Below are 56039 nucleotides of genomic sequence, written 5' to 3' on the forward strand. Positions count from 1 at the left end.
GCATACCCAAAACGCCCCAGCCAACTTCACAACCCTGAAGCACATGGCTCATAACCTGCTGCGACAAGCACCGGGAAAGGACTCCCTACGCCTCCGACGCAAGGTCGCCGCTTGGGACGACAACTTCCTCGCAAGCCTTATCGCTGCTTAAAAAACTTTCACCCGATTCCCCTGGGACGGTCCGGCAGGACGGCCCGGGAAAGGCGATCAGCCGGAGGACTGCAAAACCTGTGTGCACCTGATCTGCATGAGCGCATAATCGGAGGATCATCTGCCTGAAGGACGGCACATCCCGTGGCCTGCAACAGATCCGCCGACAGAGGGCCCGCATATCATGGCCAACCGCCGCTTTCGTGGCTCGCGGTTCTGGCCGGCGCGTCGGGCATCGCCTTCGGTGCCGACTGGCTGGGCGCTGCATTCGGACTTGATGCCGCCCGGATCTGGGTGAGGATGGCGGCCACGGGCGTCGCAGCCGCTCTGGCGGTGCCCCTCGCCCTGCAGACCCGCATCCCGGCACTGCCCGTCGGCCGAAGCCGGACTCTGGGCACGGTCATGCTGCTGCTGGCAGCTCTCATCACCTGGGGCATCGCCGCATTGGCCGCAGAACGGCCCTGGTTCGACGGGATCAGCATGATGCTGATCCTGCTGATCACGCTGCCGGTTCATGCCGCGATCGTCTTTCTCCGCGCGGCACGCGCACGGCCGGTTCACATGCCGGCCGCCCGGCCGGGCGCGGCATCTCCGGCGCTGCTGCTGCCACCACTCGCCATTGTGTTCGCCGGTTATGCGCTTCTGCCGCCAGAGACGACGGGCTCTCGCTTCGCCCTCCCGCTGCTGCTGGTGGTGACGGTATGGGGTGCAATGCTCATGGCCCATAGCTTCGCGATCAGCGGGGCCTGGCCGGAATGCCTCAGCCGCATCAGCGGCAATCCCACCACACGCGTGCTGGCGATCATCCTGTCGGTCCTGACCGCGCTTCTGATGCTGGCAGCACTTCCCACCCAAGCCGATCCTGTATCCAGAGGGCCTGTATCCAGAGGGATCGCCGCGATCGCGGGTTGCGTGATGGTGACCTCGATCGCAGTCGCTCTGTCGCACGGCATCCGTCATCGCGCCAACAACCGGAGTTCCTGATGATCACGACCGTCATTGCGCGCATTCATGCCGTCGATCGGGCGGGCGCCGGCAAAAACTGGCTGCTTGCCGGTCTCGTCGCCGGCACGGTCGTCATCACCGGGATCGGCGACTGGCTGAGTGCGGGGCTTCTTGACATTGCCGCGCTCAGACAGGTGTACGGCGTCACACTGGTGGCCGTCCTCGGCTATGCGGCGCTCCTCAGCCAATTGCCCGCGATGCGCGCTCACCCGGGCCATCAGCGGCCGGGGCGGCCTCTGGCGATCGTCCTGAACCTCACTCTGTTCAGCATCACCATGACACTTCTGGGGGGCTCGCTCGTCTCTCCGCTGCCCGGTGCCTGGATAAACGTCGACAGCCACACGATCGCCGTCGCTCTGGCATTGTATACGACCTTCACACTGTCTCTGCTCCGCGACCCGGCCGTCGCCATGCCGCGATCGCCCGTGATATCGGGCTCGCCGGGCCGCGTCATCGGGCGGCGTCTGCTGCCGGCCGTGACGATCATGGCGCTGGCCGCATCGATGTATTCGGCTGAAATGATGGGCCGCACAGGCGTGACGGCCCTGATCATTCTTGCGGGCAGCATGGCGATCCTGGACATGCGCCGTCTTGCCAGGGGCTGCACGGCATCCGGCCATCTCGCCGAGCCGGCCCCCGAAACCGAAGCCGGCTTCGCGGCGATCGCCCGGGCAGCCCGGCATCTGGGGACCGGCGCCTGCCGGATCTGCATGGTACTGGGCGCTCTGCTGGTCACGAGTGCGGCCTGGCCGCTGCTGACCGGTACCGGTGCAACCCGGATCGTCGGCGGGCTTGGCGCTGCGCTGGCGCTGGTGCCGTTCGCGGCCGCCTGCCTGCTCGCCGAACTCGCCAGGACGCCTCCGGTCAGTTCGCGATCAGCGTGAATGCGGCCCAGGTCTGTTCGGGCACACCGGCCTGTTCCAGCATGATGGAGAGTGTCAGGCCGCGCGGCGAGCGTCGCCGTCGCATCCGCCCCAACTACCCCGGTCCTGAGCACCACCAGCTCGCGCGACAGATCGACCGCCTCGGCCCGGCGCCCTCGTGCATCGGCGGTGCCGATGGCCTCTTCCAGCGCTGCGTCACGCCGGCCCGGATCCTCCGCCGCACCCGCCGGCCATGACAGGAACAACAGCCCATTGATCACGAGAGCGCCCGCTAGGCGGCGTGGCAGCGGAGTAACAGGACGAATCATCGGGCAGGCACTTCCGAAAGCTCAGGATCATCCATTCAAGTCCGATCTCTGGCCTTACGAACAGCAACCTTTCGGTGACCCGCCGAGCCTACGGCCCGCCTGACTATCGATCTGTAACGACGCCATGAAACGGGCCATTCAGCACCAGAGCGCTAACCGGTCGCGGCAACCGACGTTTTCTGCGCCAGCACCTGGCCTGGTTACCGGATCTTCGTCTGGTGTCAGCGGAACGTGCCTCCAGAGTCTTCCGCCCAGGCGTCCAGGGCAGCCTCAAGACGGCCACTTTGCGCCATTCCCCGACTTTCCAACCAAGTCGGCACGATATCTGTAGAGCGTACCAGCTTCATCACACGGTCGGGATGGATCCCCAGACCAATGGCGGAGAATGGACGCAGTACGGCCGCAATGCTCATCAAAACTCCACGTGGTACAAGGTAGGTCTTAGCACGCGGAAAGTGCTTACGACGAAACGCCTCGATAATCTGCTCGATGGTATAACGATCTGGATAGACGCCATTAAAGCGCACAAAGCGCTCTCCGAGAGCATCCACCGCCAGCATGGCATCGACCAGATCCCCCACATAAAAACAGGCCTTAATAGTGTCTTTGCGGCCCGGATATACAAAAAATCCACGCCTCAAAAGAGCGGCAAGACGGGTAAAATTACCGCCCTCTCCTTTGCCAAAGATGACACCAGGACGTACAATGACAAGCCGCCGATCCTCCGCCTCATCCAGCCACGCCTGATGAATGCGTTCAGCCAGAACTTTCGACGCGCCATAGGCTGAGTTGGGATTAGGAGGCGTTGTCTCTGATTTTGTCTCTTCGCTCGCTCCATAAACTGAAATTGAGCTGGTAAATATGAGGTTCCGAACGCCATGCCGGCGCGCGAACGCCGTCACTTCCGTGGCACCCAAGACATTAGTTTCATAATATTCATGGGCCTCATGACCAGGCGTTGTATGAACGGCCGTAAAATTAAAGATCTTGCGAATTGGGCCTTCAATTTTAAATCCGGAGAGATCACGCACATCGACCACGTGATACTCAACGCCGTCGACAGGAGATTTCGGCTGACGATGATCTGCAGACACCAACCGCGCATCAGTTGTTGCTGCAAGCTTACGGAGAAGGTGAGTGCCGATGAAACCCGCACCGCCAAACACCAAAATCACTTCACGCATCAGCCGTCCTCAATGACTTATTCCGAGCAGGCTGGCGCGCGTCCCCCTTAGTGGGAGCGACCTCTCCAGCCCTGCAACAAGATAGCACGCAAGCTCGGCCACCAACATGACCGAAATAGGCCGCCTGAGTTCGGTCTGCCGCCGAAGACACCGGCCATATGCAACCGGACCGCGTTCTCCTGAACATGTCTTCAGGGGTTACATGGCCTCCTGGATCAGGACCGGATCAACCTCGCATGAGGGAATCATCATGGGACTCCGATGACGTACGACCATGAGGAACACCGTATCTCGGCTTCTCCGGCTGTCGCACGAAGAGCCGGTGCAGATCGACCGCGTCTGGGTGTGATGAGTCCGGAGCCTATTGCCTGGCGAGAGCCACCATTATCATGACTCCATCGACCCCATCCACGGGCTGCGCGCCAAGCCACCGGAGGCCGAAGCCCGGCCCGGCCCGCCAGCCGGCCGCTTCCGCGGCATCGACCACCGCCGCCTCGGCCAGGGCGGCGACACCGGCCTTGCGGGTGTGCTTCTCGATCTTGGCCGCCAGGTTGACCGGGGCGCCGATCACGGTCAGTTCCAGCCGGCTTTCATCGCCGACCGCACCGAAGACCACCCGGCCTCCGGCAATGCCGATGCCGATCGCGACCGCATCCAGCCCGCCCAGCCGGCGGGCCTCGTTCCAGCGGGCCACCGCATCCAGCACGGCGGTGGCCGCCGCCATCGCCCGGGCGCCATGGGCCGGGTCGGGCGCGACGGCGCCGAAGGTCGCCATGATGCCGTCGCCCAGAAACTTGTCGATGGCACCGCCCTCGGCCTGGATCACCGGCACCAGCCGGGCCTGGTATTCGGCCAGCAGGCTCATCAGCGCATCCGGCGCCAGCCGCTCGCTCATCCGGGTGAAGCCGCGGATATCGATCATCATGATCGTCGCCTCGCGCTCGGCCCCCGAACCCGGGGTCATCGCCAGCCCGGTCTCGGCGATGCGCCGGGCGACGTCGGGTGCGAAGAACCGGGCGAGCGAGGCCCGGGCCGCACCCTCTTCCTCGGCACGCACCAGCAGGGCCCGCGCCCGGGCGAGACCGGCCGCCAGCACCACCGTCACCACCAGGATGACCACGATCTTGTCGATCTCGGCGCCGATCAGAACCAGCGGCCCGCTCATATAGGCGACATAGTCGCGGGTGATCACCCCCATGCCGCCGCCCTCCCAGAGGGCATAGAACAGCAGCGCCAGCCAGCCGCCTGCAGCCGCCATCCCCGCCAGCAGCACATAGCGCGGCTCGAAGCGCAGGCAGCGCAGCGCGATGAAGATAAACACATAGATGAAGGTCGGCGCCTTCAGATAGAAGGCGGCGGGCTGGTGGTACTGGATGTGGAAGCTCCAGATCAGCCCGATCAGCAGCGCCATGTCGGCCACCACCGACAGGGCCAGATACCAGCCCGGCAGCGGCCCCAGATAGGCGAGCTTCAGCCGGATGACGGTGAAGACGGTGTAGATGCCCAGCGCCCAGGGCACCGGCATGAACATGAGGTCCGAGCCCCCTGCCTTGGGGCTGGCCAGATAAAGCGTGCCGAAGAGCAGGATGATGCCGACCTGCGCCCAGCCGACCAGACGTTCGGCCCCGGCCTCGGCCTCGGCGATCGCCATCTGCAACCGCGCCGGCATGTTTCCCGACGGCCGGCGTACCCATCCGAACCTCATCCCTCGTCCCCCGCGCAGCCTTGTCGCGCTCCGAGCTTAGGGCGAGCCGGTTTCGGGGCCAAGGGTGAGACCGTCCCCGTCGACAGCGACCACGTTTCGGCCGCATCATGTGGCGCCGCCCCGATCAGGAGATACCGCCCCCCATGTATCGTCTGCACATCGCCAACAAGCACTATTCATCCTGGTCGCTCCGCCCCTGGGTGCTGATGCGGACGCTGAACATCCCCTTCGAAGAGGTGCTCACCCCCTTCGACGGCGCGATGAACTGGCACCGCTTCCGGGCCTTCTCTCCCACCGGCACCGTTCCCTGCCTGGAAGCCGGCGACATCGTGGTCTGGGAATCGCTCGCCATCGTCGAATTCCTGGCCGAACGTCATGCCGGCGTCTGGCCGGCCGATCCGGCCGCCCGTGCCTGGGCGCGCGCCGCCGCAGCTGAAATGCATGCCGGCTTCTCCACCCTGCGCAACCGCTGCCCCATGGCGGTGGGGGTGCGGGTCAGGCTTCGTGACCATCCCCCGGCGCTGGCCCGCGATCTGGCCCGGCTGGCGGAACTCTGGGCCGAGGGTCTCGGCCGGTTCGGCGGCCCCTTCCTCGCCGGCAACCGGTTCAGCGCCGTCGATGCCTTCTTCGCCCCCGTGGCCTTCCGCCTTCAGAGCTACGGTCTGGTTCCGGGCGGTGCGGCCGATGTCTACGCCCGTCACCTGCTCGCCCAGCCGGCCATGGCCGACTGGTATGCCGCAGGCCTGGCCGAACCCTGGCGCGATGCCGCACACGAGGCCGATATCGCCGCGACCGGCACCGTGCTCACCGACCTCCGCGCGCCCCTGAAAGGTTGAGCCGGATGGCCGTCGACATCCCCTATGTCCGCGAGATGAGCTTCGATTACGGCCGCCTGGAAGAGGTGGCGCCGGGCCTGCGCCGGATCGTCGCCCGCAATCCCTCGGCCTTCACCTATTATGGCACCGGCACCTATGTGGTCGGACGGGGCCGGGTGGCGGTGATCGATCCGGGGCCGCGCATCGCCGCCCATGTCGATGCCCTGCTCGACGGGCTGGGGGACGAGACGGTCAGCCACATCCTGGTGACCCACACCCATACCGACCACTCCCCCGCCGCCGCCCTGCTGAAGGCCGCAACCGGGGCCCGGAGCTGGGGATACGGTCCCCATGGCGCCGGCCGGGACGACGGCGGAGCGCGGGTCGAAGAGGGGGGCGATCTGGACTTCGACCCCGACCATCGCCTGGCCGACGGCGATGTCATTGCGGGCGACGGCTGGACGATCGAGGCGGTGCATACCCCCGGCCACACCTCCAACCATCTCTGCTTCGCCTGGAAAGAGGCCGGGATCCTGTTTTCGGGCGACCATGTCATGGGCTGGTCGACCAGCGTGATTGCCCCGCCCGACGGCGAGATGGGCAGCTATCTGCGCAGCCTGACCAGGCTGCTCGACCGGCCCGAGACGGTCTACTGGCCGACCCACGGGCCGGCGATCACCGATGCCCATGCCCATGTCCGGGCCTTCATCGCCCATCGCGCCGAACGCGAGACCCAGATCCTGGACCGGCTGGCGCTGGGCCCTGCCGGCATCATGGGGATGGTGCGGGAGATCTATGCCGCGGTCGACCCCCGGCTGCATCCGGCTGCCGCCCGTTCGGTGCTGGCCCATCTGCTGCACATGCATGACCGCGGTCTGGTGACCGCGAATGGCGCGCCGGGGCTGGAGGCGGTCTGGCGGCGGGTCTGAGGGGTCACCGCCCCCGATAGACATAGCTCTCCACCGGCCGTGGCGGCGGCGCCACCCGGTGGTGATGCGGCGAGCGGTGGCAGACCGGATCGGTGGCGGCGGCATCGCCGGTCAGCGCCAGGGCCTGGCACCGGCAGCCGCCGAAATCCACCGAACGGCGGTCGCAGGATCGGCAGGGTTCCGGCATCCAGGCCGTGCCGCGGAAACGCCGGAAGGCGGGAGACTCCGCCCAGATCCGGTCGAGCGCATGGTCGCGCACCGACCAGAATGTCAGCCCCGGAATGGTTTCGGCGGCGTGGCAGGGCAGCGCCCGGCCCGACGGCGTCAGATTGATCACCCGCCGCCCCCAGCCGCCCATACAGGGCTTGGGCGTGTCGGCGAACTGGTCGGGAACGACATGGTCGACGGCGATGCCGGCCCCGGGCGCCAGCCGCTCCACCAGCCGGACGGCATCCAGCGCCGCCTGCCGGTCGGGCAGAAGCGCCGCCCGGTTCACCGCCGCCCAGCCGTGATACTGGGCATGGGCGATCTCCACCCGCCCGGCCCCCATCTCGCGGGCCAGCGCGATCATCTCCGCCAGCCGGGGCAGATTGGCCCGGTGGACCACAAGATTGACGGTCAGCGGCAGGCCGGCCGCCACCACATCGGCCGCAACCCGCCGCTTGGTCCGGGCCGCGCCCTGCCGGCCGGCGATCCGGTCGGCCGAGGGATCGTCGGCATCCTGGATCGAGAGCTGAACATGGTCGAGCCCGGCCGCCGCCAGTGCGTCGATCCGCGCAGCCGGCAGCCCCAGCCCCGAGGTGATGAGATTGGTGTAGAGCCCGGCACGGGCGGCATGGGCCACCAGATCGACCAGATCGGGCCGCGCCGCCGGCTCGCCGCCCGAAAGATGCAGCTGCAGGACGCCCAGGGCCGCCGCCTGATCGAAGACCCGGCACCAGTCGGCCGTCTTCAGTTCATCGGCGCGACGCTCCAGCGCCAGCGGGTTCGAACAATAGGGGCAGGCCAGCGGGCAGCGATGGGTCAGCTCCGCAAGCAGACCCAGGGGTGGCGCCAGGCGATCATCGGTCGAACCCGCCTCGCCGGTCATGCCAGCACCACCAGGCGCCGCCGGACCAGATCGGCGATCAGCGCCCGGATATCGGCCTCCACCCGGGCCGGGTCGGCACCGAAGCGGCCGGCCAGATCCGCGGCCATGGCGGCGATGGTGACCTCGCCGGTGCAGGCCTTCAGCACCGCCAGCGCGCTCGGATTGGCCTCGATCACGCTTTCCGGCGCCAGAAGAATGATGCGGTCGCGCACCGGGTCCTGGCGCAGCCGAACGCCGCGGGCCAGGCGCGGCCGTGCGGACGGATCGGGCAGTTCGACACCGTTCATGTCCACACCCGGTCGGCATCGGGCCCGCGCCCCTCGGGATCCCGGGCGTCCGGATTCCAGGCGCCGGGCGGCAGCTGACCGGTGACATAGCCGTGCCAGAGCGCATCGAGCTGCGCCCAGAGCACGCCGGTCTTGAAGATCAATGCCTCGACCACCGCCCGCTGGGTTTCCAGGGTGGTGGCATGGCGGCGGACATGGTCGAGGGCGAAGACCACGTCGCGCTCCGCCTGGGGCGGCCGGGCGGTGAAATAGGCGAGCGCGCGGTCGTCGACGAAGTCGTAATGGGCAAGCATGCCGCTCACCCGTTCGCCGATCACCTGCGGGGAAAAGAGCTCGGTCAACGACGAGGCGATCGCATCGAGCAGCGGCCGGGTGGCGCAGAACTGCACATAGGCCTCGACTGCAAAATGCGTCGCCGGCAGGGCGGCCCGCCCTGAGATGACCAATGCCCGGTCCAGCCCCAGCGCATCGGTGAGATGCAGCCAGCGGGCGATACCGCCCTCGCCCTCCGCCTCGCCGTCATGATCGATGATCCGCTGCCGCCAGGCCCGGCGCAGCGCCGGATCCTCCATCCGGGCCAGGATGGTGGCGTCCTTGCGCGGGATTGCCGCCTGATAAAGATACCGGTTCAGCGCCCAGGCCTGGACCTCGGCGCGCGTGCAGCCGCCACCATGCAGGCGGCGATGGAAGGGATGGCGGTCGTGATATCGCCGCCGTCCCACCTCGCGCAGCACCGCCTCCAGCCCGTCAGGCGTCAGCGGGGCATCGATCCGGGGCAGCGGGTCGTTCACAGCACGATCTCCATACCGTCATGGGCGACCTCCCAGCCCGCCGCTTCGACCAGGCGGCGCTCGGGCCCGCCCTCGATCAGGATCGGGTTGGTGTTGTTGATGTGGACATAGATCCGTCGGCCGACGCGGATATCGGCAAGGCCGGCCAGCGAGCCCCGGGGCCCGTCGATCGCCAGATGCCCCATGCGCGCGGCCGTCTTCGGCGACAGGCCGAGCCGCGGCATCTCGTCGTCGGTGAAGGTGGTGCCGTCGAAGACCAGCACATCCGCCCCCCGCACACGCGCCAGCACCGCGGGCGCGACCGCGGCGCAATTGGGCAGGCACACGGCCCGCCGGCCGCCGGCTTCGAACACGAAGCCCAGCACCCGGCCGTCTTCGACCACCGTCTCCGCCGGATCGACCGTACCGCTTTCCATATAGAGCGGCACCTTGCCCGGGGCGGGAAAGGCCGTCATCGTCAGCCCGCCCGCCAGATCGACCGGCCGGTCGAGGGGCAGCGGCTGCCGCGCCACGATACCCTCGGCCAGCACGTCGAAGATCCGGTTGGCGGCCAGGATGTCCAGCGTGGCCCGGGCCGCATGCAGGCGAAAGGGCTGTCGCTCGCGCAGGCTCAGCAGACCAGCCGTATGGTCGACATCGCCATTGGCGAGCACCACCTCGGCAATCGGGCTGTGCCGGGCCCCCTCCGCCGGATGAAGGGCCGGCGTCGCCAGGATCTGGGTCCGAAGATCGGGCGAGGCGTTGAGCAACACCCAGGACCGGCCGTCATCGCCCGAGAGCGCCAGACTGGACTGGGTGCGCGGCCGCACCCGCGGATCGCCCGCCCAGGCCAGCGCACAGACCGGGCAGCGGCAGTTCCATTGCGGGAAGCCGCCACCCGCCGCGGCACCGAGCACGAGGATCCGCACCCGCCGTCAGCCTTCGGCGCCGGTGGTCTCCGCGTCGGTCGCGTCTTCCGGGGTGATGAAATCGGCCGGCATGTAGCCGTTGATCTCCATGCCGATCCGGGTCTCGACGATCTGGGGTGTGGTCCAGTTCATGATGCAGGATCTCCGCGAGAGGTGTGTGGCCCACCCGACTCCATATGGAGCCGCCATGCGCCGTCGACACCCCCAACCTGCGGAAAGCCGGGCGGGTTCCCCGAAGCCGTCCCCAAAGCCGCCCTCAATGCAGGGCGAGCGCCGCCGCCATTGCCTCGCGCTCGGCCGCGTCCATCACCTCGGGCTCGGGGGCCGCGACGGTTTCGCGACTCTTGCGGGCCCGCTCGCTGGCCGATTTCAGCTGGCCGCAGGCGGCCAGAATGTCGCGGCCACGGGGCGTGCGCACCGGCGAGGAATAGCCCTGATCGTTCAGATAGGTCGCGAAATTGCGGATCTGGGTCCAGGACGAGCATTCGAAGGTGGAGCCCGGCCAGGGGTTGAACGGGATCAGATTGACCTTGGCCGGAATGCCGTCGAGCAGGCGGACCAGCTCGCGGGCATCGGCCAGGCTGTCGTTCACGCCCTTCAGCATGACGTATTCAAAGGTGATCCGCCGGGCATTGCTGGCGGCCGGATAGGTCCGGCAGGCCTCCATCAGCTCGGCGATCGGGTATTTCCGGTTGATCGGCACCAGCACGTCGCGGACATCATCGGTCACCGCATGCAGCGACACCGCCAGATTGACCCCCAGCTCCTCGCCGCAGCGCTGCATCATCGGCACCACGCCCGAGGTGGAAAGGGTGATCCGGCGCCGCGACAGCGCCACGCCCTCGCCGTCCATCACGATGCGCATCGCCTTGGCGACCGCATCGAAATTGTACAGCGGCTCTCCCATGCCCATCAGGACGATGTTCGAGATCAGCCGGTTGGCATCGGTCGGCGTCGGCCATTCGCCCAGCCGGTCGCGGGCGACCAGCATCTGGGCGGTGATCTCGGCAGCCGACAGGTTGCGCACCCAGGTCTGGGTGCCGGTATGGCAGAACTTGCAGGTCAGGGTGCAGCCCACCTGCGACGAGACGCAGAGCGCGCCGCGGCCGTCATCGGGGATGTGCACCGTTTCCACCTCGCGGCCGTCGGCGAAACGCAGCAGCCACTTGGCCGTGCCGTCGCTCGACAGCTGGTCGGTGGTGATCTCGGGCCGGCCGATGACGAAATGCTCGGCCAGCTTCGCCCGGAACGCCTTCGGCACATTGGTCATGTCGTCGAAGTCGCGGGCGCCGCGGAAATACATCCAGTGCCAGAGCTGCTTGGCCCGGAACGGCTTCTCGCCCAGGGCCGCCATCTCGGCTTCCAGTTCCTGGCGGTCCAGCCCGATCAGCGTGCGCCGGCCGTCGCCGGGCACCAGCGTGACCGGGGCGGTGGTCTGCGCGATCTTTTCGGCCGCACCCGGGCGCCGGAGCGCTGCGGTGGCGGTGGTGCCCTCGGGCACCGGCTGGACGACGATGGTCATGGAAAGGTCTGCCAGGGTTGGAGGTGTCGGACAGCGGCAGCCGGGATCAGCTGCCGCAGGCGGGCGTCAGCTGCCGCATTTGGCGATTTCGCTCATGCCGGCGGTCACGCCGCTCAGGCTGTAGGTGTCGGTGGTGGAGACACTGCCCTCGCGGGCGGTGCCCTTCACGACCATGTTGGCGCCGGCGCGCATGGCGTCCAGAAGCTTGCGGTCGGTATCGGCATCGCGGGCCCAGGCGGTTTCGCCGTCGGTGAACAGCGAGAAATTGTTGCCGCCAATGGTCACGGCCACCTCGCTGCCGGGCTTGTAGGCGTAGCCTGCGAAGACGCTGACCTCGGTGACCATCCGGCCGCCGCTGTTGCGACGGTTGACCATCACCCGGGCATCGCCGCGGCCCTTCACCTCGCCCTGGCGCTGCTTGGGCGCGCTCGCGATCCAGCAGGACACGGCCTTGCCCGAGCCGGACTTGAACGCCGTCCAGTCGCCGAAGGTACCAAGCAGGCTGATTTCCTGCGCCTGGGCCGGCGCGACGCCGGTCGCGGGCAGGGCGACAAGACCCACGGCCGCCACGACGGCGGCCATGGCAAGACGGCGAAAGGCGGAAGCGGACGGACGGTTCATCGGATCACCGGAGGTTGGTGGGTCCACCGAAGCGGGGCAGGGGAAAAGGCAGTGCGACGCGGGGGCGGCCCCGATACATATCGCCGAAGCCGCCGGCCGGACCCGGAAAGACTGGTCCCGACGGGGCCGGATTTCAAGCACGGGTCCGGATGTTGCCACGGATCGGGAGGGCCGCCTCCCTTGATCGGCCGGCCGGGCCCGGCCATATTTGCAGCGGACCCCCGGCCACGGGGGTTATCGCACAGGCCCATAAACGTTTTCAAGGATGCGGCACATGGCCTACGACACCCGCAGGGCATACGACGCGGGGGCGGCGTCGAGGGCGGTGGCCTTCGATGCCGGGCTGCGCACCTATATGCTCGGCATCTACAACTATATGGCCTCGGCGCTGGCGCTGACGGGCATCGTCGCCATTGCGGTGGCAAGCTCGCCGGATGTCTATATGGCGATCATGGGCACCGGCTTCCGCTGGGTCGCCATTCTGGCACCGCTGGGCTTCGTGCTGGCGCTGTCGGCCGGCATCAACCGGTTCAGCAAGACCACGACCCAGATCCTCTACTGGCTCTACGCGGCCTCGGTGGGGCTGTCGCTGTCGACCATCTTCATGGTCTATACCGGCTCCAGCATCGCGCGGACCTTCTTCGTGACCGCAGCGGCCTTCGGCGGCCTCAGCCTCTACGGCTATACCACCAAGCGCTCGCTGTCGGGCCTCGGTTCCTTCCTGATCATGGGGCTGATCGGCATCATCCTCGCCAGCCTGGTGAACCTGTTCATCGGCTCCACCATGCTGCAGTTCGTGGTCTCGGTGGCGGGCGTGCTGATCTTCGCCGGCCTCACCGCCTACGACACCCAGCAGCTCAAGCAGATGTATGCGGCGAACATGGATGACGAGACCGCGGGCAAGCTCAAGGTCATGGGCGCGCTCCGGCTCTATCTCGACTTCCTGAACCTGTTCATGCTGCTGCTGCAGTTCATGGGCAGCCAGCGCAACTGACGCTCGGGATCGCTGATCCGTGCTATGATCGGGCCCGCCTCTCCTTGAGGCGGGCTCTTCTTCTGTCTGCCCCCTGCACCGCCGCACCCGGTACCCGATGACCCTCACCCATCGCGAGCGTTTCCGCATCCGGATCTTCCTGGTGATCCTGGCGATCGGCCTGATCGACGGCCTTCTCTACAGCCTCAACTACGGCGCGGATCTGGATGCCCAGCTGCGCGGCGCGGCCACCGGCCTGCTGATCGTGCTGCCGATCGGCCTCTGGGAGACCTGGCTGTCGACGGCGGCGATCGGCCGGTTCGTGCGGCGCCAGCGCGCCGCCGTCACCGTGCTGATCAGCAGCGGGATCTATCTCACCTCGATCCTGTTCGGTCTTCATACCGGTGCGGTGCTGTTCGACGACGCCGAAAAGGCCGAGGGCCTGCTGGGCGTCATCTCGGACGAGAGCTTCGCCTTCGCCATCGCGATCTCACTGCTGATGAACCTGATCTTCCAGATCCGGCGCATTCTGGGCCCGGATGTGATGGTTCAGTTTCTGACCGGGCGCTATCACCATCCGCGCGAAGAGGACCGGGTCATCCTCTTCCTCGACATCCGCGGATCCACCGCCATCGCCGAGCAGATCGGGGCGCTACGCTTCCTTGATTTCCTGAACCGCTTCTATGCCGATCTCTCGGAACCGATCCTGGAAACCGGCGGCCAGATCTATCGCTATGTCGGTGACGAGATCATCGTCACCTGGCCCATGGAGCGTGCCGCGCGCAATGCGGGCTGCTTCCGTCTGCTCCAGCTCGCCGAGGCAGTCATCGCCCAGCATGCGGCCCATTACGAGCGCACCTACGGCACGGTCCCGGCCTGGCGCGCGGCTCTCCATTGCGGCCGGGTCGCCGTGGGCGAACTGGGCGACATCCGCCAGGAAATCGTGCTCATCGGCGATGCGGTGAACGTGACGGCCCGGCTGGTCGATCATGCCCGCGCGACCGGCGAAGAGGCCGTGGCGAGTGCCGATCTGGTCCGGCGCCTGCAGATCCCGTCTCCGATACCCATGCGCCCCCTGGGCTCCATCGATATCCGCGGCCGGCGCGAGCCGCTGGAGGTCTACGGGCTGGGGGCGCTGCCGCCGAACAGATCCGGCATGGCAGCCGCAGGGGCCGCCTCCGCAACCGACAGGCCCGGCGCCACGGCCGCCTCAAGCAGGCCGAGCGCCGCTGCGGCGGATGTCGCCGGATCCAGCCAGCCCATCGCCTGATCGGCGTCATCGATCAGCGCCGGCATGCGCGGATGGATATGGGCAATGGCGGGGACGGCCGGCCGGGTGATGACCGTAAAGGCCGGATTGCCGGCGGCATCCCGGCCATAGAGCCCTGCCATCGTCAGCAGGCCGCCATCGCTGCGGCCGATCCTGACCCGGCCGCGGCCGCGGCCCTCGGTCCAGGCCGTGGCCGGCACCAGGCAGCGCCGGCCCAGATGCGGCCGAAAGCTCGGCGCCTCGGCCAGGCGTTCGATCCGGGCATTGAACAGCGGGCTGCCATCCCAGGGTGCCGGCCATCCCCAGGGCACCAGCCCGACCGCCGCTTCGCCCGCGGCATCGATCAGCAGCACCGGTGCCCGGTCGGTGGGGCGGACGGCCTGCAGGCCCAGGGCGGCATCGAGCGCGCCGGGCAGGCGAGGCAACCGGCCCAGCAGGCGGGAAAGCACCGCGGCCAGATCCCCCGCATTCACCGTCAGTTCATAGCGCGAGCACATGGGTCTCGGTCCCTTCCGCCGGATCTGCCGGTCAGGCTAGGCGGCGGCCGGCATCGCCGCAAGCCCGTCCGCCCCTCGACTTGGGCCCGGCCTGCTCCATAATCTTCGGGATGACAGCCGACCTGCTTCCGCCACCGGCGCTCGATGCCCAGAGCCCGACCACCGCCGCCCGGCCCTCGCGTCGGCGGCGCTGGGGCGGCTTTGCCGTCAAGCTGGCGGTCACCGTCGCAGCGCTGGTCATCGCCCTGCCCGATGCCGACGGCCGTGCCGTCGCCAGCCGGCTGACGGCGGCGGAACCCGGCTGGATCGCGCTTGCGATCGCCATCGTGCTGGTACAGACCGTCGTGGCGGCCCATCGCTGGCGGCGGGCCGCCCGTGCCACCGGCATCCGTCTGCGCACCCGCACGGCGCTTCGGGCGCTGCTGGTCGCCAACGGGCTGGGCCAGGCGCTGCCCGCCTCGATCGGCACCGATGCGGCCCGGCTCGCCCTGATCCGCCGTCCGGACCGGCCGATGACGGCGCTGGTCTCGGGTGTCGTGCTCGACCGCGCCGCGGGGTTGACGGGGCTCGCGATCGCGGCCGCTGCCGCCCTCGCCCTTCTGCCCCGGATCGGCGTTCATGCCGAAGCCGCCCCCGAACTGGGTCTGCTGCCGGTTGCGGCTGCGGTGATCGGCCTTGCCCCGGTGCTGGCGGCAGCCCTGCTTGCCCGGCGCCGGCCCACCAGGCAACCGGGCCCCTCCGCCACCACCCGCAAGGCCCGGCTGGCTGCCGGGGCGGGGCGGATCCTCGATGATCTCGCCCGGCTGGGGCGGCGCCCCCGCCTCGCCTGGCGGCTGCTGGCGCCGACACTTTTCGTTCACGCCCTCACCGGCCTCGCCTTCTGGGCGGTAGCCCGGGCACTGGGTCTGGATCTCGACCCGCTGGCGGGCATCGCCCTCGGCATCCTGCTCGCCACCGCCGCCACCCTGCCGATCGCCATTGCCGGCTGGGGTGTGCGCGAAGGCGCCGCCGTCGCCCTGCTGCCGCTTGCCGGCCTGTCTGCGGCCGATGCCTTCGCCGTCTCGATCGCCTTCGGGTTGATGCTGCTTGCCGCCGGCATCGCCGGATTGGCGGCCTGGTTGCTTCCGGCGGGCGACTGACCTGCGTGCCGCCCGTCTGGCGCCGCGGGCGATTTCCTGCTATAGCCCCGGCCATTCGCCTGTTGGCGTATCCCAAGCCCTTGATGCATCGAACGGAGGCCCCTCGGATGGCACCCGCCGGCAACCGCATTTCGCGCGCCCTGATCTCGGTGTCCGACAAGACCGGTCTGGTCGATTTCGCCCGTTTCCTGGTGGAAAGCGGCGTCGAGATCGTCTCCACCGGCGGCTCGGCCAAGCTGCTGCGCGAGGCCGGCCTGCCGGTCCTCGACGTCGCCGACATGACCGGCTTCCCCGAGATGCTGGACGGCCGGGTGAAGACCCTGCATCCCAAGGTCCATGGCGGCATTCTGGGCCGCCGCGACCTGGAAAGCCATCGCGAGGCCATGGCCGCGCACGGCATCGGCAATATCGATCTGGTGGTCGTGAACCTCTACCCCTTCGAGGCGACCGTCGCTTCGGGTGCGGGCTGGGATGACGTGATCGAGAACATCGACATCGGCGGCCCGGCCCTGATCCGTGCCGCGGCCAAGAACCATGATTCGGTGACGGTCGTGGTCGATGCCGCCGACTATGCGGCGGTGACGGCCGAGATGCAGGCCAATGGCGGGGCCACCACCCCCGAGCTGCGCCGGGCACTTGCCGGCCGCGCCTATCGCCGCACGGCCGCCTACGACACCGCCATCGGCAGCTGGTTCGCCGGACAGGCCGAAGACACCCTGCCCGAGCGGCTGACGGTCGGCGGCGCCCGTGGCCAGGTGCTGCGCTATGGCGAGAACCCGCATCAGCAGGCCGCCTTCTACGTCACTGGCGAGGCGCGCCCGGGTGTGACCTCGGCCGCCCAGCTTCAGGGCAAGGAGCTGTCCTACAACAACCTGAACGACACGGACGCGGCCTATGAACTGGTCGCCGAATTCGACCGGCCGGCCGTGGCGATCATCAAGCACGCCAACCCCTGCGGCGTCGCCGAGGGTGCTGATCTCAAGTCCGCCTACGAGGCGGCGCTGGCCTGCGACCCGGTGTCGGCCTTCGGCGGCATCGTCGCGGTCAACCGGCCGCTGGACGAGGCGGTGGCGATCGAGATCGCGAAGATCTTCACAGAAGTGATCATCGCCCCCGAGGTGACCGAGGCCGCCCGCAAGGTGTTCGCGGCCAAGAAGAACCTGCGCGTGCTGGAAGCCGGCGCGCTGCCCGATCCGGCGGCGCCCGGCCTTGCTGTGCGCTCGATCGCCGGCGGCCTGCTGGTCCAGACCCGCGATTCCGGCCGCATCGCCCGCGCCGACCTGAAGGTGGTGACGAAGCGTGCCCCGACCGAACAGGAACTCGACGACCTGCTGATGGCCTTCCGGGTCTGCAAGCACGTCAAGTCGAACGCGATCGTCTATGTGAAGAACGGCGCCACCGTCGGCATCGGTGCCGGCCAGATGAGCCGTGTCGACAGCGCCCGTATCGCCGCCCGCAAATCCGAGGATGCCGCCCAGGCGCTGGGCCGCACCGGCCGGCTGACCGAGGGCTCGGTCGTCGCCTCCGACGCCTTCTTCCCCTTCGCCGACGGCCTGCTGGCGGCGGCCGCCGCCGGTGCCACCGCGGTGATCCAGCCGGGCGGTTCGGTGCGCGACGAAGAGGTGATCAAGGCCGCCGACGAGCACGGGCTGGCCATGGTCTTCACCGGCATGCGGCACTTCCGGCACTGACCGGACGGGGCAGACCTGCCCGATCGACGGCCCCGGCCCTTTCAGGACCGGGGCCGTTCGTCTTCAGGGAACAAGACGGGAAGATCATCCATGCCTGGCCGGCAGATCACCCTCATCGCCCTGCTGGGCATCGGATCGACAGGCGCCCTCGCCGCGACACCGGTCGATCTCGACCTTTATGTCGGCGCCTATCCCTGGGAAGAGGTGACGACGGCCGGCGGCCGCCATCTGCCGCCGCTCCTTACCCTCAAGACGGTGCGGGCGGCGATCCGCGCGGCGGCTCCGCCCGGCACCGATGTCGTCCGCCGGGCACTCGATCCCGATGGCCCGCGCACACCCGTCTATCGGCTGAAGGACCGGATTCATTCCTGGGGCTGCGAGACCCACAATTGCGGCGCCAACAACTGGGTGGTCATCCTGGCGCCGGACGCCTCGGCGGCCGAGATCTGCCATCAGGATGCCGGTCAGGTGTTCTGGTACGGGAACGGCAGCGGCCGCGAGATGCCCGAGAGTTTTGCCTGCCCGGACAAGCCCGACGCGCCCGACCCGCCCGAGGCGCCGGCGGACTGACCGACTCAGGCGCCGAACAGCCTGTGATCCCAGAAAACCGGATGGTGCAGGCCGGCCGTGATCGTCCGGAACTGCGGATGGGCCGGATTGATCAGGATGTTGTGGTCGAGCCGCGCGACCACACTGGGCACGATCAGCACCGCGCTCCGCCGTTCGCGGCTCCAGGCTTCGCCAAAGCGACGGCTGACGACGGGTGGCATGGCGTCCCAGCCGGGCCAGGCCTCGGGCGCAAACATCTCGTAGCTGGTGCCGGCAGGAATGGTGATTTCGATGAAATGCTGGTTCGGCGGCAGCCTGCCGCTGCCATGGACCAGCTTTTCAAGCAGGGCCGTCGAATAGTGCTCCGAAGCATAGATCACCGGGCTGCCGCGGGTATTCCATCGCCCGGGAGCGATGGTCGATCCGGTGGCATCGAAGATCGGCCAGGTTCCATCCGGATCCCCGATCCGCCAGGCACGGAGCGTTCGGTCAAGGATCTGCGCCGTCACGCGGCACTGCCGTATTTGAGCCGCCCCAGAATGTCGATCACCAGTTCGGCGCCGAACTCGCTGCGCAGCACCACATCCACCGGAAGTTCGTCTTCCAGCATCGGATGCGGGCGAAACAGGAAGTCGCGCGCCGCCGCCTCGTCCCGCCAGACGTCGACGGCCGCGCTCCACACCTTGGCCAGCCGTGCAACCCTGGTGCCCTGCTCTGGCGACAGCACCTTCGACGCCTTGCGACGCTCATACGTCGCCTTCGGCACCAGACGGTATTTGAACCGGGCATCATCGGGCGCGACCAGCCGCACCACCCGCTCGAGCGTGTCGAGCGGCAGACCCTCCTCGATCCGGGCGATCAGGGCGAAGCCGGAGCCGACGGCGGGCGTCGTCGGCAGCCCCAGAACTTCTGCAACCTCGGTCATGCTGGTCATGGGATGATCCTTCTCATACGAGACTCAAGATGGTCTCGCATGAGAAGGACATCAAGTGCGGCGACGTACCGGTCAGCCGCCGGCCAGCGCCGTCAGCCGGCGAGCCGCGACGATCAGCATCGCCAGCGTCACGTCGGGTGCCGACAGCACTTCGTCGACCGCCGCGGCCGCGCGGCCAAGGGCCGCCGCTTCCGCCTCGGCCCAGACATCGACATCGCCCGCCGCATCGCGGGTGAAGATCGACTGGGTGGCCCGGCGCTGGACGCCGTAGAGGTCGTCGATGACGCTGCTGACCGCCAGCCGTTCCCAGGGATCGTCGACCACGATGGTGCGGGCGGCGTGGCGCAGGGCATGCAGGTGAAGCCGGGGGTCGACGGCATAATAGACCGGCGCCACCTTCTCCACCGGCAGGTCCAGGTTCTCGGACAGGGCGGTGAGATCGAAGACCGAGACCAGCGAGCCCAGCTGCGACAGGCAGACCGCCGCCCCCTCTTCAAGCCCGCCCGAGGTCAGCCTTGCGGCATCGGCGCCGATGGCCTCGGCCACCTCGGTCGGCAGCACCTGGGGAAGCACGGCCTGAAGGGCCGCCGCCGTCGGCTGGAAGCGGCCGATCACCTCGCCCACCGTGGCCGCCCGGCCGCCCCGCACCAGCAGCCAGCGCATGGCCTGGGTCAGACGCCGCGATACCCGGTCGAGCGCATCGAGCCGCCGGTCGGCCGGCATCGTCGCCTCGGCCGCATCCAGCGCCGACCAGAGCGCCGGCAGGCCCAGGACGTCGCGGGCGACGACATAGGCCCGCAGGATCTCGGCCGGCCCCTGGCCGGTCTCGTCGGCCAGTTCGCGGGCGAGGCAGGGTCCGCCGCGATTGACCATCTCGTTGACCAGATGGGTCGCCAGGATTTCGGGCCGAAGCGGATGGGCCGCGATATGCTCGGGGAAGCGCGCCCGGATCGGCTGCGGGAAATAGGCCGCCAGATCACCGGCCAGCGCCGGATCATCCAGCAGCGGATCTTCCGCCACCTGATGGGTCAGCTCGATCTTGGCATAGGCGAGCAGCACCGCCAGTTCGGGACGGGTCAGCCCCAGCCCCTCGCGCGCGCGCCGGGCGAGTTCGGCCTCGTCCGGCAGGCGTTCGAGCGCCCGGTCGAGCCGCCCGGCCCGCTCCAGCCCGTGCAGCAGCCGGACATGACGGTCCAGCCGGCGCCCGGCCTCGCGACTTTCCACCGACAAGGCCTGGTTCTGCAGCTCGTTATTGGCAAGAACCAGGGCCGCCACTTCTTCGGTCATCCCGGCCAGCAGCAGATCCCGCTGCTTGCGGGTCATGTCGCCGGCTTCGAGCACGCGGCCGAGCAGGATCTTGATGTTGACCTCGTGGTCGGAGCAGTCGACGCCGCCGGAATTGTCGATGGCATCGGTGTTGATCCGCCCGCCATTCAGCGCGAACTCGATCCGCGCCGCCTGGGTGAAGCCCAGATTGGCGCCCTCGCCCACCACCCTGGCCCGCAGCTCTGCGGCGGTGATGCGCAGCGCATCATTGCTGCGGTCGCCGGCATCGGCGTCACGCTCCTGCGAGGCGCGCACGAAAGTGCCGATGCCGCCGAACCAGAGCAGGTCGACCTCGGCCTTCAGCATCGCCCGGATCAGGGCCGAGGGCGTGATGCGGGTTTCGGCTATGCCGAGCAGGGCCCGGATCTCGGGCGTGGTCTCGACGGTCTTGGCCGCGCGGTCATAGATCCGCCCGCCGGGCGACAACACCGCCGGGTCGTAATCGGTCCAGCCCGAGCGCTGGGCGGCGAAGAGCCGGGCCCGTTCGGCGAAACTCCGCGCCGGATCGGGGTTGGGATCCAGGAAGATGTGCAGATGGTTGAAGGCGCCGACCAGCTTCACCGAATCCGAGCGCAGCAGCCCGTTGCCGAAGACGTCGCCGCCCATGTCGCCGACGCCCATCACGGTCACCGGGTCCCGCTGCACGTCGATGCCGGCCTCGCGGAAATGCCGCCGGACCGAAACCCAGGCACCGCGCGCGGTGATCGCCATCTTCTTATGGTCATAGCCGGCGGACCCGCCCGAGGCGAAGGCGTCGCCCAGCCAGAAGCCGCGTTCCTCGGCAATGCCGTTGGCGATGTCCGAGAAAGTCGCCGTGCCCTTGTCGGCCGCGACCACCAGGTACGGATCGTCGCCATCCCGCCGGTGCACACCCCGGGGCGGCACCGGCTCACCCGCCTTCAGATCGTCGGTGATGTCCAGCATGCCGCCGACGAAGGCGCGATAGCAGCCGACCACCTCGGCCTGCAGCTCGGGCCGGGTCGCGGGCGGGCGCTTGACGATGAAGCCGCCCTTGGCGCCGGTCGGCACGATCACCGCATTCTTGACCATCTGCGCCTTCATCAGGCCCAGGATCTCGGTGCGGAAATCTTCCAGCCGGTCGGACCAGCGGATGCCGCCACGAGCGACACGGCCGCCGCGCAGATGCACCGCCTCCACCCGGGGCGAATAGACGAAGATCTCGCGGAACGGCCGGGGCGGCGGCAGGTCGGGCAGGCTCTGCCCGTCCAGCTTGATCGCCAGCACCGGCCTGCGGCCGCCATCTGCCTCGCGCAGATAGGCATTGGTGCGCAGCACCGCCAGCACCACGTCGCGATACCGGCCGAGGATCCGGTCCTCGTCCACATTGGTGACCGCATCCAGCCCCTGGGCGAAGGCCTCGACCAGCCGGTCGGCCTCTGCCTCAGCCGCGGCGGAGGCCTCCGCCGTCTCGTGGCGGGCAGGATCGAGCCTGGCATGGAAGAGCTGCACGATCAGCCGGGCAAGCTCGCCATGCCGGGCGAGGGTCTGCTCCACCGTGTTCTGGGCAAAGGGCAGGCCGATCTGGCGCATATAGCGATAGAGCGCCCGCAGGATCACCACCTCGTCGGCGGTGACGCCGGCGCGCAGCACCAGGGCATTGAACCGGTCGTTTTCGACCTCGCCCCGCCAGACGCGGGCAAGCGTGTCCTCGAGCAGCGGCCCCAGCCGCGCCGGATCGACCGCGCCGCCCTGCTGGTCGACCAGGCCGAAATCGTGCAGCCAGGCCCGGATGCCGCCGGCTTCCGCGTCCTCGATCGCATAGGGCTGCTCGTCGATCACCCGGAAGCCCAGATTCTCGATCATCGGCAGCACGTCCGACAGCGCGATCGGCCCGCCGGGACGGCCGAGCTTCAGGCGCAGCGCCACCGAGGCACCACCGCCGACGGGGGTGTAGAAGGCAATCGAGATCGCCTGCGGGTCGCCGGCCAGCGCCTCGAGCCGCAGCAGATCGGCGACCGCCTGTTCGGGGCCGAAACGTTCGGCATACAGCGCCGGCAGGCCGCGGCCGGTGCCGCGCCAGAGGGCCAGGCCCCGCTCTTCGCCCACCGCATCGATCAGCGCCTCGCGCAGCTCGTCGGCCCAGCCGCGCACCATGCGGGCCAGCCGGGCTTCCAGCGCCGCCGCATCGACCTGGGCCGGCTCGGCCTCGGGGTCGACCATCAGCACGAAACGCAGCCGCACCAGCGGCGCCTCGGACAGCTGCACCTCGGCCAGATCGGCGGTTTCCTCGGCGAGCGTGCCATGGGTCGCCGCTTCCAGTTCCGCGAGCACACGCCGCCGCAACCGGCTGTCGAAGGCGTCGCGCGGCACATAGACCAGCGCGCTCCAGAACCGGCCGAAGACGTCGCGGCGCAGGAACAGCCGCAGCCGCTGCCGCAGCTGCAGCTTCAGAATGCCGATTGCGGTCTCATAGAGATCGTCGGTGCCGATCTGGAGCAGTTCGTCGCGCGGATAGGTCTCCAGCACGTTGAGCAGCGACTTGGCGTCGTGGCTGCCGGGCGCGAAACCTGCCCGCTCTATGATGCCGCGCACCTTGCGACGGATCAGCGGAATGGCGCGGGGGTTGCTGTGATAGGCGGCAGAGGTGAACAGGCCCAGAAACAGGCGCTCGCCCTCTACCCGGCCATCGGGGCCGTAGATCTTGACGCCGATATAGTCCATCGGCACCGCGCGATGCACCGTCGCGCGGAAACGCGACTTGGTGATCGTCACCGGCTCGTCGCCGAAGCTCTCGTCGCCATGGAGCGTGAAGCCGGCAAGGCCGCGGGGCCGTTCGCGACCGTCATCGCCGCCGGTCCCTTCCATCACGCCCAGGGTGCGCAGCACCTCCACCCGGCGCTGTCCCTGGCCATCGGCTTCCGAGAAGCGGCAGTCCTGGAACCCCAGGAAGGTGAAATTGTCGTCGCGGATCCAGCGCAGGAAGGCGGCATGCTCGCTGCGCAGATCCTCGGACAGAACCGCATCGGGCAGGCTCTCGACATCGGCGATGGCGCGGTCGATCTCGTCGCGCATCGCCTGCCAGCCGGTGACGGCCGCCGCCACATCGTCCAGCACCTCGACCAGCCGGCGCCTGACCTGATCCAGCGCCACCGCATCGGGGCGGCGGGTGACCTCGATCAGCATGAAGCTTTCGGCAACCGCCCGGCCGCCCGGACCCGCCGCTTCGTCACCGGCACCGCCCAGGCCCAGATAGCGGCCATCGGCATCCCGGCGGACGGTCAGGATCGGATGGATCAGGCCGTGCAGGGCCAACCCCATCTGGTTCAGCGCCGCCACCGTGCTGTCGACCAGGAAGGGCCGATCGTCGGTGGTGACCATCACCACGCTGTTGCGGCTCTGCCAGCCATGGCGGTCGATGTCGGGATTGAAGACGTCGACCAGGGTCTCGCCCGCCGCCCGCCTGCGGGCGAAGGCCAGATGGCCGAGTGCGGCGCCCGCCAGGCGCCGTGGCCCGCCCGCCGGCAGCTCGTCGAGCCCCGCAGCGTAATAGGCCTTCACGAACTCCATCGCCTCTCGGGCGTCTTCGGGTGCGAAGCGCGCCTCGATCAGCGCTGCGATCGCGTCCATCGGCACGGCTCCGGTGTCTTGGACACCAGCCTGACTTGCCTCCGGCATGTTTCCTCCCCTTCGGGCTCTTGCTGGAACGACATCCCGTCATGGGACGTCGACGGCCCGGTTAAGGGTGGTATCGAACGCCGTTCGACGCAAGCGCCGACCCGTGACGGATCAGCAGCAAGGCCGTGAATTTTCCACGAGAGTGGACAAGGCGTCCCGCTCAGCGCCGGAGCACCAGCAGATTGCCGCACAGGATCACCCCCGCCCCCGCCAGCATGGCCGGTGTGAGCAGCAACCCTTCGAACCCCCAGGAGAGCGCCAGGGCCACCACCGGTACCAGGGTCATGGCATAGGCGGCCCGCCCGGGGCCGACACGCCGCACCAGATCGAAATAGATCAGGAAGTTGAGGCACGAGGCCGGCAGGGCCAGATAGGCGAGGCTCAGCCCATAGCGCCACGACCAGTCGAAGGCGAAGGGTGCCCCCTGAAGCAAAGCGACCGTGAGGGCGGTGACGCCGCCGATCAGCCCGCCCCAGGCGATGGCCGCCTCGGGTGCCAGCCCCTGCGCCTGATGGCGGGCGCCGATCACCGTGCCCAGCGCCGCCGCCACCGCAGAAACCGCTGCCCAGGCCAGCCCTTCCAGCGCCCGCGGCCCCTCGCCCAGCCGGGCGAGATCGGGGGCGAAGACCAGGGCGACGCCACCGATCCCCAGCGTCAGCCCGGCCAGATGACGACGGGTCAGCGAGGTGCCCAGCAGCGCCCGGCCGATCAAGCCGGCGAAGACCGACGAGGTGGAGAGCACCAGCGCCGCCGGGCCGCTGGGGATCAGGCGGACGGCACTGTAGAAGGCGACGAAGGCCAGCCCGTAAAAGGCGACGCCCTGCAGCACCGTCCATCGCCAGTCCGCCGCCGTCAGCCTGAGCCGGACGCCGCGGATATGCGCCCAGCCCATCATCAGCAGCCCCGCCGCGACCATGCGCCAGCCCACCGACACCACGGCCGGTACGGGCCCCGCCTGGAAGGCGGTGGCAAGCGCCCCGCCACCCCAGAGCAGGGCGGTGGAGATGAACAGAAGCGCGGTAACGCCCATGGCCCTGGAACCCTTGCGGGAATACGATCCGCAAATTCTATCCCGAAGCGCGCGCAGCGTACCAGGGCTTCCGCAAGACGCCTTCGCCGGCAGTCTTCGCGATGATTATCTGGTCACACCCACAAGAGCCGCCAGATGTGGGATAAAAGAAAATGGGCTGATCGTCACCGATCAGCCCGTTTCATTTGCGTTTCCGCAATCTCTGGAGCGGGAGAAGGGATTCGAACCCTCGACCCCAACCTTGGCAAGGTTGTGCTCTACCCCTGAGCTACTCCCGCCCGCTCCGTCAGGCAGCGTCGCTGCCGTCTGTGTGCGGGATAATATTCACGGCGGCGGCTGGCGCAAGAGGTTTTTTTCAGTTTGACGACGATTTTCAGACCGGGGCGTCGAGGGGCACCGGATGCAGCGACGGCCGCGCGTTGAGGGCGTCGCGATCGAAGCCGGCGATGTGCTTGTAATCGCCGATGATTCCGTTGAGTTCCGCCGCCGGCAGCACCTTTTCGATCGCCCTGAACCCGTCGGGCGCCCGCTCTTCGACCAGCTGCATCACCTTCTCGGGCCCGTTGGCCCGGTTGGCGAGCACGATGCGGGCGGTGGCGGGCCGTCGCTCCGCCTCGTAGGCGGCAAGCGCCGCATCGACATCGCCCATGGTCGCCAGCCGCCAGACCAGTGTGCGGGCATCCAGGATCGCCTGCGACGCGCCGTTGGATCCGATCGGGTACATGGGGTGGGCGGCATCGCCCATCAGCGTCACCCGGCCATGGGTCCAGGCCTCCAGCGGATCGCGATCGACCATGGGGAATTCGAACACCCGGATCGCGGCCCGAATGATCGCCGGCACGTCCAGCCAGCCGAAATTCCAGCCTTCGAAGGCCGGCAGGAATTCCTCCAGCACGCCGGGCCGGTTCCAGTCCTCGCGCTCCAGCTTGCGCTCGGGCAGGTTCAGCTCGGCGATCCAGTTGATCAGCGAAGCCCCGCGCGCCGCGATGTCGGGATCGATCGGATAGCAGACGAATTTCTGATCCTGATGCCCGGCCATCACCATGCTGCGGCCGTCCAGATAGGGCAGAGCCTCGCTGACGCCGCGCCAGAGGATGCGGCCGTTCCATTTGGGCAGGCCCTCGTCCGGATGGAACTGCGCCCGCACCGCAGAATGGATGCCGTCGGCGGCGATGATCAGATCCGCGGTGTCGTGCCCGAGCGAGGCGCCGGAGGTGCGCGAGACCAGATCGATCCGCGCCCGGCCGTCGGCCTGGGTGGAGACGCGCGCGGCGGCATGATCGGTCAGCACCCGGTCGGCGCCCAGCCGGGCCCGCGCCGCCTCGAACAGCAGCATCTGCAGGCGACCGCGATGGATCGAGTACTGGGGCCAGTTATACCCGGCGTCGCGGCCGCGCGCCTCGCGCCAGATTTCCTGCCCCAGCTTGTTGGTATAGATCAGCGTCGAGGTGGCGACGCCGGTGCGGGCAAGCTCGTCGGCCAGGCCCAGCTCGGTCAGCTCGCGCACCGCATGGGGCAGCAGGTTGATCCCCACCCCCAGCGGCCGGATCTCGGGCACCGCTTCATAGACCACGGTCTCGATCCCCGCGGCATGCAGGCTGAGCGCGGCCGTCAGCCCGCCGATGCCGGCGCCTGCAATGATGACCTTCATCGGATCCTCTCCTCCCATCCCGCACCCTGGGCACCGGCTCGGGGCCGGGTGCATTGCGTGTTTCGGGACAGGATATATCCGTAGAATGTACGATGTCATTACAATCCGAATTGACGATCATCCGCTCTACGAACTAATCTGAGGAAACCGGCGGAAAACCGGTTTATGGTGGCCGATGCACCGCCCCGGATCAGCGCAAGGCCAGCCCGGGGCCGGATCATCGGGAGACGGGAATGACACGCGGACGGCGGACGACCTCCAGCGTCCTGCCGCGGCCGGCCGGCCGCGGTGACGCTTTCGAGCAATGGCCGGAGGACGTTGAGTTCGGGGTGCTGCGCGAGCTGATGGGCTATGCGCTGCGCCGGGCCCAGATCGCCATCTACGAGGATTTCTTCGCCACCGTCGCGGATCTGGACATCACGCCGCCGATGTTCTCGTCGATGGTGCTGATCCGGAACAATCCCGGCCTCAGCCAGAGCCGGCTCGGCCGGGTGGTGGGCATTGCCCGATCGGGCACCATGGCGCTGGTCGACCGGCTGGAACGCGCCGGCTATGTCGAACGCCGCCCCACCCCCGGCGACCGGCGGGTCAACCAGCTGGCCCTCACCCCGCATGGCGAGGAGGTGCTCGACGAGCTGATCCGGCGGATCCGCGCCCATGACGACCGGGTCTCGGCGCGGCTGAGCGAGGCGGAGAAGGTCACGCTCCGCGAACTGCTCGCGAGGTTCTGAATACGCGATCTGCTCGCGAGGTTTTGAATACGCGATCTGCTCGCGAGATTTTGAGTACGCGAGTTGCTCGCGCGGCTTGAGACAACATCAGGCGGCATCCGCAGACAGGGATGCCGGAGACGAGCGGGGCGACAAGATCCCGCCGCCCAGGGAGGAGAGGCGCCCCATGTCGAGGGCAGACCCGGCCCCGCACAGCGTGCAGGGCCGCGGTGAGAAGGCGTCGCGGTCCGGCGGCCCCTTCCGCACCGGTTTCGGCCCCGTCGGGGTCCTGTGCCGTCTGGTCGCCATGGCCGGCGGGCTGATGCTGGTCGCGATCGCCGCGATGTCGGTGATCAGCATCATCGGCCGCTGGTTTGCCGGCACCAGCATCGGCGGGCTGGAATTCGGGCCCGTGCCGGGCGATTTCGAACTGGTCGAGACGGGCACCGCCATCGCGGTCTTCTGCTTCCTGCCCCAGGCCCAGCTCGCCCGCGCCCATGTCACGGTCGATCTCTTCACCATGCGCGCCGGCCCGGGTCTGCGCCGGGCGCTGGGCGTGGTGGCCGATCTTCTGTTCGCGGCCACCACCGCCCTGCTCGCCTGGCGGCTGACCATCGGCCTTGAAGAGCGCCTGACCTATGGCGAAACCACCATGATCCTGGGCCTGCCGCAATGGTGGGTCTATGTGCCGGGGGTGGCCTTCATGGCCCTGACCGCCCTCGCCTGCCTGACCACGCTTGCCGCCACGCTGCGCGGCGCGGTGCCGCCGACCGAGGCCGAGGCTGCCGCCGCAGAGGCCGGAACGGCCCGCGAGGAGAGCCGGCGATGAGCGATACCACCATCGGCCTTCTCGGCATTGCCGGCCTGCTCGTCGCCATGGCGCTGCGCGTGCCGGTGGGGCTCGCCATGCTGGTGGCCGGCATTCTGGGCAGCATGGCGGTTGCAGGCCCCATGGGCATCATGGCCGGGCTCACCACCCTGCCGGTGGAGCAGTTTTCCAACCACGCCCTCTCGATCGTGCCGCTCTTCCTGCTGATGGGCGCATTTGCAGGCCGCGCCGGCCTCTCGCAGCTGCTGTTCGACGCCGCCCGTGACTGGCTGGGCCATCGCCGCGGCGGCCTCGCCATGGCCGCGATCGGCGCCTGCGCCGCCTTCGGCTCGATCTGCGGCTCGTCTCTCGCCACCGCCGCGACCATGACCCGGGTCGCCCTGCCCGAAATGCGCCGCCACGGCTATCACGACGGGCTGGCGACCGGCGTTCTGGCGGCCGGCGGTACGCTCGGCATCCTTATCCCGCCCTCGGTGGTGCTGGTGATCTATGCGGTGCTGACCGGGCAGAACATCGACCGGATGTTCATTGCGGCCCTGGTGCCGGGCGTGCTCGCCGCTCTCGGCTATATGGCGGCGATCCGAGTGCAGGTGATGCTGAACCCCGACGCCGCCCCGGCCGTTCCCCGGATCGGCTGGTCGGAACGTCTCCGCGGCCTTGCGCGCACCTGGCCGGTCTTCGTGATCTTCGTGACGGTGATCGGCGGCATCTATGCCGGCGTCTTCACGCCCACCGAAGGGGCGGCGGTGGGGGCCGCGGCCACCGGGCTGTTCGCGCTGGTCCGTGGCGGGCTCCGCCGCGGTGCCTTCACCGAGGTGGTGATGGAGACCGCTTCGGGCACCGCGATGATCTTCATGATCGTGCTGGGAGCCGCCGCCTTCAACGGCTTCCTGGCGCTCACCGGCCTGCCGATGCAGGCGGCCGAGGCGATCGGCGGGCTCGACGTGCCGCCGATCGTGGTGCTGGCGGCGATCCTGGCGCTCTATCTGGCGCTCGGCTGCATCATGGACAGCCTGTCGATGATCCTGCTGACCGTGCCGATCTTCTACCCGCTGATCATGGCGCTGGATTTCGGCCTGCCGCCCGCAGAAGCCGCCATCTGGTTCGGCATTCTGGCCCTGGTGGTGGTGGAGGTCGGCATGATCACGCCGCCGGTCGGCCTGAATGTCTTCGTGATCAACGCCATGTCGGGCGGCACGCCGATGCGTGACACCTTCGCAGGCGTGATCCCGTTCCTCGTCTCCGACGTGCTGCGCATCCTGGCGCTGGTGGCCTTTCCGGGCATCACGCTTGGCCTGATGCGCCTGCTCTACTGATCTTCAGGAAAGGTCCGCCGCCCATGACCACCGGCTTTCCCGCCACCCCGCCCGTCCTGTCCCCGGTCGCCCTGATCGAGGCCGAGATCGGCACCCCGCAGGAACTGGGCGCACTGGCCGACGGCCAGCGCCGGATCATCCCGATCCTGGGGGGGCGGGTCTCGGGCGCCCGGCTGGCCGGGCGGGTGCTGCCGGGCGGGGCCGACTGGCAGACCGTGCGGCCCGACGGGCTGGCCGAGATCGAGGCCCGCTACACCCTGGCCCTGACCGAGGTCGACGGCGCGGCCGTGGATGCGCTGGTCGATATCCGCAATCCCGGCATGCGCCACGGCCCCGCCGAGGTGCTCGCCCGGGTGGCGGCGGGAGAGGATGTCGACCCCGCGCTCTATTACTTCCGGACCACCCCACGCTTCACCACCGGACATCCGGCCCTCGGCTGGATGAACCGGACCCTGTTCGTGGCCCGCGGCCGCCGGCTGGCGGCGCGGGTCGAAATCGAGGTCTTCGCGGTCGGCTGACCGCATCAACCCGGCATGCCGCCCGCCCAGAAGCGGCAGCCAGCCCACATCAGGCAGATCAGGGAGGAGAAACCGATGACGGATATCGCAACCGGCTGGCGGCGGCTGGCCACACGGATGGCGGCGGGCGTGGCGGGCCTGGTGGTGGCCGCAGGCATGGCCGGCCAGGCGGCCGCAGCCGAGGTGACGCTGCGCCTGCACCACTTCTTCCCGCCCACCTCGGCGGTCCATTCGAAGTACTTCACCGACTGGAAGCAGCGGGTGGAGAGCCAGTCCGGCGGGCGGATCGAGGTCAAGATCTACCCGGCCATGCAGCTGGGCGGCACCCCGCCCTCGCTGTTCGATCAGGCGCGCACCGGCCAGGCCGACATCATCTGGACGGTGGTCGGCTACACCCCCGACCGCTTCCCCGAGGCCGAGGTCTTCGACCTGCCCTTCCTGCCGCGCTCGGCCGAGATCACCAGCCAGGCCGCGCATGAATTCGCCATGAAGCACCTCACCAGCCGCTTCGAAGGCGTGAAGGTGATCGCAGCCCACACCCACAGCCCCGGGCTGATCCACACCCGCGATCGCGAGGTCCGCACGCCTGAAGACATGAAGGGGCTGAAGCTGCGCGGGCCGTCGCGGCTGATCAATTCCTTCATCGAGGCGCTGGGCGCCGAGCCGGTCGGCATGCCCGTGCCCCAGACGGCAGAGGCGCTGTCGCGCGGCGTGATCGACGGCACGGTTCTGCCCATGGAAGGGCTGGACGCGCTGCGCCTGCAGGAACTGGTCCACCGCCACATGGTGTTCGCGGGCGAGAACGCGCTCTACACCACCATGATGCTGGTGGCGATGAACCAGGCCAAATATGACGGCCTGCCCGCCGACCTGAAGAAGGTCATCGACGACAATGCCGGCATCGCCGAGGCCCGCGCGATCGGCCGCGTGATGGATCAGGCCGATGCGCCGGTGGTGGCCTCGATCGAAAAGTCCACGACCAACCGGATCATCGCGCTCACGCCCGAGGAAACCGACCGCTTCCGCGCCGTCGGTGCCGAGGTCGAAAAGGCCTGGGCCGAGCGGATGACCGCCCGCGGCATCGACGGCCCTGCCCTCATCGAGGAAGCCAAGGCGCTGGTGGCGAAGTACGCAGCCCGGCCCTGACGGGGTCCCGGTCGCGGGATCCGGACTTGCAGGCGGGGCGGGGAAGCGGCGATGATCCGCGTCTTCGCCCCGCCTGATGTCGTTCAAAGACCACCGGATCCGTCATGCCCGCCACCCGCGCCGACCTCTTCGCCCGCCTCGATGCCCTTGGCATCGCGCACGAGACCTATGACCATGCGCCGGTTTTCACCGTCGAAGAGGCGGAGGCCGAGACCGGCCATGTGCCGGGGCTGCACGTCAAGAACCTGTTTCTGAAGGACAAGCGCGGCGATCTCTGGCTGGCCACCGTCGCCGCAGACCGGCGGGTGGATCTGAAACATCTGCAAACGCTGCTCGGCGCCGGGCGCTTCTCGTTCGGCAAGCCCGATCTGCTGATGGAGGTGCTGGGCGTCACCCCGGGTTCCGTCACGCCTTTCGCGCTGATCAACGATCCCGACCGCCGGGTGGTCTTCGCGCTCGACCGGCTTGTGGCCGAGGCGGAGCGGATCAACGCCCATCCCCTGTTCAACGATGCCTCGACCGTGGTGACGGGCGAAGGGTTGAAACGCTTCGTGGCAAGCTTCGGCCACGACGTGCGGATCGTCGATCTCGACGCCCCGGCCTGAGCGACGCACCGACCTGAGCGAGACACCGACCTGAGCGAGGCACCGGCCGGATCGCGTCTGAGGCGTAATCCGGTAGGGGTGCCCCTTGCTGGAGACGCGCGCCGTGCCATCTTTCATGCTACAAGCGGGAGGCCGCGGCCGGCCTTCCGGGCGCGGCAGAGTTTCGCCATCGCGCTTCGAAAAAAGAACGGGACCGTTGCCATGCAGACCATCATCGGCGGCGCCGGGGGCACCGCCCCGGCGGATGTGATCAAGGACACCGACACCGCGCATTTCATGGCCGACGTCATCGAGACCTCGCGTGAGACGCCGGTCATCGTCGATTTCTGGGCGCCCTGGTGCGGCCCCTGCAAGCAGCTGACCCCCGTGCTCGAAAAGGTGGTTCTGGCCGCCAAGGGCAAGGTGCGGCTGGTCAAGATGAACATCGACGAGAACCCGGAACTGGCGCAGCAGATGCGCATCCAGTCGATTCCGGCGGTCTATGCCTTCGTGGGCGGCCGGCCGGTCGACGGGTTCATGGGCGCCCTGCCCGAAAGCCAGATCCGCCAGTTCGTCGACAACCTGCTCCGCGCCGGCGGCGACGACGAAACCCGGATGATCGACGAGGCGCTGGCCCAGGCGGCCGAGCTGCTGGAAGCCGGCGATGTGCGCATGGCCGGCGGTCTTTACACCCAGGTTCTGCAGGCCGATCCGTCGCGCACCGAAGCGCTGGCCGGGCTCTCCCAGGTCTATGTGAAGATGGGTGACCTGGAGAAGGCGCGCGAGGTGCTGGCCCACGCGCCGGAAGAGATGGCGAAGGATCCCCATCTGGTCCGCGCCCGCACCGCCATCGATCTGGCCGAGAAGGCGGCCGGTGCCGGCGAGACCGCGGCGCTGGAAGCCAGGCTCGCCGCCGATCCGGCCGACCACGCCACCCGCATGGAACTCGCCATGGCGCTCTATGCCGCAGGCGATGCCAGGGCCGCGATCGACCAGCTGCTGGAGATCGTCCGCCGCGACCGGGATTGGAACGAGAATGCCGCCCGCACCCAGCTGTTCGAGATCTTCGATGCGCTGGGCCCCAAGGATCCGGTGGCCCAGAGCGGCCGCCGCAAGCTGACCTCGATCCTCTTCGCCTGATCCGCCGACACGATCCGCCGGATCCCGGACGGGGCGGTGGGCGACCGGCGCGCCCCCGCCTTCCGGATCCTGCGCCCGCAACCCGCCGGCCGACCGAGCAGAGCCCGAACCTGCCATGATCCGTGCCCACGACGTCCTGCCGCCGGTGCTGCCGGTCTTCCCGCTCGGCGGTGTCATCCTGCTGCCCGGGGGGCGGCTGCCGCTGAACATCTTCGAGCCGCGCTATCTGGCGATGATCGACGACGCGCTGGGCAGCCACCGGCTGATCGGCATGGTCCAGCCGGTCCGCGCCGGGCTCGGCACCAATATGGGCCTCGTCTCGGGTGCGCCCGAAATCTACGGTGTCGGCTGTGCCGGCCGGATCAGCAGTTTCCAGGAAAGCGGCGACGGCCGCTATCTGATCACGCTGACCGGCGTCGCCCGCTTCCGCGTGGCCGAGGAACTGGCCGTCACCACACCCTATCGCCAGGTCCGCACCGATTTTGCCGCCTTCGAGGCCGATCGCGGCGAGCCGCCGCCGGCCGGGCTGGACCGCGCCCTGCTGACCGACCGGCTGAAGCGCTATTTCGCCCTGCAGGGGCTGTCTGCCGACTGGCAGGCGATCGATCAGGCCTCGGACCAGGCGCTGATCACCTCGCTCGCCATGATCTGCCCCTTCTCGGAGGCAGAGAAGCAGGCCCTGCTCGAGGCCCCCGCCCTGCCGGAACGCGCCGCCTTGATCCTCGACATGATGGAGATGGCGTTGCATACCGGAGAGGACGACGACGACGCGCCGCGTCACTGACCGCAAGGATTTCGTGCCCCATGTCCGACGCCACCCCCATTTCCGACACCACCCCCGTGCCGCATGCCAGCGTCGATCCGCGCCTGCTGGAGATCCTGGTCTGCCCGCTGACCCGCGAGCCGCTGCGCTATGACGCCGCTGCCCAGGAGCTGATCAGCGATGCGGCGAAGCTCGCCTATCCGATCCGCGACGGCATCCCGATCATGCTGGTCGACGAAGCCCGTTCGCTCGACGACGCGGCCGGAGCCTGATCCCATGGCTGGTTCCCATGGGCATGAGCATGGCCACGAGCACGGGCACAGCCACATGCCGGCACCGGCCGCCCCCTGGCCGGTGGAAATCCGCCTGAAGCGGTCGGCACGGGTTCTGGAGGTCACCTTCGACGACGGCAACCATGTCCGGCTGGGGGCCGAGTATCTGCGCGTGGAAAGCCCCTCGGCCGAAGTGCAGGGCCATGGCCCCGGGCAGAAGAAGGTGCCGGCCGGCAAGCGCAATGTGGCGATCGTCGACGTTCAGCCGGTGGGCAACTACGCCGTGCGGCTGGTCTTCGACGACGGCCATTCCACCGGCATCTATGGCTGGGGCTATCTGGCGGAACTCGCGCGTGAGCACGACCGGCGCTGGGAAAGCTATCTCGACGCCCTGGCCGCCGCCGGCCAGACGCGGGGCTGAGCAGAGCCGGGGCTGAGCAGGGGGCCGACAAAAAAAGTGGCCGCCGCGACGGGGCATGTCGCGACGGCCAGGCTTCGGGTGATCGGGCCCGAGCTTTCTTAAGTCAGCGCTTTCTGAAATCTGCGGCGTTGCGGTTCCGGCTGGTCTCAGCGGGCAACCCGGCGGCGGCGCGGATTGCGGCTGCCGGTTCCCGTGCCGGTGCCGGGGCCGCGATAGGTGCGGCCGCGCCGCGGCGCATCGGCCATGGCGCGCAGGCCGGCAGGATAGGGGGCCGGCGCGGCCATGCGGGGCGCTGCGGAGCCGGCGTGGGCGTGGTTGCGCGGGGGGCGAACCATGGTCATGGGGGCATTCCTTGAACATTGGCCCGACAGGATGCACCCACCCGGTCCGCCATGTTGTCAGTTCGGGTGATGATTACCAGCGGTAGCGAAGCACGGCCAGCCCCCGATCATGGGGGGCGCCCGGAAAATGCGGACCGGGACACGCGGTCTCCCGCAGGATGCGTCTCAGGGCATGCGTCCCTGAACCAGGGCCGGCAGGCGGCCCAGTTCGCCCATCGCATGGCGCATGGCCAGTTTCTTCACCGGCCCCAGCCGGTTCACCGCCGCAAGCCCCAGATCGCGCGCCAGGCGTACCGGCGCCACATCGTTGGAAAACAGCCGGTTCAGCCCGTCGGTCGCCGCCACCAGCGCCATGGTGTCGGTGCGGCGCCAGCGTTCATATGCCGCAAGCACATCCGGGGCGCCGACATCGCCGCCCAGGCGCCGCGCCTGCACCATCACCTCGACCAGGGCCGCCACGTCGCGGATGCCCAGATTGAAGCCCTGCCCCGCGATCGGATGGATGGCATGGGCGGCATCGCCCACCAGCGCCAGGCGCCGGTCGACGAAGCGCCGCGCCAGGGTCAGCGCCAGCGGATAGGCGAAGCGCGGACCTTCCAGCCGGAGCCGCCCCAGAAAATCGCCGAAGCGGGCCCGCAGCTCTTCCAGATATCGCAGATCGTCCAGCGCCTGGATGCGGGCGGCATCCTCGTGCCGTTCGGTCCACACGATCGACGAGCGATTGCCGGCCAGCGGCAGGATCGCAAAGGGGCCCGGCGTCAGGAAACGTTCATGGGCCACACCTTCATGCGGGTATTCATGGGCCACGGTGCAGACCAGGCCGGTCTGGCCATAGCCCCATTCGGTGACCGCGATCCCGGCCTCGTCGCGCAGCCGTGACCGGCGGCCGTCGGCCGCCACCACCAGCGGCGCACGCAGCACCCGGCCATCCGCCAGGGTGACGGTCGCCCGCGCGCCCTGCCGGTCGACCGAGACCACGCCTGCCGGGGCCACCACGGTCAGCCGATCGGCAAGTGCCGCGGCACGCTGCGCCAGGGCAGCCCGCATGTGGCGATTCTCGACCAGCCAGCCCAGCGGTTCTTCCCCCACCTGGACATGGTCGAAATGCAGATGCATCAGGCTGGGCCCGTCGGTCACCCGGATATGTTCGATCGCGCCGGTTTCCGCCACCAGCGGCCAGACGCCGATCGCGGCCAGCACCTGCTTCGACCCATGGGCGATGGCGCTGGCCCGGCCGTCGAACCCGCCATCGAGCTGCGCCGTGGGGTCTTCGCGATCGACGACGATCACGTCGAGGCCGGCTGCTGCGGCGGCAACGCCCAGCGTCATGCCGACCAGCCCGCCGCCCACGATCACCAGGTCGCCCGCCATCATCTCCATCTGCCTCCGCTCCGCCACGCCTGCTCGGTGATGCCGGGCCGGTGAGCCCGGCCCTGCCGCGCAAGATCGGCCCGCCGGTTCCGAAAGTCCAGCCATGCCCGCCAATTCGGTGGCGTGACCAGGAATTGCCCACCATCGGGTGATCTGCACAAAAAACAGACAACATCACTCGCTGCACCCGCGTCCCGGCGGGTCCGATCCCGCCGGATTGCCCGTCCATCGTGCATTGCAGCGCGGAATCCCGCCAATGACACGAAATTGGCACGGGTCTTGAAGTGTCACGCCCGGACCGCCGGCGCCCAGGGTGCCGGCCGCCAGGACATCAAGGCTGCGGGGGAAAGGAACAGGGCGCCATGAAGCTGATCTCTGCGATCATCAAGCCCTTCAAGCTGCAAGCCGTTCGCGAGGCGCTGACCGATCTGGGCATCCAGGGCCTGACCGTCACCGAGGTGAAGGGATATGGGCGGCAGAAGGGTCAGACCGAAATCTATCGCGGCGCGGAGTACGAAGTGAATTTCGTGCCGAAGCTGAAGATCGAGATCGCCCTCAACGACGACCTGCTGGAGGCAGCGGTCGAGGCGATCCAGACCAATGCCCAGACCGGCAAGATCGGCGACGGCAAGATTTTCGTGTTCGACCTCGAACGTGTGGTGCGCATCCGCACGGGCGAAACCGACAAGGACGCTCTCTGAGCCAACGGGAAGGAGACCCACCAGAGATGGCGCTGACGGCCACCAACTTCCGGCGTGCCGCCCTTGCGGCGATCGCTCTCACCCTCGTTGCGGCACCGGCGCGGGCCGAAGTCGACCCCGAGGTTCAGTATATCCTCAACACCTTCTCGTTCATCATCAACGGCGCCCTGGTCATGTGGATGGCCGCGGGCTTCGCGATGCTCGAATCCGGCCTGGCCCGGACGAAGAACGTCGCCACCATCCTGCTCAAGAACATCTCGCTCTTTGCCGTGGCCGGCATCACCTTCTACCTCGTCGGCTACAACCTGATGTACATGAACGTCGACGGCGGCTGGATCGGCAGCCTGGCCATCTGGTCGCAGAGCGATGCCACGGGCGACGCCATCGTCTACGAGGCCGGCACCTATGCCTCGGCGTCGGACTGGTTCTTCCAGATGGTCTTCGTCGCCACCGCTGCGTCGGTCGTGTCGGGCACCGTCGCGGAACGCAGCAAGCTCTGGTCGTTCCTGCTCTTCGTCGTGCTGCTGACCACCATCAGCTATCCGATCACCGGCTCGTGGGTCTGGGGCGGCGGCTGGCTGTCCGAGATGGGCTTCGTGGATTTCGCCGGCTCCACCCTGGTGCATGCGGTCGGCGGCTGGGCGGCCCTGGTCGGCGCCATCATCATCGGCCCGCGCATCGGCAAGTACAGCCGTGACGGTCGGGTGAACCCGATGCCCGGCTCCAACCTGGCGCTGGCCACCCTCGGCACCTTCGTCCTCTGGCTCGGCTGGTTCGGCTTCAACGGCGGCTCGATGCTGGCGCTCGGCACCGGCGCGGATGCCACCGGCATGGCCAATGTCGTGGCCAACACCAGCATGGCGGCTGCCGGCGGCATCGTCGCCGCAATGATCCTCTCGCAGCTGCTCTACAAGAAGGTCGACCTCACCCTGGCGCTGAACGGCGCGCTGGCCGGCCTGGTCTCGATCACCGCCGGCCCCGACACCCCCTCCATCGGCGGGGCGATCCTGATCGGTGCGGTCGGCGGCGTCCTCGCCAGCCTGACGGTGCCGCTGCTCGACAAGCTGAAGATCGACGACGTGGTCGGCGCCATCCCGGTGCATCTCGTCGGCGGCATCTGGGGCACGATCGCCGTGCCGATCACCAATGCCGATGCCAGCTTCGGCACCCAGATCGTCGGCATCGTCGCGATCGGCGCCTTCACCGCGGTGTTCTCGGCCGTCGCCTGGCTGCTGATCAAGTTCACCGTCGGTGTCCGGGTCTCGGAAGAGGTCGAACATGGCGGGCTGGACAAGGCGGAGCTGGGCCTCGAAGCCTACCCCGAGTTCGGCCGCGGGTCGCAGACCCTCTGACGCCACCACCCATCGCACACCCGGCTGCCCCGGCAGCCGGTCCTGCCTGCGACGCCCCGGCCTTCTGGTGAAGGCCGGGGCGTCCGCTCTTGCGGCAGAGCGGTCAGGCGCCGTAAGGTGCCCCGGCACCCCCGCGGCCCGCACCCAGGACGCCCCCGGCCAACGCCCGGGTGGCACGACCGACGGACGGCGGTTTCGGAACGACTTCAATCCTCTGGCGTCATCCATGCTCAATCCCCGGCTCGCCGCGCTCACCGACTACCCGTTCCGGCGCCTGGACGCGCTGATCGCCGGCGCCGAGCCGCCGGACGGGATCACCCGGCTGATGATGTCGCTGGGGGAGCCGCAGGGTGGCGCCCCGGCCCTGATTGCCGAGATCGTGGCGGCAGAGGCGGCGGGTTTCGGGAAGTATCCGGCCGTGGCCGGCACGCCGGATCTGCGCCGGGCGATCGCCGCCTGGGCCACGCGCCGCTACGGCCTGCCCGACGGCTTTCTCGACCCCGAGACCTCGGTCCTGGCCGCGGCCGGCACCCGCGAGGCGCTGTTCGCCACCCTTCAGGCGGTGACACCCGAGGTGAAGGACGGCGCGCGCCCGGTGGTGCTGATGCCCAACCCCTTCTACCAGGTCTATGCCGGCGGGGCGGTGATGGCGGGGGCCGAGCCGGTCTTCGTGCCGGCGACCGCAGAGACCGGCTTCCAGCCGGATCTGGCGGCGGTCTCGCCCGATCTCTGGCGGCGCGCCTCGGCCGCCATCGTCTGCTCCCCCGCCAACCCGCAGGGCACGGTGCTGAGCGAGGCGGCGATGCTGGATCTGATCCGCCTGGCGCGCGCGCATGACGCGGTGCTGATCGCCGACGAATGCTATTCCGAAATCTGGGTCGAGACCCCACCCCCGGGCCTGCTGGAAGTGGCGGCGAAACATGGGCTGGGCCTCGACAATCTGCTGGTCATGAATTCGCTGTCCAAGCGCTCGGGCGCGCCGGGCTTGCGCGCCGGCTTCATCGCCGGCGATCCGAAGCTGATCGCCGGCCTGCTGCGCATGCGCACCTATTCGACCGGCTTCCTGTCGCCGCCGCTGATGGCCGCCGCCACCGCACTCTGGGCCGACGAGGCCCATGTCGAGATCAACCGCGCCCGCTATCGGGCCTCGATGGCCGCGGCCGAGCGGATCCTGGGCCCGGCCTTCGGCTGGACCATCCCGGCCGGCGGCTTCTTCGCCTGGGCCGATGTGGGCGATGGCGAGGCGGCCGCGCGCCGGCTGTGGGCCGAGGCCGGTGTCAAGGTCCTGCCCGGCGCCTATCTTTCCCGCGAGGGCGATCCGGCCCATGGCTTCGCCCCCGACAATCCCGGCGCCCGCTATGTCCGCATCGCGCTGGTCCACGCACCGGATGTCGTCGAGGAGGGGCTGACCCGCATCGCCCGCACCCTCGCCGGCTGACCGCCGCCGCCTTCCGCCACCGTCCCGCCCTCGTGGACATCCCGTCTTCCAGACACGATCAGCCGAGACCCATGGCCGCACGCTCGACCGGAACCGATCGGACGACCCGCTTCCTGCCCGCCGGGGCTGCCGGCCTTGCCCAGCGCCTGACCCGCGCCGCCGGCGGGCTGGTCCTGGCGGTGATCGCGATCTGCCTGATCCTGGCCCTGGCGAGCTATGACCAGAACGATCCGTCGCTGAACCACACGGCGGAATTCCCCATCGTCGCCAATGTGATGGGCATGGCCGGCGCCTATTTTGCCGACATGTCCCTGCAGGCGCTGGGGCTGGGGGCGGTGATCCTGCCGATGGTGATGCTCGGCTGGTCATGGCGGCTGATGCGCGGCCGCGGCCTGCCGATGCTGTGGCTGAACCTGACCGTGCTGCCCGTGGCCCTGGTCGCGACCGCGGGCCTTGCCGCCGCCTTCGGCCGGCCGGAAGGCTGGCCGCTGGAAAGCGGGCTCGGCGGGGTGGTGGGCATGCTGCTCTATGCCCGGCTCACCGCCGTCACCGGCGTCGGCCCCTATCTCGTCATCACCCTGGGCCTGGCGCTCGGCGGCATGCTGGCGGCGGCCGGCATGGGGCTGGGCGACTGGCGCAGCATCGGCCGGGGCATCGGCTCCGCCGGCGGTCTTGCCGGCCGGGGCGGCAGCCGGCTGGCCGGCCTGTTGCGGCGGCGCCATGCTGCGGCAGACGACACACCAGAGGCCCGCGGGCGCCCCGCGCGCGGCCAGGCCGCCCGCCGGACCGCCGAGCCGCGGTTCGACGACGATGCAGCACCGGTCCCGGCCCCGCCCCGGCGCCGTGCCCCCGAACCCGCCGAGGCCCCGGCCGCCGGCGGTCCGCGGATCGGCGCGCCCCGGCGCAATGTGGAGGCGGCCGCCGCCGAGGCCCGCCGCCGCAACCCGCTCAACCTGGACGAGGCGTCCAACTACCGGCTGCCGGCCCTGGATCTGCTGGCGCTGGCACCGCGCGGCGGTACCGGCAGCCAGGATCCGGGACTTCTGGCCGAACAGGCCCGGGCGCTGGAAGGCGTGCTCGACGATTTCGGCGTCAAGGGCCGCATCGTCGAGGTCCGCCCCGGCCCGGTGGTCACGCTGTTCGAGCTGGAGCCGGCGCCCGGCATCAAATCGTCGCGCGTGATCAGCCTGGCCGACGACATCGCCCGCTCGATGAGCGCCATTTCGGCCCGCGTCGCGGTCATTCCGGGGCGCAACGCCATCGGCATCGAACTGCCCAACCCGAAGCGCGAGATGGTCTTCCTGCGCGAGCTGCTGGCGAGCGAGGCCTACGAGGTCACCGCCTCGCGGCTGGCGCTGGCGCTCGGCAAGGATATCGGCGGCGCGCCGGTGATCGCCGATCTTGCCCGCATGCCCCATCTTCTGGTCGCCGGCACCACCGGCTCGGGCAAGTCGGTCGCGATCAACACCATGATCCTGTCGCTGCTCTACCGGCTGTCGCCCGACCAGTGCAAGTTCATCATGATCGACCCCAAAATGCTGGAGCTGTCGGTCTATGAGGGCATCCCGCATCTGCTGGCACCGGTGGTGACCGAGCCGGGCAAGGCGGTGGTGGCGCTGAAATGGGCGGTGCGCGAGATGGAAGGCCGCTACCGCGCCATGTCGAACCTGGGCGTGCGCAATATCGGCGGCTACAACAAGCGCGTCGCCGAGGCCCGGGACGCCGGCGAGATCCTGACCCGCACCGTTCAGACCGGCTTCGACCCCGAAACCGGCAAGCCGATCTTCGAGGAACAGACCCTCGAGACCGAGCCCATGCCCTATATCGTGGTCGTGGTCGACGAGATGGCCGATCTGATGCTGGTGGCCGGCAAGGACATCGAAGCGGCGATCCAGCGCCTGGCCCAGATGGCCCGTGCCGCCGGCATCCATCTGATCATGGCCACCCAGCGCCCCTCGGTCGACGTGATCACCGGCACGATCAAGGCCAATTTCCCCACCCGCATCTCTTTCCAGGTCACCAGCAAGATCGACAGTCGCACCATTCTGGGCGAACAGGGTGCCGAGCAGCTGCTGGGCCAGGGCGACATGCTGCACATGGAAGGCGGCGGACGGATCACCCGCGTCCACGGCCCCTTCGTCTCGGATGAAGAGGTGGAGAAGGTGGTCCGGGCTCTTAAAGAACAGGGTGCGCCCACCTACATCGAAGCGGTGACCGACGATCCGGAGCTTGCCTCCGGCAGCACCGCCGACATCATACAGGGTGGTGGGGCCGGCGGCGGCGGTGGCGAGGACGATCTCTACGATCAGGCCCTTGCCGTCGTGCTCCGCGAGCGCCGGGCCTCGACCAGCTTCATCCAGCGCCACCTGCAGATCGGCTACAACCGGGCGGCGCGGCTGATCGAGCGCATGGAGAACGAAGGCGTCGTCAGCCGGGCCGATCGCACCGGCCGCCGGGAGGTACTGCTCGGCGAGCCCCGCGACGACTGAGCGCCGATACGAGGAGTTTCCCCCCATGTCCCTTCGCCTGTCAGGCACCCTTCGCCGTGCCGCTTTCGCTGCGGGTGCCCTCGCGGTGATCGCCACGGCCCTGCCCGAGGCCGCCCTCGCGCAGCAGAAGCCGGCTGCCGCTCCTGCGAAGGCACCCAATGTCGCCGCGGCCGAGGCCCGACGCGACATGGACCGCGCCGAAGCCTATCTGAACGGCTTCCGGCGCATGAAGGCGCATTTCACCCAGGTCGCGGCCGATGGCTCGACCTCGGAAGGCACCTTCTACCTGTCCCGGCCCGGCCGGCTCAGGGTCGATTACGATCCGCCGGTCGATCAGCTTCTGGTCGCCAACGGATCGCAGCTGATCCATTACGACCGCAAGCTCGATCAGCCCTCCTACATCCCGCTCAGCCAGACGCCCGCCGGGCTGCTGACCCGCGAGACCTTCGATTTCGACGATCCGCTGCTCGAATTCGCCGGCTACGAACGCGATGCCAATGCCTTTGCGATCACGCTTCGCGACGCCAAGAACCCGGATCTGGGCTCGCTGGCCCTGGTCTTCACCGACAACCCGGTGCAGCTGCGCCAGTGGGTGGTGACCGATCCGCAGCGCGGCGTCACCCGGGTGACGCTCAGCGATGTGAAGCTGGATCCGACGCTGGACAGCGACCTCTTCGTCTTCAACCGCTTCGCCCCGAAGAAGTGACGAGGCCCGGCAAGTGATGGTCCAGTGACCAGGGCCGGCCCCGCGGTCGACAGCCGCGCGATCTGGCGGATCGCCGGGCCGATGATCCTGTCCAACCTGTCGGTCGCGGCCCTGGGCGCCGTGGATACCGGCGTCGCCGGCCATCTGGGCTCGGCGGGCAGCCTGGCCGCCGCGGCGATCGGCGGCCAGCTGCTGTCGTATTTCGTCTGGTGCTGCGGCTTCCTGCGCATGGGCACCACCGGGCTTTCCGCCGGGGCGGCCGGTCGGGGCGACCGTCCGGAAGGGGCGGCGGTGCTGGGCCGCGGGCTGGCGCTGGCACTCGGGCTCTCCGCCCTGCTCGGCCTGGTCCTTGCCGTCGCCCTGCCCTGGCTGCTCGCCCTGTTCGGCCCGGCGCCCGCGGTCAGGGATCTGGCGGCCGGCTATGTCCTGATCCGCCTGACCGGCCTGCCGGCCGCCCTGGCCGTTCTGGTGCTGGTCGGCTGGTTCGTCGGCCGGGGAGAGGCGGGTTTGCCGCTCGTCATGATCCTGGCGACCAATCTGGTCAATGCCGGGCTCGACCTGTTGCTGGCCCTGCATCTGGGCCTCGGCCTCGACGGGCTGGCGATCGCGAGTGCCGTGGCGGACTGGACCGGCTGCCTGATCGGCCTTGCGGCCGCGTTTCGCACCCTGACCCGCGAGCGCACGCCCCGCCCCGGCAGGCGGGCCCTGGGCGACTGGCCGGCCATCGCCCGCATGGCCCGGATCAATGGCGACATCTTCGTCCGCACCCTGCTGCTGATCGGCGGCTTCGCCCTGTTCATGAGCCTGGCCGGGCGGCTCGGCACCACCCAGCTTGCCGCCACCGCCCTGCTGCTCACCTTCTTCAGCATGGCCTCGCAGGGGTTGGACGGCATGGCCTATGCGGCGGAATCGCTTGCCGGCCGCGCCCTTGCCGCCGGCGATCTGGCGGGCTTCGACCAGGCCGTGCGCATGACCGGGATCTGGACGGCGGCGCTGGGCGTGCTGGCGGCTCTGGTCTTCGCCCTCGCCGGGCCGCTGCTGATCCAGGCCCTCACCGATCTCGACGAGGTGCGGCGGGTGGCCGGCGATCTTCTGCCCTATGTCGTCGCCCTGCCGCTGATCGCCTGGGCCTGCTTCTGGCTGGACGGGGTGTTCATCGGCGTCACCTGGTCGGGCGCCATGCGCGATGCAATGCTCATCGCCTTCGCGATACATCTTGGACCGGCACTGGTTCTGCCCGATATGATGGGGGCGGACGGGTTGTGGATCGCCTTCCTCGGCCTGTTCGCGGCGCGTGGCCTGGCGATGGCCGGCTGGTATCTGGCCCGTCGGCGTCGCCTCTCGCCCCAGCCTCAACGATCCAGCATCTGAGAACGCCACCTCGCGGCCTGTCGCAGCGGCCGCACCAGCCATCGGAGCCGATCGCCTTGTCGAGCGCGCCCATCTCCTCCGGCCGCCGGCCGGTCATCGCCGTCACCGCCTGCATCAAGCTGGTCGAGGGCAGCCCCTCCCACGCTGCGGGCATGAAATACGTCGAAGCCGCGGCGGATGGTGCCGGCGGCATGCCGCTGATCGTGCCGGCGCTGGGCGCCGGCATCGACATCGATCAGGTCCTGGATCTGGTCGACGGCGTGCTGGTCACGGGCAGCACCTCGAACGTCGCGCCCGAGATCTATGGCGGCCCGGCGCCCCGGCCCGGCAACAAGGGCGATCCGGCGCGCGACGCCACCACCCTGCCGCTGATCCGCGCCGCGATCGAGCGCGATCTGCCTCTGCTCGCGATCTGCCGCGGCCATCAGGAGCTGAACGTCGCCCTGGGCGGCAGCCTGCACCAGCATGTCCATGAAGTGCCGGGCATGATGGATCATCGCGACGATGCCAGCCTGCCCTGGGAAGAGCGCTTCGGCCATGCCCATCCGGTGATGCCCGAAGCCGGCGGCCTGCTCGCCCGGATCCAGGGCGGTGTCACGCCCTTCCTGGTCAACTCCCTGCACCACCAGGCGATCGACCGGCTGGCCCCGGGGCTGCGCGTCGAGGCCCTGGCCGAGGACGGCCTGGTCGAGGCGATCTCGATCCCCGGCCGCCGCTTCGTCCTGGGCGTGCAGTGGCATCCCGAGGCGCTGTGGCGGATCGACCCCGCCCATGACGCCATCCTGAAAGCCTTCGGACAGGCGGCCCGCGAACGCGCCGCCCGTGCCGAAGCCGCTGCCTGAAGACCTGCCCGCTGGATATCTGCCTCATGCCCCGCCTGCCCGACGATTTCGACGACGACACCGACGGTTTCGACCCCGATCACCCGCTGGCCGATCAGCCGGCACTGGCGGCGGTCGCCCGCTTCGCCCGCATGCTCGAGACCATCCCCTGGTTCTCTCGCGTCGGCGACCGGCTGGACGCCGACGACAGGGCTGCGGCCGAAGACTATCTGTCGGCGCTGGGCTTCCCCGGTGCCGCGGTGGTCCCGGTCGGCGACTGGTACGAGGCGGCGGACTGCGCCGAGGCACTGGACATGCACTCCCTGTCCTGGGAGGAGGAGGAGCATCTCCGTGCGGTTGCCCATGAAACCGCGCTCGAGATCACCGATGAAGAGGCGCTCGACGTGGCGCTTTCCCATGTCGCCCATCAGGCCGCCTCTCTGGTCGGCCCGGCCGCCGTGCTGTCGATGCGGGTCGGCGGTCTGGACGACGAGGCCCTGGCCCGGGCGGCGGCCGGCCATGCGGTTCAGGCCTGCCACCAGGCGGCCCTGGTCCTGGCGGCGGGGCTGGGGGCCGAGCATCCTTTCGCGCTCAAATTCCGGCTCTACGAACGGGGTCGCTGGCCGGTCTCGATCACCGGAGAGAGCTTCAACCTGTTCTGATTTATAGATCTGCGTATGCCGATTGCCGGAAGGTGGCATGGCGGAGATCGCCGTGTCACTGGCGCCAGTTCGCGTCATCGGTTCAAATGGTGTGGTCGGACCTGAATTCGAAACATCCAACCACGGGTCCGACCAGCCGAAAGGGGTCCGGCCCGTATGGATGCAGTCATCGACTTTCTCAACACCCTGCTCTGGAGCTATGTGCTGATCTACGGCCTGCTGGCGGTGGGCATCTACTTCACCCTCCGCCTGCGCTTCGTCCAGATCCTGCACTTTCCCGAGATGATCCGGGCGGTGATCGGCTCAGGGGATAACGACCGCTCGGGCATCTCGCCCTTCCAGGCCCTGTGCACCAGCCTCGCCTCCCGGGTCGGCACCGGCAATCTGGCCGGTGTGGCCGTGGCGCTGTATCTGGGCGGGCCGGGCGCGATCTTCTGGATGTGGGTGGTGGCGGCGATCGGCATGGCGACCGCCTATGCCGAAAGCAGCCTCGCCCAGCTCTACAAGGTTCGCGACGGTCATCGCCAGTATCGCGGCGGGCCGGCCTTCTACATGGCCAAAGGGCTGAAGGCACCCTGGGCGGGCTGGCTGTTCTCGATCTTCCTGATCCTGACCTTCGGCCTTGTGTTCAATGCGGTGCAGGCGAATTCCATCGCCGAGGCCGGCGAGGCGGCCTTCGGCCTGGGTAAGATCTGGATCGGCCTCGCCATCGCCGTGCTGACCGCGATCGTCATCTTCGGCGGCATTCGCCAGATCGCCCGGGTGGCGGAGCTGGTGGTGCCGTTCATGGCGGTGATCTATCTGGCCGTGGCGCTCTATGTCATCGTGGTCAACATCGCCGAGGTGCCGGCCGCGATCGGCATGATCCTGCGCAGCGCCTTCGGCCTGGAGCAGGCGGCCGGCGGCATCGCCGGCGGCATGGCGGCCGCCATGCTCAACGGCGTGAAGCGGGGCCTGTTCTCGAACGAGGCCGGCATGGGCTCGGCGCCGAACATCGCCGCCGCCGCAACGCCCGATCCGCACCACCCCTCCTCGCAGGGCTTCGTGCAGTCGCTGGGCGTGTTCATCGACACCCTGCTGATCTGCACCGCCACCGCGATCATGATCCTGCTGTCCGACCGGCTGGTGCCCGGCTCGGGCGTCACCGGCACCCAGCTGACCCAGGAAGCGCTGACCGCCCATATCGGCGATGCCGGTGCCTGGTTCGTGGCGGTGGCGATCTTCTTCTTCGCCTTCACCTCGATCATCGGCAACTACGCCTATGCCGAAAACGCCCTGGTCTTCGTGAAGGCCGACAGCGCCATCGGTATCACCATCCTGCGCTGCGGCACCCTCGCCATGGTGCTCTGGGGCAGCTATGAGAGCGTCTCGACCGTGTTCAACGCGGCCGATACCTCCATGGGCCTGATGGCCGTGATCAATCTGATCGCCATCGTCCTCCTGTCGGGCACGGTCGCGAAACTCACCCGCGACTATCTGGAACAGCGCCGTGGCGGCCAGACGCCGATTTTCCACGCCGCCGATTATCCCGAACTCGCCGGCGAGATCGACGAGGACATCTGGAGCCGCTGATCGGGCGGAGACGGGCAAAGCAAAGGCCGGCTTCCCCAAAGGAAGCCGGCCTTTCTGCCGTCTGATCCGCCGGTCGGAGACCGGGATCAGTCAGGTCACCGGGACCAGTCAGGCCACCCCGATCAATCAGGCCGGTGCATGCGCCCGGATGAAGGCGGCGATGCGCGGCTTCACCTGTTCGCGCCAGCGGCGGCCGTTGAAGATGCCGTAATGGCCGACACCCGCCTGTTCGTAATGGGCGTGCATGTGCTCCGGCAGCCGGTCGCACAGCTTGTGCGACGCCCGGGTCTGGCCGATGCCCGAGATATCGTCCAGCTCGCCTTCCACCGTCATCACCGCAGTCCGGGTGATGGCCGAGGGGTCGACCAGCTTGCCGTGCACGACCATCTCGCGCTTGGGCAGCAGATGGCGCTGGAACACCCGGTCGATGGTCTCGATGTAGTATTCCGCCGGCAGGTCCATGACCGACAGATATTCATCATAGAACGACCGGTGCGCCTCGGCGCTGTCACCGTCGCCGCGGACCAGATGCTCGTAAAGCTTCACATGGGCGCCGATATGGCGCTCCAGGTTCATGGTCATGAAGCCGGTCAGCTGCACGAAACCCGGATAGACCCGGCGCATCACGCCCGGATAGATGCCAGGCACCGAGTGGATGACATTGTCTTCAAACCACTTCAGCGGCCGGGTCATGGCCAGCTGGTTGACCTGGGTCGGGCTCTCGCGGGTATCGATCGGGCCGCCCATCAGGGTCATGGTGGCGGGCGCGCACGGATCGTCGGCCGCATTCATCAGCGACACCGCCGCCAGCACCGGCACCGAGGGCTGACAGACCGCCATCACATTGGTGCCGGGGCCCAGCAAATGCAGGAATTCGATGACGTATTCGACATAATCGTCGAAATGGAACGGCCCGTCGAAGACCGGCACCATCCGGGCGTCGACCCAGTCGGTGATGTAGACGTCATGGTCGGGCAGCAGGGCCTCGACCGTGCCGCGCAGCAGGGTGGCGTAATGCCCTGACAGCGGCGCCACCAGCAGCAGTTTCGGGTCGTTCAGACCCTCGGTGTCGCGGCGGAAATGTAGCAGTTTGCAGAAGGTGAGATCGTGGACGATCTCCTCGACGACCGGCACGGTGCGGCCGTCGATGATGGTGTGGTCAAGCCCGAAGGCGGGTTTCTCGTAGCGGTCGGTGACGCGCTCGATCACCTCGGCCGCGGCCGCAACCATGCGGCCATAGGGCGAGTAAGACATCGGATTGAACGGCGAACTGTGGATGCGCTGCGCGGCCTTCGCCATCAGACGGATGGGCGTCACGGTCGCGGCATGCAGTTCGTGGAGCTGGTAAAGCATGACCCCTCACGCGCTGTCCGGCGGAACTGGGGAAGCCGCCGGCTGCGGCGGCATCGTCCACCTCCCTCGTGGTCGATGCCGTCTGTCACTGTCGATCTTTGATGCGACCGGCACCATTCGCGGGCGCCGGCTCGGTCGAGGCTGGTTCGGTCTTCGGTCCGGGCTTTGCATCCGTTGCGCAGAGGGCCAGAAAGGCCCGTTCGCGCGCTTCCGGAGAGCGCCCGTGTTAAACATCTGTTTCAATTAGGCATTATCCGCCGAAAAAGTAAACGAGTTCCGAAGACGTTGCCGAAAATCCACGACAACGACCCGAAACGGTCACCCGGCAGGGCTGGATGCGCTGCAAAATGCAGCACGGCGCCATCAAAGATGCTGTTTTATCGCCGCCACGATCGTATCGGGCGTGTCCCCGCGACTGAAATGGGTGAGATAGGCCCCCTCGCGATCCATCAGATAGATGAAGGCGCTGTGGTCGACCAGATAATCGGTGGCGCTGGCATCGTCGCGCACCGCCTGATAATAGACGCGATATTCCTTGGCCGCCGCCGCAATGGCCTCAGGCGTTCCGGTCAGGCCGGTGATGTGATCATTAAACAGGCTGAGGTAACGCGCCATCTGATCCGTGGTATCACGCTCAGGATCGACGGTAATGAACACCGGCGCCACCTTGTCGGCATCCGGCCCCAGCATCTCCATGACGGCTGAAATCTTCTGAAGATCGGTGGGGCAGACATCCGGGCAGAAAGTGTAGCCGAAATAGACCAGCATCAGCCGGCCACGGAAATCCTGGTCGGTGACCGGCTTGCCGGTCTGATCGTTGAGCGCGAAGGGGCCGCCGATCAGGGCGCGGCCCGAGGAAACGCCGCCGGCGCGATCCGCCGACATTTCCACCCAGCGCAGCGCCAGCACACCACCGATCGCGACCACCGCGGCGATCGCGATGACGGCCAGAATGGACGGGCGGCGGGGGGCCTTCTTCGACATGATGTTCACAATCCGCGGGGAAGGCCGGCAGGGCTGGAAGGCCACCGGTCGGGAAGTGCCGAGGGGCGCCCGGTGAGGGAGACCGGAGAGCCCCGACGATACCACCGCCGGGACCAGGGGTCGGGGCCGGCGATGGAGACGTCTTCACCCCATAGCAGCCGGCGCCCGGGGCTGCAACCGAAGCATCTGCGACCGATCGTCGCTCGCCATGGCCGTCTGCCGACAATTGACCCGCCCCCATCGCCCGCCGCACACTCCGGCGATCTTCCTGTCGCATCACTCCCTCGCCCTCCGTCCCGTCCCAAGGGGTCTGCTCCATGCCCGCGGACACGCTGTCCCTCGCCGCCATCATCGGCCCGGTCTTCGCGCCCGATCCCGGCCTTCTGCTGCTGGTGGTCGCGGTTCTCGACGGCTTCATCGGCGACCCGCCCGGGCTCTGGGCGCGCATCCCCCATCCGGTGGCGGTGATCGGCCGGGCGATCTCGGCACTCGACCGCCGGCTGAACCGGCCGGAGCGCAGCGAGGCGGAACGGGTGCGCCGCGGCGCGCTGACCGTGATCCTGGTGGCGGGCGGCACGGCGCTCGTCGCCTGGGGCCTGTCGGGGCTGCTGCGCAGCATTCCCTTCGGCTGGGTCGGCGAGGCGCTGATCGCCATGACCCTCGTCGCGCAGAAGAGCCTGTACGAACATGTCCGCGACGTGGCCGATGCGCTTGCCCGCGACGGGCTCGCCGCCGGCCGGCGCATGGTCGCCCGCATCGTCGGCCGCGACCCCGAAAGCCTCGACGAGGCCGGGGTGTCGCGGGCCGCGATCGAGAGTCTGGCCGAGAATTTTTCCGACGGGGTGGTGGCGCCGCTGTTCTGGTTCGCCGTGGCGGGGCTGCCCGGAATTGCCGCCTACAAGGCGATCAACACCATGGACAGCATGATCGGTCATATGACCCCGCGCCACGCCGCCTTCGGCCGGGTCGCGGCGCGGTTGGACGATCTGGTCAACTGGCCGGCCGCCCGGATCGCCGGCGGGCTGATCGCCCTGGCCGCCGCCCTGCCGGGACCGGGGGATGCCGGCGAGGCGATGGCCGCCATGCGCCGCGACGCCCGCCGCCACCGGTCCCCCAATGCCGGCTGGCCGGAAGCGGCGATGGCCGGCGCCCTGGGGCTTCGGCTTGCAGGCCCGCGCCGCTATGGCAACCGGGTGGTGGATGATGCCTGGATGGGCCGCGGCGACACGGAAGCGGGCCCGGCCGATATCGACCGGGCCCTCACCCTGTATCTGCGTGCCTGCATGGCGGGGGCGCCGTTGCTGGCCCTGCTCGCCACACTGCTCGACTAGGCCATCCTGCTCGACCAGGGGGCAGCCCTGCCGGCTCAGCGGCCCGAGAGCGTGCTCTTCAGCGTGTCGGCCTTGCCGTCCGAAACATTGGTGCGCAGGATGTTCTCCGCCGTCAGCGACTGGCCGTAATAGGCGCGGTTCCAGTCCTCTTCGGGCACGATCACGGTACCGTCGAGCGAGGCGCCGCCGAACAGGCCCTTGGCGTTGGAGAAGGCGACGATGTCGGCATCCATATTGGTCGTGGTGCTGCCCTCGACGCCGGCACCGACGGTCGCCACCGCGATCGAGACGTCACCGCCCAGCGAAACCTTGTCGGAGAGCAGCTTCTGCAGGCCGCGCTCGGTGCGCACGACCAGCACCGTCTCCGACACCTGCACGCCGGCCTGCAGGCCGATGCCGCCCTTGGCGATGTCGTAGAAGACCGGGCCGCGCCAGCCGCCCGAATCGCGGGCCATCAGCACGCCGACGCCGCCCTCGCCGCCGATGATGAAGCCGGCCTTGACCAGGCTCGGGGCGATCAGCACGGCCCGCGCGCTTTTCAGCTGGGCCTCGAAATCCTTGCCCTGGGGCGAATTGCGGATCGCTTCGACCGTGGCGGCGGCCTTGGAGACCGTCTCCTGCTGATCATTGGCATAGGCGGGCGCCACGATCGCCAGCGGCGCCATGGCAGCCATGGCGGCGACGGTCAGCGCAAGCGGGCGGCGGTCGTTGAGGCGCATGCGGAACATGGGGAAAACTCCTCGGCGGGTGCGTATCCGACGGCAGCGGCGGGGATCGGTTCCGTGCCGTCCTGTCCCCGCTGTTATGCCATGACCGGCTGTGACAGGGGTGCGATCAAGATGCGACCTCTCCGGCACCGAAAGAAGGCCCTTTCAGCACCAGCGGCAGGCCCGCCGCCACAAAGATCACCCGGTCGGCCGCGGCCGCCACCTGCTGGTTCATCCGTCCCGCGACATCGCGGAACCGCCGTGCCAGCGCATTGTCCGGCACGATCCCCAGCCCCACTTCATTCGCCACCATCACCACCGGGCGGCCCAGATCGCGGGCGGCCGCCACAAGACGTGCCGTCTCGGTGTCCGGATCCCGCTCCAGATGCATCAGGGTCGCCGCCCAGATCGTCAGACAGTCGAGCAGAACCGCCCCCGCTTCCGCGGCCGCCGCGATCGCCGCCGCCGGGTCGGCCGGGGCTTCGACCGTCCTCCAGCCAGGCCCCCGATCCGCGCGGTGGCGGGCGATGCGATCCCGCATCTCGTCGTCGAAGGCTTCGGCCGTGGCGACATAGAGCGGCGGCACGTCCCCCGCTGCGGACAGCGTCAGCCGCTCGGCCAGCGCGCTCTTGCCCGAACGGGCCCCGCCCAGAACCAGGGTCAGCATGGCTCGTCTTCTCCCGTCGGCAGCGGCCGGTTCACCGTCTCCACCCGCCAGAGCACCGCGCCGTCATCCATCTGGATCCGGTCGATCCGGGTGAGCGACAGCGGATCGACGACAAAGGAAATGCTCTGCTCAGGCGTCAGTCCCAGCGCCTGGGCAAGGGCGGCCCGCACCACGCCGGCATGGGCCACCACCACCACCGGCCGCGCGTCGGCCTCGGCAGAGATCCGGTCGACGGTCGCGGCGACCCGGGCGATCACATCGGCATAGCGTTCGCCCCCGGGCGGGCGGGCGCGGGCAGGCTGGCGCCAGAAGGCGGCATAAGCCTCGGGCTCCGCCGCCTCGATCTCGGCATGCACGCGGCCCTCCCAGAGGCCGAAATCCTGCTCGATGAAGCCCGGCTCGATCTGCGCCGTCAGGTCGGGCCTGAGCACGGATGCGGTGTCGCGGGCACGGGCAAGCGGGCTCGCCACCAGCCGCATCCCCTCGGGCAGGGCACGTGCGATCCGTGCCGCCCGCATCGGCGCCGGCAGGTCGACCGGCGCCTCGCCCGCGCCATGGATGCGCCCGAGGGCCGATGCCGCAAGCGGGGCATGCCTCAACCAGTACCAGCGGGTCACGGCCACCACAGCAAGCCTCCATAGGCCAGGAGCAGCGCGCCGATTTCGGCCACCTGCTGAAGCGCACCATACACATCGCCCGTGGCCCCACCGATCTGGCGAAGCGCCAGGCGCAGGATCACCAGCGCGCCGATCGCCGCACCGGCCACGAGCCCCAGCACCGCCGGCAGGGCCTGGAGATCGAGCGCCCACCAGCCAAGCCCGGCGGTGATCAGCAGGGTTGCGCCCAGACCGGTAAGGGCTGCGGCCGCGGGGCCGCGGCCGGCCGCATCGGCAAGGCCCGGCCGGTCCCGCCGGGCGGGCGGCATCCAGGCCATGGCAAGGCCGATGGCGGCGCGGGACAGCCCGCCTGCCCCCGCGGCCAGCACGGCCGCCCCGATGCCCAGCGGGGCCAGCGCCGCATAAAGCGCCGCCCGCAGGCCGAAGCCCAGGATCAGCGCCCCGGCGCCGAAGGTGCCGACACGGCTGTCCTTCATGATCTCCAGCTTCGCCGCCCGGTCGCGGCCGCCGCCGAAACCGTCGGCGACATCGGCAAGGCCGTCCTCGTGGATCAGCCCGCCGATCAGCGCCGCGGCGATCAGGGCCAGCAGGGCCGCGATCCAGCGATCGGCAAAAACCTCTGCCGCCCCGGCCAGCACCAGCCCGGCAAGCCCGCCTGCGATCAGCCCGGCCGGCCCCAGCCAGCCGGCAAAGCGCGCGGCCGGCTGCAGACCATGCGGCGCCGGAACCGGCAGACGGGTCACCAGGCCCAGCGCCAGCCACAACCCGTCGAGTGGTCGTGCCGGCGACGGCGCAGGGGGTGGCGGGGGTGGCGCCGGCGGCGGGACGGGCAGAGGATCGGTCATGAGCCTGCGAGGTCGGTTGCGGAACGGGGAACTCGCCCGAAGATAGCGGCAGCCCGGCCACCCGACCAGTCTGCGGCTCGTCTCTGACGCCAGAAGGCTTGACCCGACGGGCGGGGCGCGCAATCGTTCCGGCCATCGCGTCCCGGTGTCGTCCGGGGCGACCGTCCGCATTGATCGGCCGCGACGCTCCTCGGGCGCCTGCGGCCCGCGCCTCAGGAGGCCCCGAGCCGTGGCAGCCGACCATTCCGCCATTCCGTTCACGGATCTCGTCGGCGTCGCCGAGCTGGTCCGCGCCTTTCCCGGCCCCGACGAGGAAGCGATGGAGCGCGCCCGCGCCCGTGACGCGGAACTGACCAAGCCACGCGGCGCGCTCGGCCGGCTGGAAGAGCTGGCGATCTGGACCGCCGCCTGGCAGGCCGCCCATCCGCCGCGGGCCGCCCGGCCGCTCGCCTGCGTCTTCGCGGGCAATCACGGCATCGCCGAACGCGGCGTCTCGGCCTATCCCGCCTCGGTCACCGGGCAGATGGTGGCGAATTTCGTCGAAGGCGGGGCGGCGGTGAACCAGCTCTGCCGCTCGTTCGGGGCGGGGCTGTCGGTCTATGAGATGGGCCTCGACCAGCCGACGGCGGATTTCACCCGCGGCCCGGCGCTGGAGGATGCCGAGGTGCTGCGCGCCATCGCCTTCGGCATGCGGGCGGTGGAGCCCGGCATCGACATCCTGTGCCTGGGGGAGATGGGCATCGGCAACACCACCGCCGGCTCGGCCATCGCCGCCGCTCTCTTCGGCGGCATGGGCGCCGACTGGGCCGGTCGCGGTACCGGTATCGACGATGCCGGCCTCGCCCGCAAGATCGCGGTCATCGACGAGGCTCTGGGCTTCCATGGCCCGGCCCTTGCCGACCCGCTCCAGGTTCTCCGCCGGCTGGGCGGTCACGAACTGGCGGCCATCGTGGGGGCGGTGATCGCGGCCCGCATGCTCAGGGTGCCGGTGCTGCTCGACGGCTTCACCTGCACCGCCGCCGCGGCGGTGCTCTGGAAGCTCGATACCACCGCCCTCGACCATTGCCGCATCGCCCATCTCTCACGCGAACCCGGCCATCAGCGCCTGGCCGCCGCCATCGGCCAGCGGCCGCTGCTCGATCTCGACATGGCGCTCGGCGAGGCCTCGGGCGCGGTGCTGGCCTCGGCCCTCGTCCAGGCGGCCATCGCCACCCATAACGGGATGGCCACCTTTGCCGAGGCCGGCGTCGCGACCGCCGAAGACTGAGGCCCTGCGTCGATTTTTTGCACTGCGGTGTGCGTTAACGACTCTTAAACAATTGAACCCTTATGCTACAGGGTGCGTCCGAATTGGCGGATGCACCCTGCGCCGGTGATGCCGGCGCCGCGTATGCAGCAGAGTTGTCGGAGGGGTCGCGTGGAATACGCGGAACAGACCGATCGGTCGGAATCCCACGCACAGGCTGCCCTCGGACTTCTCAAATCCCACGCAGTTGCGCCAAATCCGATCAATTATACGGTGGCCTATGTCCACGATGCCGGTCGCGATCCGGAACTGAGCCGGGCGATCGACGGGCTGTTGGCCGATGGCGGGCAGCTGACCCCGGATTTCCTGCGGGAAGCCTTCGAGCGGCATTTCGGCATGGCCCGCGAGGCCCAGGCGGTTCGCGAGGGCGGCGCCCGGCTTGCGGCAGAGGCGGAACGGGCGCTCAGCGCCGCGGAAGGCGCCCGCTCGGCGCTCGACACGGCCGCCGACGAGGCCCAGCGCTTGGCCGAACGGCTGGAGCAGGGCGACACGATCGATCCCCGCCGCCTGGCCGAGGCGGCCCGGGGGCTGGCGCTGCTGGCCCGGCGCACGGCCCAGCGGACCGAAGGCGCGGTGCGTTCGCTCGATGCCGCCACCGATCAGATCGGCGGTGTCCGTCGCGATCTGGACAAGGTCCGGCGCGAACTCGCCACCGATCCGCTCACCGGTCTTGCCAACCGCCGGCATTTCGAGCTGCGCCTGGGCGAAGAGATTGCATTGGCCCGCGAGACCGGCGACCCGCTGACCGTCATGCTGGTCGATGTCGAGGGCTTCGACGCCATTGCCGCCACCCATGGGCCCGGCATCGGCG

General features: G+C 69.1%; 53 protein-coding genes, 1 tRNA gene and 1 pseudogene (1 of these 55 running past the window's edge). 31 read left to right on the top strand and 24 right to left on the bottom strand.

Annotation, left to right across the window (positions count from 1 at the left end):
• Positions 1 to 450: 450 nt before the first annotated feature.
• Together WI697_RS00010 and WI697_RS00015 are read left to right on the top strand one after the other, a co-directional pair.
• Positions 451 to 1134, top strand: a complete 684-nt coding sequence (locus tag WI697_RS00010; RefSeq protein ID WP_345956991.1) for a hypothetical protein — start codon at positions 451 to 453, stop codon at positions 1132 to 1134.
• Complete coding sequence (locus tag WI697_RS00015) at positions 1134 to 2039, top strand: hypothetical protein (RefSeq protein WP_345956992.1); 906 nt, start codon at positions 1134 to 1136, stop codon at positions 2037 to 2039. Before WI697_RS00010 ends, WI697_RS00015 begins: the two co-directional genes overlap by 1 nt.
• 529 nt (positions 2040 to 2568) lie before the next feature.
• Here the strand turns inward: WI697_RS00015 and WI697_RS00020 are convergent.
• Together WI697_RS00020 and WI697_RS00025 are read right to left on the bottom strand one after the other, a co-directional pair.
• A complete protein-coding gene (locus tag WI697_RS00020) occupies positions 2569 to 3531 on the bottom strand; it encodes an NAD-dependent epimerase/dehydratase family protein (RefSeq protein ID WP_345956993.1) in 963 nt (320 codons plus the stop codon).
• A gap of 361 nt (positions 3532 to 3892) precedes the next feature.
• Positions 3893 to 5182 (bottom strand): adenylate/guanylate cyclase domain-containing protein, encoded by a 1290-nt coding sequence (locus WI697_RS00025; protein ID WP_345956994.1) that lies wholly within the window; start codon positions 5180 to 5182, stop codon positions 3893 to 3895.
• 197 nt (positions 5183 to 5379) lie between these two features.
• On the opposite strand from WI697_RS00025, the gene WI697_RS00030 reads away from it, so the two are divergent.
• Positions 5380 to 6072, top strand: coding sequence for a glutathione S-transferase family protein (locus WI697_RS00030; protein WP_345956995.1), 693 nt, complete (start codon positions 5380 to 5382; stop codon positions 6070 to 6072).
• A gap of 5 nt (positions 6073 to 6077) precedes the next feature.
• Positions 6078 to 6980 carry an MBL fold metallo-hydrolase gene (locus WI697_RS00035; protein WP_345956996.1) on the top strand — a complete coding sequence of 301 codons (903 nt, stop codon included), beginning with the start codon at positions 6078 to 6080 and terminating at the stop codon, positions 6978 to 6980.
• Positions 6981 to 6984: 4 nt separating this feature from the next.
• Here the strand turns inward: WI697_RS00035 and pqqE are convergent, their stop codons facing one another.
• The 7 genes from pqqE to WI697_RS00070 all read right to left on the bottom strand — a co-directional run bounded on the left by pqqE (position 6985) and on the right by WI697_RS00070 (position 12199).
• Positions 6985 to 8070, bottom strand: a complete 1086-nt coding sequence (gene pqqE / locus WI697_RS00040) for a pyrroloquinoline quinone biosynthesis protein PqqE (RefSeq protein WP_345956997.1) — start codon at positions 8068 to 8070, stop codon at positions 6985 to 6987.
• On the bottom strand, positions 8067 to 8357 hold the full coding sequence (gene pqqD / locus WI697_RS00045; protein ID WP_345956998.1) for a pyrroloquinoline quinone biosynthesis peptide chaperone PqqD: 291 nt from the start codon (positions 8355 to 8357) through the stop codon (positions 8067 to 8069). The genes pqqE and pqqD overlap by 4 nt, the downstream gene beginning before the upstream one ends.
• A complete protein-coding gene (gene pqqC, locus WI697_RS00050) occupies positions 8354 to 9127 on the bottom strand; it encodes a pyrroloquinoline-quinone synthase PqqC (RefSeq protein WP_345957284.1) in 774 nt (257 codons plus the stop codon). The genes pqqD and pqqC overlap by 4 nt, the downstream gene beginning before the upstream one ends.
• 17 nt (positions 9128 to 9144) lie before the next feature.
• Positions 9145 to 10056 (bottom strand): pyrroloquinoline quinone biosynthesis protein PqqB, encoded by a 912-nt coding sequence (gene pqqB, locus WI697_RS00055; RefSeq protein WP_345956999.1) that lies wholly within the window; start codon positions 10054 to 10056, stop codon positions 9145 to 9147.
• Between the two features lie 6 nt (positions 10057 to 10062).
• Positions 10063 to 10188 carry a pyrroloquinoline quinone precursor peptide PqqA gene (gene pqqA / locus WI697_RS00060; RefSeq protein ID WP_014746629.1) on the bottom strand — a complete coding sequence of 42 codons (126 nt, stop codon included), beginning with the start codon at positions 10186 to 10188 and terminating at the stop codon, positions 10063 to 10065.
• Positions 10189 to 10312: 124 nt separating this feature from the next.
• Positions 10313 to 11578 carry a 23S rRNA (adenine(2503)-C(2))-methyltransferase RlmN gene (gene rlmN, locus WI697_RS00065; RefSeq protein ID WP_062769555.1) on the bottom strand — a complete coding sequence of 422 codons (1266 nt, stop codon included), beginning with the start codon at positions 11576 to 11578 and terminating at the stop codon, positions 10313 to 10315.
• A gap of 66 nt (positions 11579 to 11644) precedes the next feature.
• Complete coding sequence (locus WI697_RS00070) at positions 11645 to 12199, bottom strand: invasion associated locus B family protein (protein ID WP_014746631.1); 555 nt, start codon at positions 12197 to 12199, stop codon at positions 11645 to 11647.
• Positions 12200 to 12473: 274 nt separating this feature from the next.
• Between WI697_RS00070 and WI697_RS00075 the strand changes: the two genes are divergently transcribed.
• Both WI697_RS00075 and WI697_RS00080 read left to right on the top strand, forming a co-directional pair.
• Positions 12474 to 13193 carry a Bax inhibitor-1/YccA family protein gene (locus WI697_RS00075; RefSeq protein WP_014746632.1) on the top strand — a complete coding sequence of 240 codons (720 nt, stop codon included), beginning with the start codon at positions 12474 to 12476 and terminating at the stop codon, positions 13191 to 13193.
• A gap of 523 nt (positions 13194 to 13716) precedes the next feature.
• Positions 13717 to 14235 (top strand): annotated as a pseudogene (locus WI697_RS00080) (adenylate/guanylate cyclase domain-containing protein); the annotation flags it as partial.
• Positions 14236 to 14291: 56 nt separating this feature from the next.
• Here the strand turns inward: WI697_RS00080 and WI697_RS00085 are convergent.
• Complete coding sequence (locus WI697_RS00085; protein WP_345957000.1) at positions 14292 to 14939, bottom strand: SOS response-associated peptidase family protein; 648 nt, start codon at positions 14937 to 14939, stop codon at positions 14292 to 14294.
• 110 nt (positions 14940 to 15049) lie between these two features.
• Between WI697_RS00085 and WI697_RS00090 the strand changes: the two genes are divergently transcribed.
• The 3 genes from WI697_RS00090 (at position 15050) to WI697_RS00100 (ending at position 18339) form a co-directional block, all read left to right on the top strand.
• The gene (locus tag WI697_RS00090) at positions 15050 to 16078 is read left to right on the top strand and encodes a lysylphosphatidylglycerol synthase transmembrane domain-containing protein (RefSeq protein WP_345957001.1); all 1029 of its coding nucleotides are present in this window, start codon (positions 15050 to 15052) and stop codon (positions 16076 to 16078) included.
• 107 nt (positions 16079 to 16185) lie between these two features.
• On the top strand, positions 16186 to 17769 hold the full coding sequence (purH, locus tag WI697_RS00095) for a bifunctional phosphoribosylaminoimidazolecarboxamide formyltransferase/IMP cyclohydrolase (RefSeq protein WP_296713121.1): 1584 nt from the start codon (positions 16186 to 16188) through the stop codon (positions 17767 to 17769).
• A gap of 90 nt (positions 17770 to 17859) precedes the next feature.
• Positions 17860 to 18339 carry a hypothetical protein gene (locus WI697_RS00100; protein ID WP_345957002.1) on the top strand — a complete coding sequence of 160 codons (480 nt, stop codon included), beginning with the start codon at positions 17860 to 17862 and terminating at the stop codon, positions 18337 to 18339.
• A 5-nt stretch (positions 18340 to 18344) separates the two neighbouring features.
• Here the strand turns inward: WI697_RS00100 and WI697_RS00105 are convergent, their stop codons facing one another.
• From WI697_RS00105 to WI697_RS00130, 6 genes are all read right to left on the bottom strand, one after another.
• Positions 18345 to 18827, bottom strand: coding sequence for an RES family NAD+ phosphorylase (locus WI697_RS00105; RefSeq protein WP_345957003.1), 483 nt, complete (start codon positions 18825 to 18827; stop codon positions 18345 to 18347).
• Positions 18824 to 19252, bottom strand: coding sequence for an antitoxin Xre/MbcA/ParS toxin-binding domain-containing protein (locus WI697_RS00110; protein WP_296713117.1), 429 nt, complete (start codon positions 19250 to 19252; stop codon positions 18824 to 18826). The genes WI697_RS00105 and WI697_RS00110 overlap by 4 nt, the downstream gene beginning before the upstream one ends.
• 72 nt (positions 19253 to 19324) lie before the next feature.
• The gene (locus WI697_RS00115; RefSeq protein ID WP_345957004.1) at positions 19325 to 24166 is read right to left on the bottom strand and encodes an NAD-glutamate dehydrogenase; all 4842 of its coding nucleotides are present in this window, start codon (positions 24164 to 24166) and stop codon (positions 19325 to 19327) included.
• 208 nt (positions 24167 to 24374) lie between these two features.
• Entirely contained in the window at positions 24375 to 25244 is an 870-nt protein-coding gene (locus WI697_RS00120) for a DMT family transporter (RefSeq protein WP_345957005.1), read from the bottom strand.
• A 203-nt stretch (positions 25245 to 25447) separates the two neighbouring features.
• Positions 25448 to 25522: transfer RNA gene (locus WI697_RS00125), tRNA-Gly, on the bottom strand.
• A gap of 95 nt (positions 25523 to 25617) precedes the next feature.
• Positions 25618 to 26895: a flavin-dependent oxidoreductase gene (locus WI697_RS00130; protein ID WP_345957006.1), complete on the bottom strand. Its 1278-nt coding sequence runs from the start codon at positions 26893 to 26895 to the stop codon at positions 25618 to 25620.
• A gap of 233 nt (positions 26896 to 27128) precedes the next feature.
• Between WI697_RS00130 and WI697_RS00135 the strand changes: the two genes are divergently transcribed.
• From WI697_RS00135 to WI697_RS00180, 10 genes are all read left to right on the top strand, one after another.
• Positions 27129 to 27626 (top strand): MarR family winged helix-turn-helix transcriptional regulator, encoded by a 498-nt coding sequence (locus WI697_RS00135; protein ID WP_062769582.1) that lies wholly within the window; start codon positions 27129 to 27131, stop codon positions 27624 to 27626.
• A 166-nt stretch (positions 27627 to 27792) separates the two neighbouring features.
• Positions 27793 to 28434 carry a TRAP transporter small permease gene (locus tag WI697_RS00140; protein WP_345957007.1) on the top strand — a complete coding sequence of 214 codons (642 nt, stop codon included), beginning with the start codon at positions 27793 to 27795 and terminating at the stop codon, positions 28432 to 28434.
• Entirely contained in the window at positions 28431 to 29750 is a 1320-nt protein-coding gene (locus tag WI697_RS00145; protein WP_062769588.1) for a TRAP transporter large permease, read from the top strand. The genes WI697_RS00140 and WI697_RS00145 overlap by 4 nt, the downstream gene beginning before the upstream one ends.
• A 23-nt stretch (positions 29751 to 29773) precedes the next feature.
• Entirely contained in the window at positions 29774 to 30268 is a 495-nt protein-coding gene (locus WI697_RS00150) for a DUF3237 domain-containing protein (protein ID WP_298650896.1), read from the top strand.
• 75 nt (positions 30269 to 30343) lie between these two features.
• Entirely contained in the window at positions 30344 to 31414 is a 1071-nt protein-coding gene (locus WI697_RS00155) for a TRAP transporter substrate-binding protein (protein ID WP_296713106.1), read from the top strand.
• Positions 31415 to 31518: 104 nt separating this feature from the next.
• Positions 31519 to 32019, top strand: coding sequence for a prolyl-tRNA synthetase associated domain-containing protein (locus WI697_RS00160; RefSeq protein WP_345957008.1), 501 nt, complete (start codon positions 31519 to 31521; stop codon positions 32017 to 32019).
• Between the two features lie 201 nt (positions 32020 to 32220).
• Positions 32221 to 33138 carry a thioredoxin gene (trxA, locus tag WI697_RS00165; RefSeq protein WP_345957009.1) on the top strand — a complete coding sequence of 306 codons (918 nt, stop codon included), beginning with the start codon at positions 32221 to 32223 and terminating at the stop codon, positions 33136 to 33138.
• A gap of 115 nt (positions 33139 to 33253) precedes the next feature.
• A complete protein-coding gene (locus WI697_RS00170; protein ID WP_345957010.1) occupies positions 33254 to 33922 on the top strand; it encodes an LON peptidase substrate-binding domain-containing protein in 669 nt (222 codons plus the stop codon).
• Positions 33923 to 33942: 20 nt separating this feature from the next.
• The gene (locus tag WI697_RS00175) at positions 33943 to 34173 is read left to right on the top strand and encodes a Trm112 family protein (RefSeq protein ID WP_345957011.1); all 231 of its coding nucleotides are present in this window, start codon (positions 33943 to 33945) and stop codon (positions 34171 to 34173) included.
• A 55-nt stretch (positions 34174 to 34228) separates the two neighbouring features.
• Complete coding sequence (locus WI697_RS00180; RefSeq protein WP_345957285.1) at positions 34229 to 34594, top strand: DUF971 domain-containing protein; 366 nt, start codon at positions 34229 to 34231, stop codon at positions 34592 to 34594.
• 146 nt (positions 34595 to 34740) lie between these two features.
• Here WI697_RS00180 and WI697_RS00185 read toward each other — a convergent pair whose 3' ends face one another.
• Positions 34741 to 34935, bottom strand: a complete 195-nt coding sequence (locus WI697_RS00185; protein ID WP_345957012.1) for a hypothetical protein — start codon at positions 34933 to 34935, stop codon at positions 34741 to 34743.
• Positions 34936 to 35100: 165 nt separating this feature from the next.
• The gene (locus WI697_RS00190) at positions 35101 to 36315 is read right to left on the bottom strand and encodes a UbiH/UbiF/VisC/COQ6 family ubiquinone biosynthesis hydroxylase (RefSeq protein WP_385998115.1); all 1215 of its coding nucleotides are present in this window, start codon (positions 36313 to 36315) and stop codon (positions 35101 to 35103) included.
• 353 nt (positions 36316 to 36668) lie between these two features.
• On the opposite strand from WI697_RS00190, the gene WI697_RS00195 reads away from it, so the two are divergent.
• The 9 genes from WI697_RS00195 to WI697_RS00235 all read left to right on the top strand — a co-directional run bounded on the left by WI697_RS00195 (position 36669) and on the right by WI697_RS00235 (position 47418).
• Positions 36669 to 37007: a P-II family nitrogen regulator gene (locus tag WI697_RS00195; protein ID WP_014746653.1), complete on the top strand. Its 339-nt coding sequence runs from the start codon at positions 36669 to 36671 to the stop codon at positions 37005 to 37007.
• A 26-nt stretch (positions 37008 to 37033) separates the two neighbouring features.
• Entirely contained in the window at positions 37034 to 38359 is a 1326-nt protein-coding gene (amt, locus tag WI697_RS00200) for an ammonium transporter (protein WP_062769614.1), read from the top strand.
• 226 nt (positions 38360 to 38585) lie between these two features.
• Positions 38586 to 39797: an aminotransferase class I/II-fold pyridoxal phosphate-dependent enzyme gene (locus tag WI697_RS00205; RefSeq protein ID WP_345957014.1), complete on the top strand. Its 1212-nt coding sequence runs from the start codon at positions 38586 to 38588 to the stop codon at positions 39795 to 39797.
• A 71-nt stretch (positions 39798 to 39868) separates the two neighbouring features.
• On the top strand, positions 39869 to 42286 hold the full coding sequence (locus WI697_RS00210; protein ID WP_345957015.1) for a DNA translocase FtsK: 2418 nt from the start codon (positions 39869 to 39871) through the stop codon (positions 42284 to 42286).
• Positions 42287 to 42311: 25 nt separating this feature from the next.
• Positions 42312 to 42992: a LolA family protein gene (locus tag WI697_RS00215; protein ID WP_014746657.1), complete on the top strand. Its 681-nt coding sequence runs from the start codon at positions 42312 to 42314 to the stop codon at positions 42990 to 42992.
• Between the two features lie 24 nt (positions 42993 to 43016).
• On the top strand, positions 43017 to 44363 hold the full coding sequence (locus tag WI697_RS00220; protein WP_062762542.1) for an MATE family efflux transporter: 1347 nt from the start codon (positions 43017 to 43019) through the stop codon (positions 44361 to 44363).
• Positions 44364 to 44419: 56 nt separating this feature from the next.
• Entirely contained in the window at positions 44420 to 45205 is a 786-nt protein-coding gene (locus WI697_RS00225) for a gamma-glutamyl-gamma-aminobutyrate hydrolase family protein (RefSeq protein ID WP_345957016.1), read from the top strand.
• Between the two features lie 26 nt (positions 45206 to 45231).
• Entirely contained in the window at positions 45232 to 45846 is a 615-nt protein-coding gene (locus tag WI697_RS00230; RefSeq protein ID WP_345957017.1) for a hypothetical protein, read from the top strand.
• Between the two features lie 156 nt (positions 45847 to 46002).
• Positions 46003 to 47418 (top strand): alanine/glycine:cation symporter family protein, encoded by a 1416-nt coding sequence (locus WI697_RS00235; RefSeq protein ID WP_345957018.1) that lies wholly within the window; start codon positions 46003 to 46005, stop codon positions 47416 to 47418.
• 126 nt (positions 47419 to 47544) lie between these two features.
• Here the strand turns inward: WI697_RS00235 and WI697_RS00240 are convergent, their stop codons facing one another.
• Together WI697_RS00240 and WI697_RS00245 are read right to left on the bottom strand one after the other, a co-directional pair.
• A complete protein-coding gene (locus WI697_RS00240; protein WP_062762537.1) occupies positions 47545 to 48771 on the bottom strand; it encodes a polyhydroxyalkanoate depolymerase in 1227 nt (408 codons plus the stop codon).
• A gap of 363 nt (positions 48772 to 49134) precedes the next feature.
• Complete coding sequence (locus WI697_RS00245; RefSeq protein WP_345957019.1) at positions 49135 to 49755, bottom strand: SCO family protein; 621 nt, start codon at positions 49753 to 49755, stop codon at positions 49135 to 49137.
• A gap of 317 nt (positions 49756 to 50072) precedes the next feature.
• On the opposite strand from WI697_RS00245, the gene cbiB reads away from it, so the two are divergent.
• Entirely contained in the window at positions 50073 to 51086 is a 1014-nt protein-coding gene (gene cbiB / locus WI697_RS00250) for an adenosylcobinamide-phosphate synthase CbiB (protein WP_156503069.1), read from the top strand.
• Positions 51087 to 51121: 35 nt separating this feature from the next.
• On the opposite strand, the gene WI697_RS00255 is transcribed toward cbiB, so the two are convergent.
• The 4 genes from WI697_RS00255 to WI697_RS00270 form a co-directional block, all read right to left on the bottom strand.
• On the bottom strand, positions 51122 to 51814 hold the full coding sequence (locus WI697_RS00255) for a lipid-binding SYLF domain-containing protein (protein WP_062762533.1): 693 nt from the start codon (positions 51812 to 51814) through the stop codon (positions 51122 to 51124).
• A 106-nt stretch (positions 51815 to 51920) separates the two neighbouring features.
• A complete protein-coding gene (cobU, locus tag WI697_RS00260) occupies positions 51921 to 52460 on the bottom strand; it encodes a bifunctional adenosylcobinamide kinase/adenosylcobinamide-phosphate guanylyltransferase (protein WP_345957020.1) in 540 nt (179 codons plus the stop codon).
• Positions 52454 to 53083, bottom strand: a complete 630-nt coding sequence (locus WI697_RS00265) for a histidine phosphatase family protein (protein ID WP_296713073.1) — start codon at positions 53081 to 53083, stop codon at positions 52454 to 52456. Before WI697_RS00265 ends, cobU begins: the two co-directional genes overlap by 7 nt.
• Complete coding sequence (locus WI697_RS00270) at positions 53074 to 53922, bottom strand: adenosylcobinamide-GDP ribazoletransferase (protein WP_345957021.1); 849 nt, start codon at positions 53920 to 53922, stop codon at positions 53074 to 53076. Before WI697_RS00270 ends, WI697_RS00265 begins: the two co-directional genes overlap by 10 nt.
• Before the next feature lie 229 nt (positions 53923 to 54151).
• Here WI697_RS00270 and cobT point away from each other — a divergent pair, with 229 nt between their 5' ends.
• Together cobT and WI697_RS00280 are read left to right on the top strand one after the other, a co-directional pair.
• A complete protein-coding gene (cobT, locus tag WI697_RS00275; RefSeq protein ID WP_345957022.1) occupies positions 54152 to 55189 on the top strand; it encodes a nicotinate-nucleotide--dimethylbenzimidazole phosphoribosyltransferase in 1038 nt (345 codons plus the stop codon).
• 252 nt (positions 55190 to 55441) lie between these two features.
• A protein-coding gene (locus tag WI697_RS00280) for a GGDEF domain-containing protein (RefSeq protein WP_345957023.1) crosses the window boundary here: on the top strand, positions 55442 to 56039 show its 5' portion. It continues 314 nt past the right edge of the window; the window shows 598 of its 912 coding nt (coding positions 1-598); its start codon is at positions 55442 to 55444; its stop codon lies off the right edge, out of view.

Source organism: Tistrella mobilis, assembly GCF_039634785.1.
Classification (GTDB): Bacteria; Pseudomonadota; Alphaproteobacteria; order Tistrellales; family Tistrellaceae; genus Tistrella; species Tistrella mobilis.

Excerpts from the sequence above, each read along its gene's own strand:
- WI697_RS00170 (WP_345957010.1), top strand. The coding sequence starts at position 33,254 with ATGATCCGTGCCCACGACGTCCTGCCGCCGGTGCTGCCGGTCTTCCCG.
- pqqA (WP_014746629.1), bottom strand. The coding sequence starts at position 10,188 with ATGAACTGGACCACACCCCAGATCGTCGAGACCCGGATCGGCATGGAG.
- WI697_RS00240 (WP_062762537.1), bottom strand. The coding sequence starts at position 48,771 with ATGCTTTACCAGCTCCACGAACTGCATGCCGCGACCGTGACGCCCATC.
- pqqD (WP_345956998.1), bottom strand. The coding sequence starts at position 8,357 with ATGAACGGTGTCGAACTGCCCGATCCGTCCGCACGGCCGCGCCTGGCC.
- WI697_RS00160 (WP_345957008.1), top strand. The coding sequence starts at position 31,519 with ATGCCCGCCACCCGCGCCGACCTCTTCGCCCGCCTCGATGCCCTTGGC.
- amt (WP_062769614.1), top strand. The coding sequence starts at position 37,034 with ATGGCGCTGACGGCCACCAACTTCCGGCGTGCCGCCCTTGCGGCGATC.
- WI697_RS00190 (WP_385998115.1), bottom strand. The coding sequence starts at position 36,315 with ATGGAGATGATGGCGGGCGACCTGGTGATCGTGGGCGGCGGGCTGGTC.
- WI697_RS00205 (WP_345957014.1), top strand. The coding sequence starts at position 38,586 with ATGCTCAATCCCCGGCTCGCCGCGCTCACCGACTACCCGTTCCGGCGC.
- WI697_RS00215 (WP_014746657.1), top strand. The coding sequence starts at position 42,312 with ATGTCCCTTCGCCTGTCAGGCACCCTTCGCCGTGCCGCTTTCGCTGCG.
- WI697_RS00075 (WP_014746632.1), top strand. The coding sequence starts at position 12,474 with ATGGCCTACGACACCCGCAGGGCATACGACGCGGGGGCGGCGTCGAGG.
- WI697_RS00025 (WP_345956994.1), bottom strand. The coding sequence starts at position 5,182 with ATGGCGATCGCCGAGGCCGAGGCCGGGGCCGAACGTCTGGTCGGCTGG.
- WI697_RS00085 (WP_345957000.1), bottom strand. The coding sequence starts at position 14,939 with ATGTGCTCGCGCTATGAACTGACGGTGAATGCGGGGGATCTGGCCGCG.
- rlmN (WP_062769555.1), bottom strand. The coding sequence starts at position 11,578 with ATGACCATCGTCGTCCAGCCGGTGCCCGAGGGCACCACCGCCACCGCA.
- WI697_RS00150 (WP_298650896.1), top strand. The coding sequence starts at position 29,774 with ATGACCACCGGCTTTCCCGCCACCCCGCCCGTCCTGTCCCCGGTCGCC.
- WI697_RS00100 (WP_345957002.1), top strand. The coding sequence starts at position 17,860 with ATGCCTGGCCGGCAGATCACCCTCATCGCCCTGCTGGGCATCGGATCG.
- WI697_RS00180 (WP_345957285.1), top strand. The coding sequence starts at position 34,229 with ATGCCGGCACCGGCCGCCCCCTGGCCGGTGGAAATCCGCCTGAAGCGG.
- WI697_RS00010 (WP_345956991.1), top strand. The coding sequence starts at position 451 with ATGGCGGCCACGGGCGTCGCAGCCGCTCTGGCGGTGCCCCTCGCCCTG.
- WI697_RS00035 (WP_345956996.1), top strand. The coding sequence starts at position 6,078 with ATGGCCGTCGACATCCCCTATGTCCGCGAGATGAGCTTCGATTACGGC.
- WI697_RS00135 (WP_062769582.1), top strand. The coding sequence starts at position 27,129 with ATGACACGCGGACGGCGGACGACCTCCAGCGTCCTGCCGCGGCCGGCC.
- WI697_RS00115 (WP_345957004.1), bottom strand. The coding sequence starts at position 24,166 with ATGGACGCGATCGCAGCGCTGATCGAGGCGCGCTTCGCACCCGAAGAC.
- WI697_RS00230 (WP_345957017.1), top strand. The coding sequence starts at position 45,232 with ATGCCCCGCCTGCCCGACGATTTCGACGACGACACCGACGGTTTCGAC.
- WI697_RS00030 (WP_345956995.1), top strand. The coding sequence starts at position 5,380 with ATGTATCGTCTGCACATCGCCAACAAGCACTATTCATCCTGGTCGCTC.
- WI697_RS00145 (WP_062769588.1), top strand. The coding sequence starts at position 28,431 with ATGAGCGATACCACCATCGGCCTTCTCGGCATTGCCGGCCTGCTCGTC.
- cobU (WP_345957020.1), bottom strand. The coding sequence starts at position 52,460 with ATGCTGACCCTGGTTCTGGGCGGGGCCCGTTCGGGCAAGAGCGCGCTG.
- WI697_RS00130 (WP_345957006.1), bottom strand. The coding sequence starts at position 26,895 with ATGAAGGTCATCATTGCAGGCGCCGGCATCGGCGGGCTGACGGCCGCG.
- cbiB (WP_156503069.1), top strand. The coding sequence starts at position 50,073 with ATGCCCGCGGACACGCTGTCCCTCGCCGCCATCATCGGCCCGGTCTTC.
- WI697_RS00140 (WP_345957007.1), top strand. The coding sequence starts at position 27,793 with ATGTCGAGGGCAGACCCGGCCCCGCACAGCGTGCAGGGCCGCGGTGAG.
- WI697_RS00015 (WP_345956992.1), top strand. The coding sequence starts at position 1,134 with ATGATCACGACCGTCATTGCGCGCATTCATGCCGTCGATCGGGCGGGC.
- WI697_RS00270 (WP_345957021.1), bottom strand. The coding sequence starts at position 53,922 with ATGACCGATCCTCTGCCCGTCCCGCCGCCGGCGCCACCCCCGCCACCC.
- WI697_RS00090 (WP_345957001.1), top strand. The coding sequence starts at position 15,050 with ATGACAGCCGACCTGCTTCCGCCACCGGCGCTCGATGCCCAGAGCCCG.
- WI697_RS00120 (WP_345957005.1), bottom strand. The coding sequence starts at position 25,244 with ATGGGCGTTACCGCGCTTCTGTTCATCTCCACCGCCCTGCTCTGGGGT.
- WI697_RS00155 (WP_296713106.1), top strand. The coding sequence starts at position 30,344 with ATGACGGATATCGCAACCGGCTGGCGGCGGCTGGCCACACGGATGGCG.
- WI697_RS00110 (WP_296713117.1), bottom strand. The coding sequence starts at position 19,252 with ATGACCAGCATGACCGAGGTTGCAGAAGTTCTGGGGCTGCCGACGACG.
- WI697_RS00245 (WP_345957019.1), bottom strand. The coding sequence starts at position 49,755 with ATGTCGAAGAAGGCCCCCCGCCGCCCGTCCATTCTGGCCGTCATCGCG.
- WI697_RS00235 (WP_345957018.1), top strand. The coding sequence starts at position 46,003 with ATGGATGCAGTCATCGACTTTCTCAACACCCTGCTCTGGAGCTATGTG.
- WI697_RS00255 (WP_062762533.1), bottom strand. The coding sequence starts at position 51,814 with ATGTTCCGCATGCGCCTCAACGACCGCCGCCCGCTTGCGCTGACCGTC.
- WI697_RS00175 (WP_345957011.1), top strand. The coding sequence starts at position 33,943 with ATGTCCGACGCCACCCCCATTTCCGACACCACCCCCGTGCCGCATGCC.
- WI697_RS00210 (WP_345957015.1), top strand. The coding sequence starts at position 39,869 with ATGGCCGCACGCTCGACCGGAACCGATCGGACGACCCGCTTCCTGCCC.
- WI697_RS00185 (WP_345957012.1), bottom strand. The coding sequence starts at position 34,935 with ATGACCATGGTTCGCCCCCCGCGCAACCACGCCCACGCCGGCTCCGCA.
- pqqE (WP_345956997.1), bottom strand. The coding sequence starts at position 8,070 with ATGACCGGCGAGGCGGGTTCGACCGATGATCGCCTGGCGCCACCCCTG.
- WI697_RS00195 (WP_014746653.1), top strand. The coding sequence starts at position 36,669 with ATGAAGCTGATCTCTGCGATCATCAAGCCCTTCAAGCTGCAAGCCGTT.
- trxA (WP_345957009.1), top strand. The coding sequence starts at position 32,221 with ATGCAGACCATCATCGGCGGCGCCGGGGGCACCGCCCCGGCGGATGTG.
- WI697_RS00070 (WP_014746631.1), bottom strand. The coding sequence starts at position 12,199 with ATGAACCGTCCGTCCGCTTCCGCCTTTCGCCGTCTTGCCATGGCCGCC.
- WI697_RS00020 (WP_345956993.1), bottom strand. The coding sequence starts at position 3,531 with ATGCGTGAAGTGATTTTGGTGTTTGGCGGTGCGGGTTTCATCGGCACT.
- purH (WP_296713121.1), top strand. The coding sequence starts at position 16,186 with ATGGCACCCGCCGGCAACCGCATTTCGCGCGCCCTGATCTCGGTGTCC.